The organism is Cytobacillus sp., from assembly GCF_032154635.1.
Lineage (GTDB): Bacteria > Bacillota > Bacilli > Bacillales > Cytobacillaceae > Cytobacillus.
Window position 1 is genome coordinate 115344 of sequence record NZ_JALDXW010000004.1, and the last position, 52128, is coordinate 167471.

The 52128-nt window shown below is 37.4% G+C and carries 58 protein-coding genes (1 of these 58 cut by a window edge); 34 read left to right on the forward strand and 24 right to left on the reverse strand.

Going from position 1 to position 52128, the window contains the following annotated elements; genetic code table 11:
- The 3 genes from RUH74_RS04990 to RUH74_RS05000 all read right to left on the reverse strand — a co-directional run.
- Positions 1-841, reverse strand: partial view of a hemolysin family protein gene (locus tag RUH74_RS04990; RefSeq protein ID WP_313799157.1) — the 5' portion only. Its footprint begins 506 nt before the window's first position; only the first 841 of its 1347 coding nucleotides appear in the window; the start codon lies at positions 839-841; its stop codon lies beyond the left edge, outside the window.
- 61 nt (positions 842-902) lie between these two features.
- Positions 903-1304 carry a MerR family transcriptional regulator gene (locus RUH74_RS04995; protein WP_313799217.1) on the reverse strand — a complete coding sequence of 134 codons (402 nt, stop codon included), beginning with the start codon at positions 1302-1304 and terminating at the stop codon, positions 903-905.
- Positions 1305-1492: 188 nt separating this feature from the next.
- Positions 1493-2791 carry a hemolysin family protein gene (locus tag RUH74_RS05000; RefSeq protein WP_396229869.1) on the reverse strand — a complete coding sequence of 433 codons (1299 nt, stop codon included), beginning with the start codon at positions 2789-2791 and terminating at the stop codon, positions 1493-1495.
- A 204-nt stretch (positions 2792-2995) separates the two neighbouring features.
- Between RUH74_RS05000 and RUH74_RS05005 the strand changes: the two genes are divergently transcribed.
- Positions 2996-5143 carry a heavy metal translocating P-type ATPase gene (locus RUH74_RS05005; protein WP_313799158.1) on the forward strand — a complete coding sequence of 716 codons (2148 nt, stop codon included), beginning with the start codon at positions 2996-2998 and terminating at the stop codon, positions 5141-5143.
- Between the two features lie 49 nt (positions 5144-5192).
- Here the strand turns inward: RUH74_RS05005 and RUH74_RS05010 are convergent, their stop codons facing one another.
- Positions 5193-5735 carry a GNAT family N-acetyltransferase gene (locus RUH74_RS05010; protein ID WP_313799159.1) on the reverse strand — a complete coding sequence of 181 codons (543 nt, stop codon included), beginning with the start codon at positions 5733-5735 and terminating at the stop codon, positions 5193-5195.
- Positions 5736-5868: 133 nt separating this feature from the next.
- Entirely contained in the window at positions 5869-6996 is a 1128-nt protein-coding gene (locus RUH74_RS05015; RefSeq protein WP_313799160.1) for a histidine kinase N-terminal domain-containing protein, read from the reverse strand.
- Between the two features lie 230 nt (positions 6997-7226).
- Here RUH74_RS05015 and RUH74_RS05020 point away from each other — a divergent pair, with 230 nt between their 5' ends.
- The 10 genes from RUH74_RS05020 (at position 7227) to fumC (ending at position 13754) form a co-directional block, all read left to right on the forward strand.
- On the forward strand, positions 7227-7451 hold the full coding sequence (locus RUH74_RS05020; RefSeq protein WP_313799161.1) for a FeoA family protein: 225 nt from the start codon (positions 7227-7229) through the stop codon (positions 7449-7451).
- On the forward strand, positions 7451-9454 hold the full coding sequence (feoB, locus tag RUH74_RS05025; protein ID WP_313799162.1) for a ferrous iron transport protein B: 2004 nt from the start codon (positions 7451-7453) through the stop codon (positions 9452-9454). The genes RUH74_RS05020 and feoB overlap by 1 nt, the downstream gene beginning before the upstream one ends.
- A gap of 34 nt (positions 9455-9488) precedes the next feature.
- Positions 9489-9653 carry a FeoB-associated Cys-rich membrane protein gene (locus RUH74_RS05030; protein WP_313799163.1) on the forward strand — a complete coding sequence of 55 codons (165 nt, stop codon included), beginning with the start codon at positions 9489-9491 and terminating at the stop codon, positions 9651-9653.
- 125 nt (positions 9654-9778) lie between these two features.
- Positions 9779-10246: a helix-turn-helix transcriptional regulator gene (locus RUH74_RS05035; RefSeq protein WP_313799164.1), complete on the forward strand. Its 468-nt coding sequence runs from the start codon at positions 9779-9781 to the stop codon at positions 10244-10246.
- Between the two features lie 102 nt (positions 10247-10348).
- The gene (gene sigY, locus RUH74_RS05040) at positions 10349-10873 is read left to right on the forward strand and encodes an RNA polymerase sigma factor SigY (protein ID WP_313799165.1); all 525 of its coding nucleotides are present in this window, start codon (positions 10349-10351) and stop codon (positions 10871-10873) included.
- Entirely contained in the window at positions 10866-11213 is a 348-nt protein-coding gene (locus RUH74_RS05045; RefSeq protein WP_313799166.1) for a YxlC family protein, read from the forward strand. The genes sigY and RUH74_RS05045 overlap by 8 nt, the downstream gene beginning before the upstream one ends.
- Entirely contained in the window at positions 11210-11425 is a 216-nt protein-coding gene (locus tag RUH74_RS05050) for a sigma-Y antisigma factor component (protein ID WP_313799167.1), read from the forward strand. Before RUH74_RS05045 ends, RUH74_RS05050 begins: the two co-directional genes overlap by 4 nt.
- A complete protein-coding gene (locus RUH74_RS05055) occupies positions 11425-11628 on the forward strand; it encodes a hypothetical protein (RefSeq protein WP_313799168.1) in 204 nt (67 codons plus the stop codon). Before RUH74_RS05050 ends, RUH74_RS05055 begins: the two co-directional genes overlap by 1 nt.
- Positions 11609-11923 (forward strand): YbjQ family protein, encoded by a 315-nt coding sequence (locus tag RUH74_RS05060; protein ID WP_313799169.1) that lies wholly within the window; start codon positions 11609-11611, stop codon positions 11921-11923. The genes RUH74_RS05055 and RUH74_RS05060 overlap by 20 nt, the downstream gene beginning before the upstream one ends.
- A gap of 457 nt (positions 11924-12380) precedes the next feature.
- The gene (gene fumC, locus RUH74_RS05065) at positions 12381-13754 is read left to right on the forward strand and encodes a class II fumarate hydratase (RefSeq protein WP_313799170.1); all 1374 of its coding nucleotides are present in this window, start codon (positions 12381-12383) and stop codon (positions 13752-13754) included.
- A 75-nt stretch (positions 13755-13829) separates the two neighbouring features.
- Here the strand turns inward: fumC and RUH74_RS05070 are convergent, their stop codons facing one another.
- Entirely contained in the window at positions 13830-14045 is a 216-nt protein-coding gene (locus tag RUH74_RS05070) for an alpha/beta-type small acid-soluble spore protein (RefSeq protein ID WP_313799171.1), read from the reverse strand.
- A 289-nt stretch (positions 14046-14334) separates the two neighbouring features.
- Between RUH74_RS05070 and RUH74_RS05075 the strand changes: the two genes are divergently transcribed.
- Complete coding sequence (locus RUH74_RS05075) at positions 14335-14577, forward strand: hypothetical protein (RefSeq protein ID WP_313799172.1); 243 nt, start codon at positions 14335-14337, stop codon at positions 14575-14577.
- Between the two features lie 131 nt (positions 14578-14708).
- Here RUH74_RS05075 and RUH74_RS05080 read toward each other — a convergent pair whose 3' ends face one another.
- Together RUH74_RS05080 and RUH74_RS05085 are read right to left on the reverse strand one after the other, a co-directional pair.
- A complete protein-coding gene (locus RUH74_RS05080; RefSeq protein WP_313799173.1) occupies positions 14709-14897 on the reverse strand; it encodes a hypothetical protein in 189 nt (62 codons plus the stop codon).
- 59 nt (positions 14898-14956) lie between these two features.
- Positions 14957-15169 carry a YheE family protein gene (locus RUH74_RS05085; RefSeq protein WP_313799174.1) on the reverse strand — a complete coding sequence of 71 codons (213 nt, stop codon included), beginning with the start codon at positions 15167-15169 and terminating at the stop codon, positions 14957-14959.
- 131 nt (positions 15170-15300) lie between these two features.
- Between RUH74_RS05085 and RUH74_RS05090 the strand changes: the two genes are divergently transcribed.
- On the forward strand, positions 15301-15432 hold the full coding sequence (locus RUH74_RS05090; protein ID WP_313799175.1) for a hypothetical protein: 132 nt from the start codon (positions 15301-15303) through the stop codon (positions 15430-15432).
- A gap of 21 nt (positions 15433-15453) precedes the next feature.
- Here the strand turns inward: RUH74_RS05090 and RUH74_RS05095 are convergent, their stop codons facing one another.
- From RUH74_RS05095 to RUH74_RS05110, 4 genes are read right to left on the reverse strand one after another with little or no spacing between them, the layout of a single operon-like run.
- Complete coding sequence (locus RUH74_RS05095; protein WP_313799176.1) at positions 15454-16530, reverse strand: YheC/YheD family endospore coat-associated protein; 1077 nt, start codon at positions 16528-16530, stop codon at positions 15454-15456.
- On the reverse strand, positions 16527-17888 hold the full coding sequence (locus RUH74_RS05100) for a YheC/YheD family endospore coat-associated protein (protein ID WP_313799177.1): 1362 nt from the start codon (positions 17886-17888) through the stop codon (positions 16527-16529). Before RUH74_RS05100 ends, RUH74_RS05095 begins: the two co-directional genes overlap by 4 nt.
- Positions 17857-18960: a YheC/YheD family endospore coat-associated protein gene (locus RUH74_RS05105; protein ID WP_313799178.1), complete on the reverse strand. Its 1104-nt coding sequence runs from the start codon at positions 18958-18960 to the stop codon at positions 17857-17859. Before RUH74_RS05105 ends, RUH74_RS05100 begins: the two co-directional genes overlap by 32 nt.
- The gene (locus RUH74_RS05110; protein WP_313799179.1) at positions 18960-20333 is read right to left on the reverse strand and encodes a YheC/YheD family endospore coat-associated protein; all 1374 of its coding nucleotides are present in this window, start codon (positions 20331-20333) and stop codon (positions 18960-18962) included. Before RUH74_RS05110 ends, RUH74_RS05105 begins: the two co-directional genes overlap by 1 nt.
- Positions 20334-20464: 131 nt before the next feature.
- Between RUH74_RS05110 and RUH74_RS05115 the strand changes: the two genes are divergently transcribed.
- Together RUH74_RS05115 and RUH74_RS05120 are read left to right on the forward strand one after the other, a co-directional pair.
- On the forward strand, positions 20465-21598 hold the full coding sequence (locus tag RUH74_RS05115) for a DUF445 domain-containing protein (RefSeq protein ID WP_313799180.1): 1134 nt from the start codon (positions 20465-20467) through the stop codon (positions 21596-21598).
- 76 nt (positions 21599-21674) lie between these two features.
- Positions 21675-22025 carry a YlbF/YmcA family competence regulator gene (locus RUH74_RS05120; protein WP_313799181.1) on the forward strand — a complete coding sequence of 117 codons (351 nt, stop codon included), beginning with the start codon at positions 21675-21677 and terminating at the stop codon, positions 22023-22025.
- A 72-nt stretch (positions 22026-22097) separates the two neighbouring features.
- Here RUH74_RS05120 and RUH74_RS05125 read toward each other — a convergent pair whose 3' ends face one another.
- Entirely contained in the window at positions 22098-22298 is a 201-nt protein-coding gene (locus RUH74_RS05125; RefSeq protein WP_313799182.1) for an alpha/beta-type small acid-soluble spore protein, read from the reverse strand.
- A gap of 152 nt (positions 22299-22450) precedes the next feature.
- The gene (locus RUH74_RS05130; protein ID WP_313799183.1) at positions 22451-24202 is read right to left on the reverse strand and encodes a methyl-accepting chemotaxis protein; all 1752 of its coding nucleotides are present in this window, start codon (positions 24200-24202) and stop codon (positions 22451-22453) included.
- Positions 24203-24465: 263 nt separating this feature from the next.
- Between RUH74_RS05130 and RUH74_RS05135 the strand changes: the two genes are divergently transcribed.
- From RUH74_RS05135 to RUH74_RS05150, 4 genes are all read left to right on the forward strand, one after another.
- Positions 24466-25332: a Cof-type HAD-IIB family hydrolase gene (locus tag RUH74_RS05135; RefSeq protein ID WP_313799184.1), complete on the forward strand. Its 867-nt coding sequence runs from the start codon at positions 24466-24468 to the stop codon at positions 25330-25332.
- A gap of 304 nt (positions 25333-25636) precedes the next feature.
- A complete protein-coding gene (locus RUH74_RS05140) occupies positions 25637-27151 on the forward strand; it encodes a coproporphyrinogen III oxidase (RefSeq protein ID WP_313799185.1) in 1515 nt (504 codons plus the stop codon).
- Between the two features lie 351 nt (positions 27152-27502).
- On the forward strand, positions 27503-29128 hold the full coding sequence (locus RUH74_RS05145) for a long-chain fatty acid--CoA ligase (RefSeq protein WP_313799186.1): 1626 nt from the start codon (positions 27503-27505) through the stop codon (positions 29126-29128).
- Between the two features lie 180 nt (positions 29129-29308).
- Complete coding sequence (locus RUH74_RS05150; RefSeq protein ID WP_313799187.1) at positions 29309-30097, forward strand: enoyl-CoA hydratase; 789 nt, start codon at positions 29309-29311, stop codon at positions 30095-30097.
- Between the two features lie 130 nt (positions 30098-30227).
- Here RUH74_RS05150 and RUH74_RS05155 read toward each other — a convergent pair whose 3' ends face one another.
- Complete coding sequence (locus RUH74_RS05155) at positions 30228-30413, reverse strand: YhzD family protein (RefSeq protein WP_313799188.1); 186 nt, start codon at positions 30411-30413, stop codon at positions 30228-30230.
- A 150-nt stretch (positions 30414-30563) separates the two neighbouring features.
- Here RUH74_RS05155 and RUH74_RS05160 point away from each other — a divergent pair, with 150 nt between their 5' ends.
- From RUH74_RS05160 to RUH74_RS05185, 6 genes are all read left to right on the forward strand, one after another.
- Positions 30564-31463 (forward strand): ABC transporter ATP-binding protein, encoded by a 900-nt coding sequence (locus RUH74_RS05160; protein ID WP_313799189.1) that lies wholly within the window; start codon positions 30564-30566, stop codon positions 31461-31463.
- Positions 31456-32709 (forward strand): ABC transporter permease, encoded by a 1254-nt coding sequence (locus RUH74_RS05165; RefSeq protein ID WP_313799190.1) that lies wholly within the window; start codon positions 31456-31458, stop codon positions 32707-32709. The genes RUH74_RS05160 and RUH74_RS05165 overlap by 8 nt, the downstream gene beginning before the upstream one ends.
- 127 nt (positions 32710-32836) lie before the next feature.
- The gene (locus RUH74_RS05170) at positions 32837-34060 is read left to right on the forward strand and encodes a metallophosphoesterase family protein (RefSeq protein ID WP_313799191.1); all 1224 of its coding nucleotides are present in this window, start codon (positions 32837-32839) and stop codon (positions 34058-34060) included.
- 12 nt (positions 34061-34072) lie between these two features.
- Positions 34073-37072, forward strand: a complete 3000-nt coding sequence (locus tag RUH74_RS05175; protein ID WP_313799192.1) for an ATP-binding protein — start codon at positions 34073-34075, stop codon at positions 37070-37072.
- An 86-nt stretch (positions 37073-37158) separates the two neighbouring features.
- Entirely contained in the window at positions 37159-38103 is a 945-nt protein-coding gene (yhaM, locus tag RUH74_RS05180) for a 3'-5' exoribonuclease YhaM (protein WP_313799193.1), read from the forward strand.
- Positions 38104-38366: 263 nt separating this feature from the next.
- Positions 38367-38543 (forward strand): sporulation YhaL family protein, encoded by a 177-nt coding sequence (locus RUH74_RS05185; RefSeq protein ID WP_313799194.1) that lies wholly within the window; start codon positions 38367-38369, stop codon positions 38541-38543.
- Positions 38544-38610: 67 nt separating this feature from the next.
- Here the strand turns inward: RUH74_RS05185 and RUH74_RS05190 are convergent, their stop codons facing one another.
- Complete coding sequence (locus RUH74_RS05190) at positions 38611-39480, reverse strand: peptidylprolyl isomerase (protein WP_313799195.1); 870 nt, start codon at positions 39478-39480, stop codon at positions 38611-38613.
- Positions 39481-39756: 276 nt separating this feature from the next.
- Between RUH74_RS05190 and RUH74_RS05195 the strand changes: the two genes are divergently transcribed.
- Together RUH74_RS05195 and RUH74_RS05200 are read left to right on the forward strand one after the other, a co-directional pair.
- Positions 39757-39846 (forward strand): YjcZ family sporulation protein, encoded by a 90-nt coding sequence (locus tag RUH74_RS05195; protein ID WP_075209110.1) that lies wholly within the window; start codon positions 39757-39759, stop codon positions 39844-39846.
- A gap of 24 nt (positions 39847-39870) precedes the next feature.
- Positions 39871-39966 carry a YjcZ family sporulation protein gene (locus RUH74_RS05200; RefSeq protein WP_313799196.1) on the forward strand — a complete coding sequence of 32 codons (96 nt, stop codon included), beginning with the start codon at positions 39871-39873 and terminating at the stop codon, positions 39964-39966.
- Positions 39967-40316: 350 nt separating this feature from the next.
- Here the strand turns inward: RUH74_RS05200 and RUH74_RS05205 are convergent, their stop codons facing one another.
- Together RUH74_RS05205 and RUH74_RS05210 are read right to left on the reverse strand one after the other, a co-directional pair.
- A complete protein-coding gene (locus RUH74_RS05205; RefSeq protein WP_102271919.1) occupies positions 40317-40496 on the reverse strand; it encodes a hypothetical protein in 180 nt (59 codons plus the stop codon).
- A gap of 150 nt (positions 40497-40646) precedes the next feature.
- Positions 40647-41195, reverse strand: a complete 549-nt coding sequence (locus RUH74_RS05210; protein WP_313799197.1) for a DUF3267 domain-containing protein — start codon at positions 41193-41195, stop codon at positions 40647-40649.
- A 170-nt stretch (positions 41196-41365) separates the two neighbouring features.
- Between RUH74_RS05210 and RUH74_RS05215 the strand changes: the two genes are divergently transcribed.
- Positions 41366-41701, forward strand: coding sequence for a DUF1878 family protein (locus RUH74_RS05215; protein ID WP_313799198.1), 336 nt, complete (start codon positions 41366-41368; stop codon positions 41699-41701).
- Between the two features lie 2 nt (positions 41702-41703).
- Here RUH74_RS05215 and RUH74_RS05220 read toward each other — a convergent pair whose 3' ends face one another.
- Positions 41704-42279, reverse strand: coding sequence for an HTH-type transcriptional regulator Hpr (locus RUH74_RS05220; protein ID WP_313799199.1), 576 nt, complete (start codon positions 42277-42279; stop codon positions 41704-41706).
- Between the two features lie 294 nt (positions 42280-42573).
- On the reverse strand, positions 42574-42936 hold the full coding sequence (locus RUH74_RS05225; protein WP_313799200.1) for a YtxH domain-containing protein: 363 nt from the start codon (positions 42934-42936) through the stop codon (positions 42574-42576).
- 203 nt (positions 42937-43139) lie between these two features.
- Here RUH74_RS05225 and yhzF point away from each other — a divergent pair, with 203 nt between their 5' ends.
- Positions 43140-43331 carry a membrane protein YhzF gene (yhzF, locus tag RUH74_RS05230; protein WP_313799201.1) on the forward strand — a complete coding sequence of 64 codons (192 nt, stop codon included), beginning with the start codon at positions 43140-43142 and terminating at the stop codon, positions 43329-43331.
- Positions 43332-43363: 32 nt separating this feature from the next.
- Here yhzF and RUH74_RS05235 read toward each other — a convergent pair whose 3' ends face one another.
- Together RUH74_RS05235 and serC are read right to left on the reverse strand one after the other, a co-directional pair.
- Positions 43364-43900: a tryptophan transporter gene (locus RUH74_RS05235; protein WP_313799202.1), complete on the reverse strand. Its 537-nt coding sequence runs from the start codon at positions 43898-43900 to the stop codon at positions 43364-43366.
- 120 nt (positions 43901-44020) lie between these two features.
- Positions 44021-45100, reverse strand: coding sequence for a 3-phosphoserine/phosphohydroxythreonine transaminase (gene serC / locus RUH74_RS05240; RefSeq protein ID WP_313799219.1), 1080 nt, complete (start codon positions 45098-45100; stop codon positions 44021-44023).
- Between the two features lie 282 nt (positions 45101-45382).
- Here serC and RUH74_RS05245 point away from each other — a divergent pair, with 282 nt between their 5' ends.
- On the forward strand, positions 45383-45772 hold the full coding sequence (locus RUH74_RS05245; RefSeq protein ID WP_313799203.1) for a cupredoxin domain-containing protein: 390 nt from the start codon (positions 45383-45385) through the stop codon (positions 45770-45772).
- A gap of 63 nt (positions 45773-45835) precedes the next feature.
- Here RUH74_RS05245 and RUH74_RS05250 read toward each other — a convergent pair whose 3' ends face one another.
- Positions 45836-47269: a PQQ-dependent sugar dehydrogenase gene (locus RUH74_RS05250; RefSeq protein WP_313799204.1), complete on the reverse strand. Its 1434-nt coding sequence runs from the start codon at positions 47267-47269 to the stop codon at positions 45836-45838.
- Between the two features lie 242 nt (positions 47270-47511).
- On the opposite strand from RUH74_RS05250, the gene RUH74_RS05255 reads away from it, so the two are divergent.
- A complete protein-coding gene (locus RUH74_RS05255; RefSeq protein ID WP_313799205.1) occupies positions 47512-48123 on the forward strand; it encodes a YybS family protein in 612 nt (203 codons plus the stop codon).
- 115 nt (positions 48124-48238) lie between these two features.
- Here the strand turns inward: RUH74_RS05255 and RUH74_RS05260 are convergent, their stop codons facing one another.
- Positions 48239-48658 (reverse strand): HIT family protein, encoded by a 420-nt coding sequence (locus RUH74_RS05260; protein ID WP_313799206.1) that lies wholly within the window; start codon positions 48656-48658, stop codon positions 48239-48241.
- A gap of 621 nt (positions 48659-49279) precedes the next feature.
- On the opposite strand from RUH74_RS05260, the gene RUH74_RS05265 reads away from it, so the two are divergent.
- The 3 genes from RUH74_RS05265 to RUH74_RS05275 all read left to right on the forward strand — a co-directional run bounded on the left by RUH74_RS05265 (position 49280) and on the right by RUH74_RS05275 (position 52029).
- Positions 49280-50020, forward strand: a complete 741-nt coding sequence (locus RUH74_RS05265) for an ABC transporter ATP-binding protein (RefSeq protein ID WP_313799207.1) — start codon at positions 49280-49282, stop codon at positions 50018-50020.
- Positions 50013-51224 (forward strand): ABC transporter permease, encoded by a 1212-nt coding sequence (locus RUH74_RS05270; RefSeq protein WP_313799208.1) that lies wholly within the window; start codon positions 50013-50015, stop codon positions 51222-51224. The genes RUH74_RS05265 and RUH74_RS05270 overlap by 8 nt, the downstream gene beginning before the upstream one ends.
- 79 nt (positions 51225-51303) lie before the next feature.
- The gene (locus RUH74_RS05275) at positions 51304-52029 is read left to right on the forward strand and encodes an EcsC family protein (RefSeq protein ID WP_313799209.1); all 726 of its coding nucleotides are present in this window, start codon (positions 51304-51306) and stop codon (positions 52027-52029) included.
- Positions 52030-52128: the final 99 nt, after the last annotated feature.

The window sequence follows — 52128 nt, forward strand, 5'->3', positions numbered from 1 at the left end:
TTGTTATTTCTCTATTCTTAATCAGGTCAGTCATCACTTCTTTAATATTAACCAATCCGATGATATGGTCTTTATCACCATCAATGATTGGATAGCGTGTAAACTTTTCCTCATAAACAGTCTGTAAAAAGCTTTCAAGTGTATCGTCTTTTGAGAATGAAACGATTTCTGTTCTTGGAACCATAATTTCTTTTGCAATTCGATTATCAAACTCAAAAATTTTATTTACATACTTAAACTCTGATTGGTTGATTTCGCCACTTTCATAGCTTTCTGATAAGATGATTCGAAGTTCTTCTTCTGAATGAGCCAATTCGTGTTCGGAAGCAGGTTTTAAGCCAAATAAACCTGTAAGAAATCTAGCAGATCCATTTAATGCCCAGATGAACGGATACATAATTTTGTAAAACAATATCAAAGGGCGAGCGGTTAATAAGGTTACAAACTCTGCTTTTTGAATGGCAAGTGTCTTTGGTGCCAATTCTCCGACAACCACATGCAGAAAGGTAATTAAAGCAAATGCAATACCGATGGAAAGAATATGTGATGCTGAACTTGGAATATCAAGTTGAGTGAAAACTGGACGAAGCATATGTGCTACTGTCGGTTCTCCGAGCCACCCAATTCCTAGAGCAGTGATTGTTATTCCTAATTGGCAAGCAGACAAATACTCATCTAAATGACTAATTACTTTCTTCGCGGGTATCGCACTTTTGTTGCCTTCTTCAATTAACTGGTCAATTCTCGAACTTCTAATCTTTACAATAGCAAATTCTGATGTGACAAAAAATGCTGTTAAAGCAATTAAAATGGCTATAATAACCAAGTTTAATATGTCCAAATAAGTTCCCTTAGCCCGAGTAGCGGGTAAGGTGTCACCTCCTGATAATTTAAAAAATGTATTAACTTGTTAAGCTCACAAGGGACTTGATTAATGTTGAACCTTCCGTATTGAGTTGTCTTGATAAATCACTCATCTGTTCTTTATCAAGATGATTAATAAGCGGCAATAATACAGCTATTTCATTATGGAGCTGCTTTATTTGCTTTGTAACCAGATCAATTTGCTTTTCAACATCCCCTGTATGCATGTCTCTTTTGGACTTTAATTCTAGCTTTCTCTTAATCTCGTCTAATGGAATATGCATAAGCTTGCATTCTTCAATAAATCTTAAATCGGAAAGAACGTCCTCAGAGTAGATTCGGTAGTTTGACTTTGTCCGCTTCGCTTGAATAAGTCCAATATTTGTATAGTAATCAATTGTTCTTTTGGATACATTAGCAATCGTTGCTAATTCGCCAATACGATAAACTGCCCCATCTTATCACCCCAGTTTAATGTATTTACACATATTATATGTTAGTTCAAACCATACAGTCAAACGTAATAGTTTGCTAATATGAATTACTTTTATATTTATTCTTGTTTAATTAAAATTATGAATTTTTGGAAAAAATCAAGGGGATTGCTTTGTAAGAATAATCCCCTTATTTATGAATGGATTTCTTTTTTTACTTCAATATAAGAAATGTGATGCCCTTCAATTTCTTTAATAATAAATTGATACCCATCTTGAATGATGGAATCCCCTTGTTCTAAATCAAATTTTTGGGTGAGAATCCAGCCGCCGAGTGTATCAACATCATCCTCATATAAATTTGTTCCAAGCAAATCATTTGTTTCTGAGATAAGAAGCTTCGCATCTAAAATGAAATGGTCCTGATCAATTTTTTGCACGAAAGGAAGCTCATCTGCATCGAATTCATCACGGATTTCCCCGACAATTTCTTCAAGAATATCCTCAGCAGTAACTAAGCCAGCAGTTCCTCCATACTCATCAAATAAAATCGCCATGTGAGAACGTTCTTTTTGCATTTTCATAAGGAGGTCATGGATTGGGATCGTTTCAATTACGCGAATGATTGGTTTAATATATTGTAAAACCGGCTTCTCTTCTTCACATTTTTTTCTAATACAATCTGTCAGTATTTCTTTCACATTGATTAAGCCGAGAATATTATCCTTGTCTCCCCCGGTTACAGGATATCTTGTATATCGCTCGTTCATAATAATATCTAATACTTCTGTAAGAGTTGCATCCTCTTCTAAGCTGATTATTTCTGTTCGTGGGACCATCACTTCCTTTGCAATCCGATTATCAAACTCAAAAATCCTGTTGACATACTTATATTCAGATTGGTTAATTTCACCGCTTTTTAAGCTCTCAGAAAGAATAATTCGTAATTCTTCTTCAGAAAGCGCCATTTCTTGTTCAGAGACCGGTTTTAGCCCGAAAAATCCCGTTACAAATCTAGCTGACCCGTTTAAAGCCCAAATGAATGGAAACATTATTTTATAAAACCAAATTAATGGTCTAGCGAAGGTTAATGTTATTTCCTCCGCTTTTTGAATCGCAAAAGTTTTTGGAGCAAGCTCACCAACTACAACATGCAAAAAGGTAACAACAGCAAAAGCGATAATGAAAGATAGGATTTGGGTTAAAGATGGCTGCAGGTTAAGCTTGGCAAAGAGAGGATTCAATATTCTTTCAACGGTCGGTTCACCAAGCCAGCCTAGCCCTAAGGCTGTAATAGTTATGCCAAGCTGACAAGCAGATAAATATTCATCTAGATTTGTGACTACCCTTCTCGCTGCGTGTGCTCGGGCATTTCCTTCTGCAATTAATTGATCAATTCGGGATGAACGCACTTTTACCATCGCAAATTCTGATGCAACAAAAAAAGCGGTCAAAGTAATTAATAAAATGAGGAGAAAAATATTTAATGCCATAATTATACTCTTACAAAATATGTAAGAAGCGTTCACCTCCTTTAAAAAGTACTTTTCCCTTAAATTCATCTTTTTAGTAATTTTCCTGCACCGATAAGGAATAATATCCTTTGACGAAATTTGGAACCTGGCATAGACTAAATTCAAATAAATGTGTGTTAGGACATCGGGGGTTCTTTTGGCATTTCAAAGGGGGGAACAAGCATGGGGCATGCTCTTGCAAGGGAAGATCAAAAAAATGTTTACCGTGTTCAAGGTTTTTCTTGAATTAGCTGTGCCAAAAAGTTCGAGGCGAACGTTAAACACCTGGATGGTGTCGTTGATGCAGCTGTAAATTTTGGTGCCTCCAAGCTTACTGTATATGGAGAAACAACGATTAAAGAATTAGAAAAGGCAGGAGCATTTGAAGGACTAAAGCTAATACATGAAAAAGAAAGGTTTGAAATAAGAAAGGAACCTTTCTATAAAAAAAACGGTCATGTGCTATTGTCTGGATTTTTCCTTCTAGCAGGCTGGATGATTGGACATTTTTTCGGTGAAGGTCACATTTGGTCTGTTCTTGCTTATGCAGCATCGATTGTTGTCGGTGGCTATAAGCTATTTATTACTGGTTTGAAGAATTTAATAAAGCTTCAATTTGATATGCGTACCTTGATGACCATTGCTATAATTGGTGCCGCCTTCATTGGTGAGTGGGGGGAAGGAGCGACTGTCGTTATACTCTTTGCCATAAGTGAAGTATTAGAAGCGTATTCAATGAATAAAGCAAGGGCTTCGATTCAATCGCTAATGGATATTGCACCAAAGGAAGCAGAAATTATACGAGCTGGGCAATCATTAACAGTACCTGTACATGAGATGATGATTGGCGACATGATGATTGTAAAGCCTGGGCAAAAAATAGCTATGGATGGAATTGTTCAAAAAGGGATGTCCTCTATTAACCAGGCAGCAATTACTGGAGAATCTATTCCAGTTGCCAAATCAATAGGCGATAAAGTTTTTGCCGGTACAATGAATGAAGAGGGACTATTGGAAATAGCTGTTACGAAAAAAGCAGAGGATACAACCTTAGCAAAAATCGTTCATCTTGTTGAAGAAGCGCAAGCTGAGCGTGCACCCTCACAAACCTTTGTTGATCGCTTTGCCAAATACTATACGCCACTTATTATCTTTATTGCCTTATTTGTCGCTATTTTGCCGCCTTTATTTTTTGATGGCAGCTGGGAGAAATGGATTTATCAAGGCTTAGCTGTTTTGGTTGTGGGCTGTCCATGTGCTTTAGTCATTTCAACTCCCGTTTCTATCGTTACTGCCATCGGAAATGCAGCGAAAAATGGTGTGTTAATAAAGGGGGGAATTTACCTTGAAGAAGCAGGTGCGATCAAGGCTGTTGCTTTTGATAAAACGGGAACTTTAACGAAAGGCAAGCCAACAGTAACTGATTTGAAAATCCTCCAAAGCGGGATGGAAGGACAAGCACTAATGATTGCAGCAGCTATGGAAAAAGGATCGCAGCATCCATTAGCTGCTGCAATTCTTTCGAAAGCAAACCGTGAGCATCTAACCTATACATCTGTCGAGGTAGAAAATTTTACTTCTATTACTGGGAAAGGGATTAAAGGAGTGATAGAAAGTATCACTTATCTTCTAGGCAGTCCAAGGCTATTTGAAGATCATCCAGAAATGCCTATAGCAAAAGATGAAGTAATTCACATGCAGAAGCAAGGCAAAACGGTCGTATTGCTAGGAACTGAAGAGAAGATCTTAGCATTAATTGGCATTTCTGACGAGGTGAGAGATAGCAGTCATTCAGTAATTGAAAAATTGCATGCAATGGGGATAAAAGAAACAATCATGCTTACAGGTGACAATAAGGGAACCGCACAAGCTGTAGGTGCCCAAGTAGGTATAAAGGATATTGCAGCGGAACTGCTGCCAGAGAAAAAGCTAGCCTATATGAAGAAGCTTCGTGGGAATTTTGCCAAGGTTGCAATGGTAGGAGATGGAGTGAATGATGCACCAGCTCTTGCAGCAGCAAACATAGGAATTGCTATGGGAGGAGCAGGCACAGACACAGCACTGGAAACTGCCGATATTGTGTTAATGGGGGATGATCTTAGTAAGCTTCCTTTTACGATAAATTTAAGCCGAAAAGCATTGACAATCATCAAGCAAAATATTTTTTTCTCAATCGGAATTAAACTGCTCGCTTTGCTGCTTGTTATTCCAGGCTGGCTTACATTATGGATAGCTATATTTGCAGATATGGGAGCCACATTGATTGTAACCATAAATGGACTTAGATTATTAGCCGTAAAGGACAAAGAAAATGAAAGAAGGCTCCCGTAGAAGGAGTCTTCTTTACATTTAGTCACAGCTGCTAGTTAATAATGAAAAGTTAATTTCCCCAATCGCGTGCCAGCATCCCATAAACGGCTAAATCATGATAATGATCATATAAAAATTCTCCATCTCTAATAATGCCTTCTTGAACAAATCCTAACCTTTCTGGAACCGCACGGCTTTTAGAATTGCCTACACCACAGCGAATCTCCACTCGATTAAGATTAAGATCTAGGAATGCATAATTGAGAAGAGCTTGTACACTACGAGTCATGATCCCTTTCCCTTCGTACCCTTTAGCTAAATAATAGCCGATGCTTGTTTGCTTGCTATTCCAATCGATTTGATGAAAACCAATAGAGCCGACAAGAATCCCTTTGTAACGTATTCCTGCATTAAACCCATTGTTCTCCATAAACTGTTTTAGCCATGAAGGAATAATAGAATGATATTGGCTCGGTGAAGACATATTATCAACCCAAGGAAGCCATTCCCTTAAATGGTAACGATTATTATCTACTAAATGATAAAGCTCTTCTGAATGATGTAATTGAAATAATTGCAATTCAATTTCCTGATCGACTTTTAAAGTAAACATAAACCAACTCTCCTTATCTGCTTGAATTATTTCTATATAATAAATGGAAAAACAAAATAAGTACACAGAATTTTCGAAAAAGGATAAAAATAAAACAAGAGGCCGACTCAATATATGATGAGCCAGCCTCGTTTTACTTTTTGTCAGCAATCGGAAGAGTGATAGTAAATACAGTTAAATCTGCTTGCGTTTCACAAGTCAATCTTCCTTTATGTTTTTCAATGATTTCTCTGCAAACGAACAGGCCTAAACCTGTTCCTAATTTTTTGGTTGTTACAAATGGTTCAAAGATAGACTGTACAAGGTGTTCCGGAATCATTGGACCATTATTGGCTATTTCTAGCTTTATCCATTTGTTCTCTAGAGAGTAGCTCTTTATATCTATTAATGGATGTTTCGTATTTGGATTCAACACATCAATAGCGTTAAAGATAATATTAATTAGTACTTGGCGAATTTCGTCAGCATAACCAAATAGATTAATATTTTCTTCTAAATTTTTTTGGATCTTTACTTTTCCATCTAAAATACTTGGATATAAGAATATGAGTACTTCCTCAATTAGTTCATTTAAGGAAAAGGCTGTTTTTTCTTTGCCGATCAATTCTTTCTTTGAAAGCAGGAGAAACTGTGAAATACGAAAATTCAATTGCTCTAATTCAATTGAAATGATGTCTAAATATTTCATGTTTGGATTTTCAGATTTAAGCAGCTGGATAAACCCTTGAACTGAGGTGAGCGGATTTCGAAATTCGTGGATAAAACTAGAAGTCATCTGCCCTAGTAATGTTAAACGATCCTTATGACTTGTATCGATAAATTTTGTTTTTTCCTCGATAATTTGATTTTTTGCGTCGCTATAATAGGTGACGGAATAATAAAGAAATTGGTCTAGACAATCATGAATCCGCTCTGAATAGGCTTGAAGTTCTTGCCAGCTCATACCCATTTTTTTTAAATATTTTTGAATGATTGACCGTCCTAAATTTACATTGTGGACAAACTCACCAATATTCATTCCTGCTTTCACTCGCTGATCAGCTATAGAAATAGAAAATTTACGGATAACCCCTTCTAATTTCTCCTTTTTTCTTGTAAGGCATTGAATGACAAGATAAAAAATAACTTCTCCATTTTCCTCCATTCGATCCTTATAAGGATCTTCCGGGGAGACGAGAATATTTTCCCTCCATTCATTCAATAATTGAATTTTTTCCTTCTGCAAAAATTCAACAACAGTTTCACTCATTCTCGTTACCATAGTAACCTCCAGACTAGTTAAATAACTTATCATTCATATAAACTTCGCTATATTTTGCAAATTTCCTTTGTCGAAAAAGTACGAATAAAAAAACAGTACTTCGAGACTACACTGACCCTGTCGGAAAAGGAAATAAAAGGATGTGATTTTTATCGCAGAATTTATAAAAAAAAATTGATATAAATAAAGATAATCATTCTCAATTAAATAGTAGAAATCAGGTGGACTTTGTGCTGGGGAAAGTAAAAAAAGGCGAAAAGTGCAGGATACTAGATATTTCTCGGATTGATCTATTAGTCCGAAGAAGATTGCTTGATTTAGGAATAACTGAAGGTACAGAAGTTTGTGTAAAATGCTATATGCCATTTGGTGGTCCAATTATGGTGGAGTCATGCGGGCAATGTATTGGGATACGAAGAGTAGAAGCCATCCAAATTGAAGTGGAGAGACTATAATGGATATTGCTCTAATAGGTAACCCTAATACTGGAAAAACATCGCTTTTTAATCATCTTACAGGTTCATATGAGTATGTTGGCAACTGGAGCGGAGTAACGGTAGAAAAGAAGGTCGGTCAATTTAAGAATAAAAAAGATAAGTTAATAGATTTGCCGGGAATCTATTCATTAACCCCCTTATCAAAGGATGAAGGGGTTGTGACACAATTTCTCTTATCAGAGCATGTAGACAAAGTGATCAATATTCTAGATGCCTCTCAATTGGAACGAAACCTTCATTTAACGATCCAGCTATTGGAATATGGGAAGCCAGTTGTTATTGGGCTTAATATGATGGACGTTGCACTGAAACGGGGTCTTCAGATTGAACCAACCCAACTTTCTGATCAAATCGGCATTCCTCTTACTCCTGTTATTGCTAGAACAGGGAAGGGATGCGGCTTGTTGGCTGAAGCTGTTACAAGTGAAAGGATGTTTGAATCAAATGCCAGGATTGTCAATTATGGAATAGAAATAGAAAATGCCATTTTAAGATTTGAGCAATTATTAGACAATCATTCTTGTAGGTCGCCAAGATGGCTTGCTTTACAGCTGTTTGAGGGAAATCAATATGTTAGAACATATGTACAAAACTATATAGATTCAGATACGCTTAATCAATTTTTACACGAAGTCAAGGGATTGGTAAAAAAGAGCGCCGGTACCTCTATCGATCAATATATTTTTCGAAAAAGGAAAGAAACCATTGATCAAATCATTGCTGATGCAAATATCAAGCGGGAACTAATAAAAACACCATTATCTGAAAAAATTGATGCAATTGTAACGAATAAAATCTTGGGCTTGCCAATATTCTTTCTGCTCATGTATTTGATGTTTATGCTAACCTTTGATTGGCTTGGATTTCCATTATCCGATTTGCTGGATGGTTTCATAACAGGCCCCTTGTCTAATTTGTTAGAAAACCTATTAAATGCAGCTGGCGCCTCGGCTTTTATCCATTCCTTAATTCTTGATGGAATTGTAGCAGGGGTTGGAGGAGTACTTGTTTTTGTTCCACAAATCTTTATTTTATTCTTTTTCATTTCGCTTCTTGAGGACTCAGGTTATATGGCAAGAGTTGCCCTTGTTATGGACCGATTGATGGAGGCGGTAGGATTAAACGGAAAGGCGTTTATTCCAATGATGATTGGATTTGGCTGTAACGTACCAGGAATAATGGCTGCAAGAACGATTGAGACACCAAAGGAAAGATTGTTAACTATTCTCTTAACTCCGTTAATGTCCTGTTCAGCAAGATTGCCTGTGTATGCATTGTTCGTAGGCGCATTCTTTGTCCAGCAAAAAGCGGTTATCGTCCTATCCTTATATATATTAGGGATTGCAGTAGCCCTTGTTTTGGCGAAGCTGTTCTCTGCTACAATTTTAAAAGGAGAGACATCTTTCTTTGTGATTGAATTGCCTCCATACCGTCTGCCGCAATTTCTAGCGTTATGGAGAAGCACATGGGATAAGGGGAAAGGATTCATAAAAAAAGCTGGGACATTTATATTTGCTGGATCTGTATTTATTTGGCTTTTATCCTATATAGGACCTGGTGGGCTGGGTGTTGCATTAGATGATAGCTACTTAGCAGCAATTGGCGGATTCATTGCACCTCTTTTTGAACCCATTGGATTTAATACATGGCAGGCAGGCGCTTCTCTTATTACTGGATTTTTAGCTAAAGAGGCCATTATTTCTACAATGAGCATTATTTATTTTGTTCCAGATGAAGCGAGTCTGCAAGGACTGCTGTCTGATTATTTCACACCGCTGGCAGGCTATAGCTTTATGGTTTTCATCCTGTTATATATTCCTTGCTTGGCAACAGTTGCAACGATTTATAAAGAAACAGGCTCGAAAAAATGGACAGCATTTTCAATGGGCTATGCACTTATAATCGCTTATTTGTTAGCCTTTATCATCTATCAGGGCGGTAAGCTGCTAGGATATACATAACCTATTTTATCCCCTTTCGTTTGGAGTGAATGTGATGATCGTAAATATAATTATTGGCGGTCTAGTTTTTGGGTATGCAAGCTGGTCCTTGCTAAAATTTATTAAAAAATCAAAGCAAGGAAAATGTGCAGGGTGCTCGGAAAAAAACTCCTGTTCCAGTTCCTGTCATTCAATAACTGATGTCCCATTAAAAAAGTGAATTTAGTAAATGAAACTGTTGTCTTTTTTGACAGCAGTTTTTTTTTAGAATTTGCTTTGTTTGCTCTTGCTCTTTTATAATTGAGTGTAATAATACACAAAAAGAATTAAGGGAATGAGGAAGCCGTGACACGTGATGAAATTATTTCTAAAGTATCGGAAAAAATGCGCCTGATCCGTACGGAGGCAGGATATACGCAAGATAAAATGGCAGAAATCATTGGACTCTCCAAAAAAACACTTGTACAAATTGAAAAGGGGCGTGTGGATGCTGGTTGGTCAACGGTTGTCGTTGTATGTGCCCTTTTTAGGGAAACAGAAACTGTTCGATTTTTGTTTGGGGATGAACCGTTAGAAGTGTTAGAAACCATTGCTCGTGAAGGGATTGACTATCGCAGGGAAAAAACAATGGGCGGGAAAATTTGGTGGAAGGAAATAGACAGAAAAAATGGGCTGCTATTACAGCAAAATATGATCAGTCAGCACTTTCGGATTATTGATGAGGATCATTTTCGTATATATAGCAGCTTTGATGAAGCTTCATCGAAGGAACGTTTTATGGAATTAGTGTTAGAGCAGAAAAAAAATGTTTGAAAAAATGTTATAAAAAATGAACGATTTATGATCATAAACGTCTTATAGTTGAAATAACAAGTAACGGAAAGATGGGAAGATGGAAAGAGAGGAACAGAAGCCATGGAAGAGGGAGAGCTCATAAAAAGCGCAAAAAGTGGAGATAATCGCGCTTTTGCCATGCTTTTTCAACTAAATTATTCTTTCTTGGTCAAATATTTAATGAAAGTAACGATGAATCCTGATACTGCAGAAGAGCTTGCTCAGGAGACAATGGCAAGATGTATGGAGAAAATCCATTTATATCAGGGGAAATCTAAATTTTCTTCCTGGCTCATTTCTATCGCGACAAATTTATATATCGACCAGCAGCGGAAAAAGAAAAGAGAAAAAAATTGGCAGCAGCAAGAAGAAATATACAGGAAGCTGAAATGGCAAATTAAAAGCAGGAATGAAGAATGGACAGATGCATTGTCGGCACTAGGAAAATTGGCTGATGATGTTCGCATACCGATCATTTTAAAGCATTATTATGGATATTCTTATGATGAAATTGGCGAGATGATGAAGCTTTCTTCAGGAACAATTAAGTCAAGGGTCCATAATGGAATCCTTGGTGTTAGAAAGGAGCTGAGGCTAAATGGATAAACAAAAAGAGGGAATGGAAAACGATTATATAGATGAAAGCCTCCTTACAATTATTAAAGAAATTGAAGGAGGTTTGGAATCAGTTGAGCAGCATGCACCCGTATATACGCCAAATTTTGAATGGTTTGAAAACATGGTAGCGGAGAAGAAAAAGCAATTAAGAAAAAAACTAATTTTCGATGTATCCATTTTTTCTATTGTTGCCCTCCTAGTCTTAAGTACCGTCCTTTTTACATTATATAATATTCCAACCATTTTCTTTGCTTTACAAGGATTGGCGGTAATTTTTCTCATCGGTTACTTTTCACTTCGGCTCATTAAACAGGTGAAAGAAACATGAATGAAGAGATATCAATTCCGCTGCTTATCATTGTTGCTGTCATTCTTATAAGTCAAAGCATTTTTCTGTTCATACATGCAAGGAAATATGGCCATAACTATTGGTTTTGGGGAATTATAGGTCTTATTCAGGTACCGATGCCAACCCTTGCTTATCTCATTTTCGTTAGGAAGGTATTTCATAAAAAGAATCCTGGGAGAATGAAGGAATAATGGGAATCGCTAAAAGAATTTTTCTTCTAATTGCAGGTATCGGGCAACTTCTTGCGATCATTTTACTTTTCATTAATTTGAAGGCTGCGGTTATTTTTTATCTGATTTATATTTTATTAATAGGTGGTATTTTCATCTTATTATTACTTGAACGAATAAAAGAGAAAGAGGAGGACGATCGAAATGATTATCGTGACTACTGATTATATACATGGGAAAGAGATTAAAGAATTAAAAGGCTTTGTTAGAGGAAGCACTGTTCAAACAAAGCATATCGGAAAAGACATACTGGCTGGTTTAAAGACGATTGTCGGCGGAGAAATTGGAGAATATACAGAAATGATGGACGAGGCAAGACAGAAAGCAATTGGCCGAATGGCGGAAGATGCGAAAGCAAAAGGGGCGAATGCGATTGTGGGCATGCGTTTGCAAACATCAGCAGTCATGCAGAATGCAGCTGAAATTATTGCATATGGTACTGCTGTCGTTGTAGAGTAAATCGGAGTGTAATCAATCAAATCTTATGAATGTAAAGTTCATAAAATTTTCACCTGCCTGTCACAGAATACAAAGAGTCCTTCCTAACTTGTATGATACTTTTAAAGTATAAATTCATTGCTTAGGAGGCTTCAAAATGGAATTATTATCAGTTACGTTTGCGATAGCCAGTGTGATGGTATTGGCTTACTTTGTTGGATATACAATCATTCATCACTAAAACTGCTTGCTTTATGCAATGCAGTTTTTTTATAGAAAAGAAAGAATAACTTTAGAGTGAGAGAATTGTCTAATGCAAGCATCTGATCGCCGATCAAACTTCAGAACCCCTCCGCAACGATTGCGCTTTTCTAAATATATAAACACAAACGGATAAAGTTTTATAAGGAACAATAATTGTTGGAAATTTAGGGTATAGATGATAGAGAATAAATCACATTGTCGAGGAGGATTAAATATGTCTGGGTACCGGATTGAAAAAGATACACTAGGAGAGGTTAATGTTCCTGCTGAAAAATATTGGGGAGCACAAACGGAAAGAAGTAAGCAAAATTTTAAAATCGGGTCTGAAAAAATGCCGATGGAAGTCATTTATGCGTTAGCAAAAGTAAAAAGGGCTGCCGCTATTGTTAACAATAAACATGGAAAATTACCAGAGAGAAAGAAGGCAGCAATTATTGCAGCCGCTGAAGAAATCATCCAAGGGAATTTTGACGATCATTTTCCTCTTGCAGTATGGCAGACAGGCAGCGGTACACAAACAAATATGAATGTAAATGAAGTGATTGCAAGAAGGGCAAATGAACAAATGAATGAAGGGGATTCCAACATTCATCCGAATGACGATGTGAATATGTCCCAAAGCTCTAATGATACCTTTCCAACAGCGATGCATATGGCAGCTTATATAGAGGTTGCCGAGAAACTATTCCCTTCGCTCCAAGCATTGAAAAAAACGATTCAAACAAAGGAAGAAGCATACAAACATATCATAAAAATCGGCCGAACACATTTGCAGGATGCCACGCCTTTAACTTTAGGGCAAGAGATAAGCGGCTGGCGAGCGATGCTTGATAAGAATGAACGAATGCTAACAGAAGCAATTTCTTATTTGCTTGATTTGGCAATTGGCGGAACAGCGGTTGGGACAGGGATCAATGCTGACCCGATGTTTGGAGAGGAGATAGCAAAAGAAATTACTTCACAAACCGGGTATCCTTTTCGGTCCTCGGCTAATAAATTTCAAGCATTGACGAGTCATAATGAGCTCGTTCATGTCCATGGGACATTAAAAGCTTTAGCTGCAGATCTTATGAAAATTGCGAATGATGTCAGATGGCTTGCAAGTGGACCTAGAAGCGGGATAGGCGAGCTAACGATTCCGGCAAATGAACCTGGAAGCTCCATTATGCCAGGGAAGGTAAACCCAACACAAAGTGAGGCGCTAACAATGGTAGCCTGTCAGGTATTTGGAAATGATGCGGCAATTGGTTTTGCTGCAAGCCAAGGGAATTTTGAATTAAATGTGTTTAAACCAGTAATTATTTATAATTTCATCCAAAGCGTCCACCTATTAACGGATGGAATGAATTCCTTTAATGAAAAATGTATGAAAGGCTTGGAAGCAAATGAAGAGGTAATCAATAAACATGTGGAGAAATCTCTCATGCTCATTACAGCCTTGAACCCGCATATTGGCTATGAAAAGGCGGCGGAAATCGCAAAGCTTGCATTTAAGGAACATTCAACCTTAAGAGAAGCAGCATTGAAAACAGGTTATATTTCAAGTGAACAATATGATGAATGGGTAAATCCAAAAAAGATGATTTAGCGAATCGCCTTTGGAAGGATAAATGGCCCCCTAAATGAAGGGGGCCAAGCCATATGCTATTTAATTGTTGATTAATTATGATTGAAATCTGCCAGCCAGTTGTTGTTGAGCGGATTGAACAAGTCGCTTTGTAATCTCTCCACCAACAGAACCATTTGCGCGAGATGTCGTTTCCGCGCCAAGGTTTACACCAAATTCATTGGCGATTTCGTACTTCATTTGATCGAGTGCTTGCGCTACTCCTGGTACTAATAATTGGTTTGAGGAATTGCTGTTTGATTGGTTTGCCATTTGCATCTTCATCTCCTCATAAAATTTTTTTGTGAATGGCTGGGTTATCCGGGATTGCACCGGTGCAAGTTTTCTTGCTACCACTTGATGGTCTAACCCATTGATGTTAGAAGCTTGATGCGGTTTGTTGCTGTGTGTACTCTCTATTATGGTTGTTTTTCATTTTAATATTCCTGCTTCGATAACGGAAATTGTTTCCTGATGATCATTACATAACAAACGGGATAGATACGAACGTTAATAGTAGTGTCTAATGAGGAATTGATTAAATGAATATGGAGCTGATCGTATGGCTATTTGTCCAATTTGCAATGGATTTGAAGAAATGAAGGCGAATTGCTCATCGTGTGGAAAAGAATTAACCGATAGCGGAAGAATCATGGATTATTACGATGATTACAGTGCTTATATGCCCATTGATCAAATGAAAATGGAAGATGGCTTCCCAAATGATTTTAAGGAAAAGGAATGCCCTCATTTGGTAAAATGCAGTGTTTGTGGGAATGAAGTGGTAAGATTGATTAAAGAGTAAATAAAAAAGAAACCCGCTGCAGTAAAAAAATGGCATCGGGTTTCTTGAGTTCTAGGAAATTATAAAATCGAATGCTGTGAATAATGCTTGTCGGGGGAGATCATGGCGCTTGCGCATTTGTTCTATGTACCTTATTCAAGCTTCATATGATAAGGCGGTTCCTCTTTGTTAAGCTCTCGAGCTTCTTCAATATTTGTTTGTTCTTCCCTCATGTGAACAGATCCTCCTGACAATCCTTCATTGATCATACGGTCAATATCCAAAAAGACCTTGTCTTTGCCCTCATGTTCGGTGTCTTTAATAAACTTTTCTTTTTTCAAAGTGGTTGCCTCCTTTTCATGTTACTATACTCAGGAAAGCAGAAAAACATACAAATATCCTAGTGATCATACACATGAAAAAGCATGAGCTCATGAATTTGTTCAATCAGCCTAATTTCATCCTCTTCACTCGGGGGCTGTGAAGTCCATTCGATCTGCCCGTTTTGATGGTAAATTCCATGAAACTTTTGTCTGTTAAAGTAAAAGGAGATGTTCCATCCAGGTATTTCTGTGTTTGCATATAATTTTTTGTATTGAAAGTGTGTGAGCATATCCCTTCCTCCTTATTCTTATTTTACCTGTTCTTCTTCATTAACCCAACTACATTTATTCTATGTTTTATTCCTTTTAAAAGGGGAAAAGATATATTGTACGGTTATATAATTAAGGAGGGACAGGAATCATGAAACGTAGCAATATTGCAATGACGGCATTGGCACTGGGGGCAGCCTATTTAATGAGAAATGACAAAGCAAGGGAGAAACTAAAAAGTCAATTTCAAGCACTTGGAGGTCCTTCGAAGAGAAAAAGATAAACCCGATCTGCCCGATAGCAATTATCGTTTGTTATCGGGCAAACAATTATTTTTTGCTAGTTGTAGGAACAATTGAACGAGGGTACGAATACGTTTCTTTTCTATATTTATTTCATCGAAACGCATGGGTTTTGAGTTTATTTCATATATTATATATTTCCCATCCTCCGAAAGCCCAGCATCTATTGAAAATTCACCAAAGAAACCTAATTTTTTTGTTAAGATTTTTCCTGCACGTTCAACGATCATGGCAAAGAATTGATCATGTTCTTCCGTTTGAATGCCTTCATAAGGAATCATGCAGCCGCCATTTAAGACATGAGTGGTAATCTCTTGCTCACGAGATTGACGAATACCGGTTCCTGTTACTTGAAACCCTTTTTCTGTATAATGTGCAAGAATACGAAAGTCATATCGCTTTCCTTCGAAAAGTGCAGGTTTTACGGATTCCTGAGCAATATAGTTTTTTTTCAAAAAAGGATGCTCCCACTCTTTCCAAAATGCTTGAAAATCTTTATAAACGTGCTCATCGTATAAACTGTGCATGATAACTGTTTGGTTCTTCTGTAGGCATAGCTTGTAAATCCCTATACCTTTAGCCCCATGGGAGGGCTTCAAATAAATGGTTTTATATCTTTCTAAAAAGCGGAATAAAGAGTCTCTTTCAGTAATCTTAATTGTCATAGGTAAAAAGGATTGAAGAATTGAATCATGTGAAAGCATTTCAAAAAGTGTAAATTTATCGAGGAATCTTGGATTAAAAAAAGGGATGTTCCTGTTTTGAAAAAATTGAAAGGCCTCTTTAAAGGATTCAGTGGATTCTATCTTTCTAGTCGGCACACGATTAAATACAATATGAGGAATGGGGCACGTAATTGCCGTCCATTTATCAAGCTCGGGTGTGTAGATAACGCCAGCAATCGTTGTTTCTTTAATATCTTCAGGAGTAAAAACGACGGAGATCCCGCCGTTTTTAATGATTTCTCTTTGCAGTTCCCTAAAAAATGGTCCATTTCCGATAATGGACTGATGCTTTCCTCTGCCGGCTAATATACCGATTAGGGGGCCAGTATGATTTTTTAAGTCTACATACGTCACTTGAAAATCTCCTCTGGCTGTGAAATCGCTCTTTCAGTCAGATAGATAGCAAATGAAAGCGAAAGCTTTCGTGTAAGAAGATCATACTCCCTCAGCTGAGGATTCGAAAAGATAGACCTTCCTGGTTTAGAATTCGCTTCAAATAGCCAAACTGCCCCATTTCGGTCTATTCCAAGATCAAAGCCAATTTCCCCGATAATTCCTTCCATACTTTCTTCTAATGCTTCACTAAGTTTTATGGCGGCATCCGCTAACTTTCTTTTTACTTCCTTTTGTTCTTCTATTTCAGGGAAGACTTCTTCAATTGTTTTAATCACCCCGCCGCTTTTAACATGAGTCGTTACACTGCCAGCACCAGCAAGCTTTGCAGCAATCGCTGTCACTATCCAGTTTCCCTTTTCATCCTTATTTGTATGAACCCTAAAATCAACTGGCCGTTTATCCTTTCGCAGCAAATAAATTCCTTGTTGAATAAGCATGCGATTAAGATTTTTTCCTTTAAAAATGCGACCCATTAATGATTCCAAAGTACTGAATTTTATTAATTTATTCTGTCCAGTCAGATCCCTGTAACGGCAAAAATAACTGCCTTCCACTTTATCAAATAGGATTTGGTGTATGCCAAGGCCAAGGCTTCCATTCATCGGTTTAATAAAAACATGCCCATATTTAGATAGCATCTGTTCAATGTCTGAGAAAGAAGAGAACGCATAAGTCTCCGGTAAGAATGTGTTAATATTTTCATTTTGCTGAAGTCGATCATTTACATCTAATTTATTGAAGAATCCAGGATTATACCACGGGATCATGTATTCTGATTGAAGCCGTTCTTTTACAAGCCTTAATGATGTCTGTCTTTCAGTTTTTCTATTGGGCAGTCTGTCATAAACGACATTAGGAAAAGGAACTTCATACGTTTTCCATCCATCTAGGTGGTAGAATAAACCATGTATTGTTCCCTGCTCCCAATTGATATGTTGCTCCCCAAATATAAATGGAAGCGCACCGACAGATTTTTTAACAGAAAGGAGCTTAGCGAAGAATAGGCTTCTTTCACCGATCGGACGTAAAAGAAACGGAGTAAATCCAGATGTGAAAACACCAACAAGTGGGCCGATGATGACCGTTTCATTCGCGATAAAAAGATGCATGGGAATTTTTATAGGAGGAAGTAGAAGTTTTTCAGCAATATCTCTACTTAATGAGATGGACTGCCGATTATGCTGTTCAATCTCCGTTTCGATCATATGGGTACCGAATGCAATTTTTGTTAATTTTACATTTGATTTGATCTGACTAGGAATACAAACCTTTTGATGGCTATGATCAAGAATTTCTAATGGAAAATATTTCTTCATTCGAATGGCTCCTTTCTCTGATTTTAAGCGTTTTTCCGTATAGAAGGGGAGCGTTAAACAATATTTCCGTTAATTCGGGCTTCAGTGTGAGGGCTACTGTTCTTCCAGGCTTAGAATTAATATCTAGTATCCAAATAGCCCCGTTGTCACTCACTCCTATATCTACCCCCAATTCGAATAGAGGGGGGAATTTCTGATCCAATATGATTGGGATCCTTGATAATACTTCGTCAAGTTCATTGCAAATAAATTCACTTTGTGACTCTGGAAGTGTATGAATCCAAGATTCAAAGCTTGTAATTGATCCGCCTGCACGTAAATTGGATATAATTCCATTCCTCATTCCCGTTCGAATTCCTCTGCAAATTTCCCGCCAGTTTCCTTTTTCGTCCTTTTGGATAAGTGTGCGTATATCAAAAGGGACGTTTCCTTCATACCTTAAATTTACGTACGGCTGAACAAAGTAATCTTGGTTACTAATCAGTCGATTCAACCATGCTATTGCTGATCGAGAACTCGCAAATGTTCTTGATAAATGAGTCGTTAGTTTATCTGTTTGAACATGTAATTCATTGGATGTTATTTTTAGCAAATAAATCCCTCTTCCTTGGGAGCCATTTACTGGTTTAATCACGACAGCTTGTTGGGGTGATAATGACTGAATTAATTTTTCACCCGATGACAGCGGCATGGAGTGCAATAAATACGGGGATAAGCTTGTATTAGCAATAGCATCATATAAATGAAGTTTGTTAGGGAGGCCGTGCCCTAGAAACAAAATATCCTTTCTAGTTTTCAGCCATTTAACAATCGCCTTACACTGAGAAGAATGGGAATCATCCGAATAAAAGCAACGGTCATAAATAACCTCTGGTATCGGAAATTCACATGGTTCCCACCCATTCGCTGTCAAGTTAAATTGTTCTCCATTGACTTTTTGGGTTAGCGGATGAATGGATGAAGGAACAAAACGAAAACATTGAATGTTGTGGGATTGTGCTCGTTTTGCGAGTTCATAGAAATAGCCTTTTTCATGATTTAAGCTTAATGTCATTAATCCGAATGAAAGCATTATTCATATCTCCCTTTGCTAAAGGATAGGAATGTACAATATTCCAATAAGGCTTTTGCTGAAGGCCGAATTTTATTTGATTCTTCCTCAAAATTTTTAGACGGCTTTGAATTGATCTCGATGATCCAAAGCTTCCCATCTTCATCGACCCCTAGATCAACACCTAATTCACCAATAAGGCCATCTGCCTTTTGGCTGACTAGTGAGGAGGCTTCAATGGCGAGTTCTTTCATTAACTTTAACTGTTGGATGGCGGTTTCCCGGTTTGATAATATAGAAAGGATATGAATTGGTTTCATTAAATCACCGCCTCTAGCAATATTTGAAACAAATTGCTGGTCAGCTGACAGCCTGGCAACTGCAGAGGTTACTTTCCACGTATTATGGAAGTTTTTATGGCAAAGGATTCGAAAATCTAGCTTCCGATTTTTATAAGCCATTAATGGAATGGCTTGTTGAATAAGGTAGGTTCTTTTTTTTAGATACGGCAACAGCCAATTATAAAGTTGTATGTGCTCTGAAAACTGAAACGTACGATCTTTATTTGTTCCAGTCGATATTTTTACTTGCAGGATGTCATTCTCTATGACCGCTTTGATAATATTTCTGCCTTGGCTCCCATGAATCGGTTTTATGAAAACGGAAGAATATTTCTGCAGCATTTCTTGAAGTGAATGATCGGTAAGCACCCAAGTTTCAGGTAAATATGGCTTCATATACTCTTCTGAATATAATAAATGATGGACGATTTCCTTTGATAAAAATTGCTCATTGAAAATCGAAATATGTTTCCGTTCTATTTCAGCTTTAAATGTTTCAAACAATTGACTTGCTTCAAGCCTCCTTGAATGAATACGATTATAGATAACAGAAGGAAGGGGAAGGGAGGCTTTCTGCCAATGCCCATTATGATAATAATAGCCATTTAGCTTTGTATCCATCCAATCACTTATACGAAAAACAAAGAGGAATCCGCCGATGTCGGATACAAGGTCATGCAGTTCTTTACAAAAAGCATGTATGCTGCGAAAGTGGGGTTCTTTTTCTGATTCAGTGTATTCCGTAAGAATGCCAATGACTGGCCCCAATGTGAGTGTTTGATTTTCGTGAGAAAAGCTGGCAATCCATTGGGATTCGTGTACGGGGATTAATAGTTTCTGAAAAAGTCCTTTCTCAAAAAGGATTTCATCTTTTGTAAGCGGTGCACCTTCAATCATTGCTAATACATGATTTCCGCCAACAGAAATGGTTATTGGTTTACTTTTATCGATATCCCAATAATGAATGAGCGAGTGGCTTATTTTTAACCAATCGCCATTTGGTTGAAACGTTTGAGCTGGAATAATCGTAATTGGTAGTAATGAAAAAGACATGATCATTCCTCATTTGCATGGGCTTTATGGTACATTATTATATAGGCAAAAGCTGATTAAAGCATCATATGAAAAAAATGATAAATTGGTGCGAAAGCCCAGATGGAAGGTAGATGTAAAAAGATATGCAAATGGCACTGATAATTATTATGATGATCGCAATAGGAGCGATTATTGGAGGCTTTACCAACTATTTAGCGATTAAAATGCTTTTTAGGCCATATAAAACGTTATATATCGGCAAATGGAGAGTCCCTTTTACACCAGGCTTAATTCCGAAGAGACAAGCTGAGCTTGCAGAACAGATGGGAAAAGTTGTTACTCGGCATTTATTAACACCGGAAGGAATAAAGAAAAAATTTCTAAATGACAACTTTCAAAGAGAGATGACTAGTTTTGTTCAACGGGAAATGGAGAACTTTCTTTGTTCGGAAAAGACTCCTGCAGAGCTGCTGAAAACGTTTGGGATAACTGACGTACATGTGAAAGCAGAAGTACGCATAAACGAATGGATTGATGAAAAGTATGAAAGTATAATGGGGAAATATCGTCATCAATCATTAAGGACGGTTATTCCTGCTACTATTATTGAAAAAGTAGATGCCAAGCTTCCTGTCATTAGTGATTTTATTATTCAAAAAGGGGTCGACTATTTTTCGAGCTATGAGGGGAATAGACGAATTCAAAAAATGGCAGATGACTTTCTAAAGGAACGAAGCGGAGTTCTTGGTAACATGCTGCAAATGTTTATGGGAAATATGAATATAGCTGATAAACTTCAGCCGGAAATTATTAAGTTTCTCAAAAATGAGGGAACGGCTGATATGATAACTGCACTACTTCAAAAGGAATGGAATAATGTACTTGAATGGGAAGCTGAGAAGCTTGAAAAGCAGTTTAAAAAAGATGAACTCCTTACAATGATTAAAACTAGTGTAAGCAAATTGCTGAATTTGGAGCATGTACTCCAAACGCCTCTGTCCACATTAACGGTATCCTTCCGAAATGAAGTCATTGAGATCGTTTCACAAAACGGTGTAAAGTTTTTTGTTGAATGGCTGTCAGCACGTATAGATCATTTAATGGAAAGACTGCGCCTTCAAGAAATTGTTCGTCAGCAGGTTGAAACTTTCTCTTTAGAGCAGCTAGAGGAGATGGTCATGACAATTATCAACAAGGAATTAAAAATGATTACATTTTTAGGCGCCTTGCTTGGCGGGATAATTGGACTTTTTCAAGGAATTCTTGCACTCCTTTTAAACTAACGTGTCATTTCTCGCAATTATGAACATAGTTTGTTATAGTAAAAGTCATTCTCGTTTAAGATAAGGAGTGTCATACATGCCAGTTAATTTATACGATTCAGCTTATGGGCTTGAGAAGGCCGTAAGACAAAGTGAAGAATACAGCCTTCTCAAGCAGGCCTATGATGAAGTGAATGCAGATCAATCAGCGAAGGATATGTTTGAAAATTTTCGTAACATCCAATTGCAGCTGCAGCAGAAACAAATGATGGGACAAAATATTTCCGAAGAAGAGGTCACTCAGGCACAAAAGTCTGTTGCACTTGTACAGCAAAATGCAAAAATTTCTAAGCTGATGGAAGCAGAGCAGCGAATGAGTATGGTCATTGCTGAAATGAACAAAATTATTATGAAGCCTCTAGAAGAGCTGTACGGATCAGTTCAATAAGTTCCCTTTAGGCAGAAAACCACCGCTCCTCATTGAGGAACGGTGGTTTTTGTTAATTACGTATAATTTTTATTAGATTCTTCCGCCAAGCTGCTGCTCAGCCATTTGAACAAGACGCTTCGTAATTTCTCCACCAACAGATCCATTTGCTCTTGAAGATGTTTCTGGACCAAGATTTACGCCAAATTCTGATGCAATTTCTAGCTTCATTTGATCAATTGCTTGAGAAACGCCTGGTACTAATAGCTGATTTGAATTGTTGTTCCTTGCCATGTAAATCATCTCCTTTGGTGTTTTTTGTTGATACATTTCTATTTTTAAAGAGATAATCACTATTTATGCATTGTTTACAATGGTAAATTTTGTTTTTTGTAGTTTGTGAAGACAATGGCAGATATTGTTGCTTAGAGTAAAACGGATTTTTTCTACATTTTCGGCAGTTTAAATTGACTAACTACCCCATTTAAGTTTTCTGCAAGCTCAGCCAGTTTATTAGAACTGTCAGCCACTTCCTCCATTGAAGCACTCGTTTGCTGAGAGGATGCAGATGTTTGCTCAATACCAGCAGCAGATTCCTCTGAAATAGCGGCAATATCTTCAATTGAAGTATTCATTTCTTGACTTCTTATAGAAATGCTTTCCAGCTTTTCGGATACCGTTTTTATGTTATTTACCATTTCCGTCACAGCTTTCTCGATACCTTGGAATTTTTCTTCAGTCGCCTCAATTTGGTTTGTCCCATTTTTAACCTCTGTATATCCACCTTGTAACGATTCCACTACGACACTTGATTCATTCTGAATATTTGTCACTATAGACGTAATATCTGTTACAGATTCTGATACTTGTTCGGCAAGTTTTCTCACCTCATCCGCAACAACGGCAAAACCTTTTCCATGTTCTCCTGCTCTTGCAGCTTCAATAGCAGCATTTAAAGCTAATAAATTTGTTTGATCTGCAATATCCCTAATAACTCCAACCAATTTCGAAATTTGCTGTGAGTGAATATCCAAACCTTGAACTTTTTGTACAGCATCTTGGACAATTTGATCAATTTTGATCATCTGATCCTTAGACAAATTCATTAATTGGCTTCCTTCTTTAGTTATAGTTATAACTTCGCCTGAGGACTCTTGTATATATTTTCCGTTTTTATTGGCTTCTTCAATTTCTTTTGAAAAAGCTTGCATAGATGAAGATAGATCATTTACACTATTTGCCTGAGTTTCAGTACCGGAAGCTAGTTCTTGCATGGTTGATGCAATTTGTATCGAGCCTTCTTTCACTTCTCTTGCAGATTGCATCAATTCTTCACTTTGATTTGACATGCTTTCTGTAGCTTTAGATACATTGGTAATAATACCAGCCAAATTTTCCTGCATATAGTTTATTGCCGAAGCCAATTGACCAGTTTCATCTTTTGTCTTAATTTGAACCATATCTTTCGATAAATCCCCATCAGCAAGATGCTTCATTTGCTTTGTTACTACTTGAATTGGCTTGGAAAGAGTATTGGCAAAAATCCATATGATTAAAACGCCAATTACTAATGTGCAGCCAATGATCATTAGAATCATGTCAAATATTTTTTGTGCAGGTTTATTAAAATCCATCATGTAAGTACCTGCGTTAATGTTCCAACCCCAATTAGGGTCTTTTTCTGAATAAGTTACTTTAGGTTCAATTTGGTTTTCGTTATTAGGCAATGGCCACTCAAAATAGGTTAGGCCCCCACCTTCATTCGCCTTTTTAATTAATTCTTGCGTTGACTTTACTCCGTTTGGGTCGGTAGAATCCCAACTGTCTTTCCCTTCTAATTGTGGATGTGCAATCTGATTTCCTTTATCGTCTAATACAAACATATAGCCATACTCACCAATTTTATTATGGACAGTTCTGCTTCCATCCTTATTCCGTTCTCCGAGAATAGTGATCTTAACCTGTTCTTGGGCTTTTTCTAACGGAAGGTTTCCTTTTTTCACTTCTTTATCAAGTACATCAATCATTTCTATCGCCATTTTTACACTATTTTCTAAATTTGCAGCCCCGAGCTCATCTAAACTTGCTTTACTTTGGTTATAACTAATAATTCCCAAAGCAATTAGAGGAACCGTTAAAATTAATAATGAGATAACTATTAATTTGCCTTTTATGGAATGAAGTTTACTAGTTTTCATTAAAGTTACCCTCCAACATGTCAATTTTATTTATCCTATTTATTTTGATCTAACAACTATTTAACTATAGAATAACTAGAAAATATTTACTATAAATATTTTGACCTTTATATTTTTTTAATGTTTTTCCTTAAAAATTTATGTTTTTGTAATCATTTATAAAATGGTTAGAAGTATTTTTATACCCATGTCCGTTCTATTCCTTTCCGTTTTTTCATAAAAGTGTAGTAGAGATATTTACATCAGGAATAGGGGGCATTGAGATGATCTATCGGCTGTTAGCGGTAAATATTGACGGAACTCTCCTTCAATCGAATGGAAGACTTCATAAATCAACAAGAGAAGCCATTGAATATGTACAGCAAAAAGGAATTTATGTGACATTAGTGACTGCAAGAAGCTACCCATCTGCGAAAAAGGTAGCAAAAGCACTAAAGCTAAATACACTTCTTGTTGCCCATAGCGGTGCCTATATTGCAGGGCAGGAGGAGAAGCCGATATTTGTTAAGCGGATTGCAGAGGATGTTACGTATGAAATAGTTAGACTGCTTGAGGGGTTTCCAAGCCAAATTCGGTTAGTACATGAGAAATTTGCGTTAGCAAATAAATCAAAACTAAATCATAATATGCTGGCAAAGACGGTCTTTTCTTCAGGTGATCCAATTTTTTATTCGCAGCAATTTGTGGATTCCGTTAGTGAGACAATCCTTGAAGAACCGGTTACACCGCCTAAAATAGAAGTGTATTTTGAGGATGAGACAGATCTAAAAGATGCTAAGGCAGCCATTAAAGGCATGTTTGGGGAGGTTGATATCATTCAATTAAACGAACTCCGAATGGATATAATGCCAGCTGGTGTTTCTAAGCTTAATGGATTATTATATGTAGGCGAACGAATAGGAATTGGCCGCAATGAAATGGTGGTTATCGGTGATGGAATTGATGACCTGGAAATGATTGAGGCTGCCGGTCTTGGTGTAGCAATGGGGAATGCGCCTGCTGAAGTGAAAAAAGCAGCTGACTGGATCACTCGTCCCAATAACGAACAGGGAGTTACTTACATGGTGAAGGAACACTTCAGAAAACAGCATCCGATTGATTTTTTGAAGAAAATGAATATATTAAAGTAACTGAGCAGGAACAGGGTCGATCTAAGAGATCGGCTATTTTTTTGAGTGTGCCTATTTTTGTCGAAAAATCGATATTTTAGGCATATCGTCGATAAATGAGCTATTTTCGCAGATATATTTAAAATTTCGTAGATAAAACGTTAAAATCACATGTATTTTTCAGAAAAGATCTCCCAGCTATAAACAATTGACCTTGTATAGCCATTTCTGTACACTAAAAGAGGTTTATTATACGTCATTTATGCTGCCATCCTCTCAATAAAGATGATGGTAGTTTCATTATATTGAATAAAAGGTGATTATTTTGCATATTTCAATTAAAGGACTTGCGGATGAACGTTTTCATCGTCCGCTTCAGCTGATCGCAAATTTATTTTTCGAGGAATGTAAGCTTTCCTTTCAGCCATTTGATCAGAAAGATTTAAATATAGAATTTAAAGTGGAAATGGGTAAGACTATTAACGTGAACGGGACTCTTATTGACAGTGCGGACAAAAGGGTGACAGCCTCTTATGAAAAAGAGTTGATACCTGCTTCATCAGAAAAAGAGCATTTCAAACAAGTCAAACATGCAGTTGCCCATGTATATTTGACTGTGCTTCAGGATTGGACAGGCATGACGCAGAAATGGGGAATTCTTACAGGGATTCGCCCGACAAAGCTTCTTCATCGCCAAATGCAAATGAAGACACCAAAGTCAGTTGCCCATCAGCAGCTAAAGGATGAGTACTTAATAACAGATGAAAAAATTCAGCTGATGCAGCAAATCGTTGATCGGCAGTTATCAGTAGTTCCAGACCTTTATGAGCTGCAAAATGAAGTTAGTATTTATATCGGCATTCCCTTTTGTCCGACAAAGTGTGCCTATTGTACTTTCCCTGCGTATGCGATTAATGGGCGACAAGGATCTGTTGATTCATTCTTAGGCGGATTACATTATGAAATGAGAAAAATTGGGGAATGGCTCAAGGAAAACAATATTAGAATTACAACCGTCTACTATGGAGGGGGCACTCCGACAAGCATTACAGCTGAGGAGATGGATATGCTCTATGAGGAAATGTATGCTTCCTTCCCTGATGTAGATAAGATCCGTGAAGTGACAGTAGAAGCTGGAAGACCGGATACCATTACGCCTGAAAAGCTTGAGGTCCTGAAAAAGTGGAAAATTGATCGGATCAGTATTAATCCACAGTCGTATACGCAGGAAACTTTAAAGGCGATTGGACGACATCACACTGTTGAGGAAACGATAGAGAAGTTCCATCTAGCAAGGGAAATGGGCATGAATAACATAAATATGGATTTAATCATTGGCTTGCCTGGTGAAGGTGTGTCAGAGCTTGCTCATAGCTTGGATGAAACGGAGAAATTAATGCCTGAATCCCTCACCGTCCATACACTTTCCTTCAAGCGTGCATCAGAAATGACGCGGAATAAGGAAAAGTATAAAGTAGCAGATCGCGTAGAAATTGAGAAAATGATGAATATGGCTGAGGATTGGACAAAGGAACATGGGTATACGCCATACTACCTCTACAGACAGAAAAATATCCTTGGCAATCTGGAGAATGTTGGCTATGCACTGCCAAATCAAGATAGCATCTATAATATTATGATTATGGAGGAGCAGCAGACAATCATTGGTCTTGGCTGCGGGGCAGCGAGTAAATTTATTCATCCGCAAACAGGCAAGATCACTCATTTTGCCAACCCAAAGGACCCGAAAACATATAATGATAGCTTTGAAAAATATACAGAAGATAAACTGAACATATTAAGTGAATTATTTAATACCGAAAAATCCTTGCCTAAATAAGGCGGGGATTTTTTTATGCAACATTGCTGCGTAAAAAGAAATACGAGCCACTAATTAAAGAGGTCACGTAAAAAGAAATATGAGCCCGTAATTTCCTAAAATAGGAAAAGGTGGTCACGCAAAAAAGTATTAGCCGTAATCCCCTTAAAAAAGGTACTTACAAAAAATCTGATCGAAAATGGGAATAGATCGGGAAAAGCATCCCTAAAACAAACGTCCGAAATCGTTGATTAAATTTCAGAATTTTCAACAAAAATAAAGGGTTTCACGGACAAAAAGAGAATACTTTAGGTACAAATATTCATAAACTTCTTTGGGATGTAAGCGCTTTTAAAAAGGGAGGAATCAAATATGATGATGCAAACACCTTTGACAATGACGCAAATGATTAACAGGGCAGAGAAGTTTTTTCCAAAAAAAGAGGTTGTTTCACGAACGGCTAGCGGCATTCAGCGATTTACATACAAGCAAATAGCTGAACGGACAAGAAAACTTGCAGAAGCACTTCAAAAGCTTGGTGTGGAAAGAGGGGATAAAGTAGGAACTTTAGCCTGGAACCACCATCGCCACCTGGAAGCGTATTTTGCCATCCCATGCAGCGGAGCAGTTCTCCATACGATTAATATTCGTCTTTCTCCACAGCATATCGTATTCATTATTAATCATGCAGAAGATAAAGTCCTCTTAATTGATTCGGATATATTGCCATTAATTGAGGCAATCAAGGATAAGATCCCAGCCGTTAAGGCATTTGTCATTATGACTGACGAGCCTGAACTTCCTGAAACGACATTATCCAATGCATATCATTATGAAAAATTACTAGATGAAGCGACTGGGGAATATGAATATCCGGATGATTTGGATGAAAATGCACCAGCAGGTATGTGCTACACGTCAGCAACAACTGGTAATCCAAAAGGTGTTGTTTACTCTCACCGCGGGATTGTTCTCCATAGTATGGCATTGGGGATGGCTGATAGTGCGGCTGTAAGTGAAAAAGATATTGCCATGCCTGTTGTCCCAATGTTCCATGTGAATGCATGGGGGTTGCCATTTGCAGCTGTTTGGTTTGGAACAAATCTCGTAATGCCTGGTCCATATTTTACACCGAAGCTGCTTGCTGAGCTCATTCAGGAAGAAAAGGTAACAATTACAGCAGGAGTGCCGACCATTTGGCTAGGTCTTCTGAAAGAGCTGGAAGAAAATACGTATGATATGAGCTCGCTTCGGTCTGTCCTATGTGGAGGGGCGGCTGCGCCAAAAGGAATGATTAAAGCTTTTGAGCAAAAGTACAACATTCCTTTCATGCATGCATATGGCATGACAGAAACAAGTCCATTAGTTGTTATTTCTACTCTCAAAAGCTATCAGGAAGACCTATCTTATGAAGAAAAGGTTGACATTAAAGCAAAGCAGGGAATTCTTGTACCCGGTCTCGAAATGAAGGTTGTCGGCAAGGACGGGGAAGTCGCTTGGGACGGCAAGGAAATGGGGGAATTTGCGGTTCGCGGCCCGTGGATTGCATCAGAATATTACAAGGATGAGAGAACGTCAGAAGCTTTTCGTGATGGCTGGCTATATACAGGGGATGTTGTAACGATTGATGAAGAAGGATTTATGAAAATTGTTGATCGTACGAAGGATCTCATTAAAAGCGGCGGTGAATGGATATCATCGGTTGATCTTGAAAACGCACTTATGGCCCATGAAGCAGTCTTCGAGGCTGCTGTAATTGCCGTACCAAGTGAGCAATGGCAGGAGCGGCCGGTTGCCTGTGTTGTTTTGAAAGAGTCATATAAAGGAAAAATAGATAAAGAAGAGCTATATGAATTCTTAAAACCGCAATTCGCCAAGTGGTGGATTCCAGATGACATTCTTTTCCTTGAGGAGATTCCAAAAACATCTGTAGGGAAGTTCCTCAAAATGGCATTAAGAGAACAAGTCCATAAAAATTACGCTGGAACGAACAACTAAACAGTAAAAATGAATCGTAAGCAGCCGTTTACGATTTATTTTTTGCAGAAATTCCACTTTAATTGTTTTGCAAAACATATTTCCTTATCATTGATAATATTTAGAATTTTTAAAATAAAACTTTTTAAATATAATAATATTCTATATAATGGGAGAAGAAAGATTAAAGGAGGGAATAGTATGACAATTAAATTTGAAACGGATACCGTGCAATTGCATGTAAACGGCCGTGTCGCAACAATTGAGTTAAATAGACCAGAATCATTAAATGCTTTAAATGTAGAAATGTTAAAAGGCTTAGCAGAAATCTTAAAAGAAGTTAGCCAAACCAGTGCAGTAGATATTGTCGTTTTAAAAGGAAAAGGGCGAGCGTTCTCCTCTGGCGGAGATATTAAGACGATGCTTCTTGAAGCGAAGGAAGAGGACTTCCCGATTGTTATGGATTGTATTAGTGAGGTGGTTAACACTCTTTATATGATGCCTAAGATTACAATTAGTGCTGTAACAGGTGCTGCAGCAGGCCTTGGCTTAAGCATCGCATTAGCAACAGATTACATAGTTGCAGATAAAGCTAGTAAGCTAGCGATGAACTTTATTGGAATAGGGTTAATTCCAGATGGCGGGGGCCATTACTTCCTAGAAAAGCGTCTTGGTGAAGATAGGGCAAAGCATCTCATTTGGGAGGGAAAGCCCTTATCAGCTGAAGAAGCATATCAACTTGGACTCATCCATGACGTTGCTGAAGGATTAGATGAGGCACTGGAAGCCAAACTGCAGCAATTACTGAACAGTCCTATTCGGGCAATGATCGAAACAAAAACCATCCTAGCTGAAAAAAATAGCCCGCAATTACTAAGTGTGCTTGAGCTAGAAAAAGAAGGTCAGCATAAAATGCGGCAAACAAAGGATCATCAGGAAGGGATTCAAGCATTTTTAGAGAAGCGAAGACCTGTTTTCATTGGAAAATAGACAATATAAACAATAAAAAAGTAAATGGTCGGCCGGTATACTGAACATGTCTTTAGACGTGTGGAATAGCCCGCACAAAGGGTGTTATGCCGTCCGACATTTACAGACTAAAATGATAAGTATCTAGCGATTATCTGTGAAATAAAATAAGTTTCCCAGCAGGCGATGTGCAGCGATGAGTTTTTTCAGATAAGCCCTTTTCCCTTATAAGCTTCTCGCCTATTCCTTTTGCTTCCTCATCATTTCCTGCTTGAAAGGCTTCATCTAAAATCTTTTCCCCGTTTGCTTCGAATGCAGTTAATTTATAAGTTTTCATTTCTGTTCCTCCTGTTTTTAAAATTCAGATTGTTACTATTATTCTTGCATAATTTTTATCATTGTGCAAAGAATTATTTATGCTTGAAAATGAACCTTTTTCCGGTTTTATCCGTATAAGTAATTGTGAAAGAAAGGAGAGTTTTATTAAATGGGATTACAGCTTGAACATGTAACAAAGCGCTTTGGGAATTTTACAGCTGTTGATGACCTGTCTATCTCTATTCCGGAGAAGGAGATGTTTGGCTTTCTTGGAGCGAATGGTGCAGGGAAAACGACTACATTTCGAATGATTCTCGGATTGATTGACCCGAGTGAAGGAAAAATTACGTGGGACGGAGAAAAGATTGATTATTCAACAAGCCCGCTTATCGGTTATTTGCCTGAGGAAAGGGGACTTTATCCAAAGCTAAAGGTTAAGGACCAAATTGTGTATCTGGCAAGATTGCGCGGTATGCATAAGCAAGATGTTCTAAAGGAGCTTGAATATTGGCTGAGTCGTTTTAAAGTGCCGGAATACGCAGAAAAAAAAGTAGAAGAGCTTTCCAAAGGGAACCAGCAAAAAATTCAATTTATTACAGCAGTGATACATAAGCCAAAATTATTAATTTTGGACGAACCGTTCAGTGGTCTTGATCCAGTGAATGTTGAGCAGCTTAAGGATGCCGTCCTAGAGTTAAAAAATAATGGCACAACCATTGTATTTTCTTCTCACCGCATGGAGCACGTAGAAGAAATGTGTGAGCATTTATGTATTATGCATAAAGGAAAGCCAGTTGTTCAAGGGGCTTTAAAGGAAATAAAACGTGCATTCGGAAGAAAAAATTTAGTCATACATGCAGATTTCAATCTGGAATTTTTAAAGAGCTATTCGGGGGTAACAAGATCTCGGCAGACTGCAGAAGGGATTCATCTGCAAATTGAGGGAGAAGAAATTGCTGAAGGCATTTTAAAGGAGATCGTTGGAAAAGGGTTTATCCGAAAATTTGTTCTTGAAGAACCTTCATTAAATGATATTTTTATTGAAAAGGTAGGTGCTTCCTATGAATAATTTTTGGATCATACTTTGGCATACGTATTCTAGCAAAATTAAAACGAAATCATTTATAATTACTACACTTATAACACTTGTGCTAATTATTGGTTTAACAAATATGACTAAAATTATTGATGTTTTCAGTGGCGATGAGCAAGGGGAAAAAGTAGCAGTCATTGACCAATCAGGTGAGCTGTTTGCCCCGTTCAAGGAACAAATGAAGACGATTGATAAAGATGTTCAGTTACAGCTTTTTGAAGGCACAGAGGAAGAGGGAGAAAAAGCTGTAAAGAATGATGAATATAAAGGATTGCTCATTTTATCCCAAGATAATGAGAAGCTGCCAGAAGCCTCTTATAAGGCAAGGAGCATCGCTGATTCTACCCTTCCAGGTACATTACAGCAAGGGCTGCAGCAAATAAAAACACAAGCTGCCGCAACGCAGATTAATTTAACACAGGAGCAATTAGGAAAGCTATATGAACCTGTGGCATTTAGTAAAACAGCTCTTGAGGAAAATGCAAAAACAGAGGAAGAATTAAATCAAGCACGTGGACTTGTATACGTTCTGCTTTTTGTTATTTATTTCGCTGTTATCATGTACGCAAATATGATCGCGATGGAGGTAGCAACGGAGAAATCCTCGCGTGTCATGGAAATTCTGATTTCAAGCGTTTCTCCAATTAAGCAAATGTTTGCAAAAATATTGGGAATTGCCTTGCTTAGTTTAACACAAATGGCTGCATTCCTTTTAATTGGCTATTTTTTTGTGAAGCAAAACCTAGAAACAATGGAAGGCGGATTTTTTGAGTTCTTCGGTTTTGGGGATATTCCCGTACAAACGATCATTTATGCGGTTGTCTTCTTTATCCTTGGCTATTTCTTATATGCGACATTAGCAGCTTTCCTAGGCTCTCTCGTAAGCCGGATAGAGGATGTACAACAGATGATTACGCCAATGACCATTTTAATAATTGCTGGATTTATGATTGCAATGGTTGGACTTGGTCAGCCTGAAACAACCTTTATTACGATTACGTCTTACATCCCGTTTTTCACTCCGATGCTAATGTTTATGCGTGTAGGAATGCTGACATTACCTGCGTGGGAGCCGTTGCTCGGTATAGTGATCCTTCTTATAACGATTGTTGTGCTTGCTATCTTTGGTGCAAGGGTGTATAAGGGCGGCGTGTTAATGTACGGAAAAACGAATTCCTTTAAGGATATTAAAAAAGCATTGCAATTAACTAAAAATAAATAGCAATAGGGAAAAGCTTGCCAAAGGGCAGGCTTTTTTCATTACAAATAAGTAATGGTTATTAGTGAGAACGTGCATTCGCTTCTGAAATCAGTTAAAATGGTAAAAAAGAGGACGCGAGGATTATTTTATGAAAAGATTGAGATTTATCCATGCAGCTGATTTGCATTTGGACAGTCCAATGATCGGACTAAAAGCTTTGCCAGAGCAGATTTTCAGGCGGCTTCGGGAGAGCACCTTTGAAGCATTTGGAAACATTATTGATGCGGCAATTCTCCACGAGGTAGATTTTGTTATTATTGCGGGTGATTTATTTGATGGCGAGGATCGCAGTATTCGTGCACAAACAAGATTCATTAAAGAAATGAAGCGCTTGGAAGAAAAGCACATTCCCGTCTTTGCTGTCCATGGCAACCATGACCATCTGGAGGGAAAATGGACACATTTGCCGTTGCCAGAAAATGTATATATATTCCCCCATGATGTCACAGCAAAAACATATACGAATGATAGTGGGACCACCGTTAATCTTTATGGATTCAGTTATCCGAAAAGACATGTCTACGAACGTATGATTCAAAGGTATGCAAAAAAGGATAAGGCTGATTTTCATATCGGTATTTTGCATGGACATTTAGAAGGAAATAGCGATCATGGCAAGTATGCACCATTTGTCTTAAAAGAATTGCTAGATAAAGCCTTCGATTATTGGGCACTTGGGCATATTCATAAACGAAATCAACTAAATTTCCAGCCTCCTGTCATTTATCCGGGCAATATTCAAGGACGAAACCGGAAAGAACTGGGGGAAAAGGGCTGTTATTTAGTCCAGTTAACGGAAGGGGAGGCGGAACTAACATTTATCGAATCCTCCACAGTCATTTGGCGGGAATTAACAATCGATGCTGCAGCATTCTTCTCCTTTCATGAAATATATACAGTATGTAAAAAAACGGTAGATCATTTTCGATTAGATCACAAAGGGATTATTCTTACCCTGTCTCTTGAAAATGTTAATATCCCACTACAAGATTATAAAAGTATTGAAAATGGGGAACTTCTTGAAATCCTGCAGGAAGATGAAAAAGATGAGGAAGCCTTTGTATGGGTAGCAGATTTAGTGATAAAGGAAAAACTAGAATGGTCACATGAACAACTGGCGGCTGAATCTGACTTTTATCAGGAGCTTTTTCAAACAACATCCAATGCTGCTAATTTGGATAAAAGTATTTCCACTTTATATGACCACCCATCTGCTAGAAAGTTTTTAGAAGGGTTGTCGGATGAGGAAAAGAGAAGCTTAACGGCAGAGGCGGAAAAGCTTCTAGTGAATGTACTTTATAAACCATATTGAGGAGGTGAAGGAATGAAAATAACGGACATACATATTTATGGTTATGGCAAGTTATCAAGCATGAAGATTTCCAATTTAAATGATTTTCAAGTATTTTATGGGGAAAACGAAGCAGGCAAATCAACGATCATGTCTTTTATCCATAGCATTTTATTTGGATTTCCAACTAAGCAGCAATCAGAGCTTAGATATGAACCGAAGGATGGAGCAAAATATGGAGGCAAACTTACAGTGATTTTTCCAACCTATGGCAAGGCTGTTATCGAGCGGGTAAAAGGTAAAGCGGCAGGAGATGTCAGTGTGACTCTTGAGGATGGGACGCAGGGTGGGGAAGAACTCCTAAAAGAAGTATTATCAAATGTAGATAAAGTGCTCTATCAATCGATTTTCTCCTTTAATATTCATGGATTACAAAATATTCATCAGTTAAAAGGGGAGGATATAGGAAAATTTTTATTTTCTGCAGGGACATTAGGGACGGATCAGCTCGTTCAAGCGGAAAATATGCTTCTAAAGGAGCTGGAATCACGCTTTAAACCGAACGGGAAAAAACCAAGTATAAACGTTAAATTAAAGGAGCTTAAACAGCTTCACCAAGAATTAAAAAAAGCGGAGCAGCAAAATGAACAATACTGGGCGTTTCTAAAGGAGAAAGAGGAGCTAGAAAAACAAATTACTGAAAGCCATGAAGAAATTTTACATGTTCAGGATAAAAAGGCCCGATTAGAGGAATGGAAACATATTCAGCCTTTGAAAATAGAAGAACAATTGATAGAAGAAGAGCTTAAGACATTTGAAGATATTCATTTTCCAATTGACGGAATGACTAGGATGGACCGTCTGGAGCAAATGATGAAACCGCTAGAGGGGCAAATGGCTAGCCTTGCGCAGAGAATAAACCACTTAGCTAATGAGTTGGAGAGCAGTAGACCAAATGAGGATTTAATTAATAAAGAGTCAGAAATTATCGCTGCAATTGAAGGCCTCCCATTATTAGAAAAGCTTAACCAAGAAAAGGAAGAGCTCTCTGCAAAGCTCTTAGAAATGACGCAAACGGAACTCACTGTAAAAGAAAAGCTTCATTTGCCCATAGATGAAGATCAGCTTTTAAGCATTAACACAAGTGTCTTTATGAAGGAAAAAATAATCCAAATGGAAGAGCAGTATCGGCGATTAAAGGCAAAAAAACAAGATTTAGATGAACGTTTTAACGAAGGCAGACAGTTGCTTGAAGAAACGGAAGAAAGAATTAAAAGTTTAAAACATCGTCGTCTTCCTGCAAATGTTCGACTGGAGCTTGAGAAAAAAATAAAGGATGCCGATCAAAGGGAAACACTTGAACACGAACTAACACAAACAGAAGAAAGACTAAAATTTCTTCAATTAGCAGAAAAAAAAGAATGGGAAAAGACAAGAAGAAAGAAGACGCAAGATCGTATTCAATTAACGCTCTTTAGTATTCTTTTTATGATCCTTATTGTGTGGGGAATGGCAAACACAGAGTGGCCGCTAGTTATTGCTGGTGTGCTTGGCATGATTGTTACTCTCTATTTACATTATATAAAAATAACGAAATCAACGATTGATTTTATTACAGCTGAAGGAAAAACTTTAAAAGAAAAAAAGCTGCTGCTCATTCAAAAGCTGAATGAGCATGATGATTATGATGTTTCTGCAAATAGGAGTAAGCTTGAAAAGGATAGGGAATTAGTTGAGCAGCTTCGACATTATCAGCTTCTATGGGAGCAAAGAAACGAACAATACGAAAATATTTTATTAGCCTTTGAATCATGGGAAAAGGCGAAGCTAGAAACTGAGAGAAAGCTGATTGAACTCGGGGAAGAGCTATTTCTTCCACGGGATATCGCTTTATTTTATTTAGAAGATGCTTTTCAGCTAATCGAACAGCTGAAGACGCTTTACAGAGAGAAAAAGATACTCATTGAACGGAGCGAATCGGTTGCTAAGCGAATAACAGATATAAAGGAAGGAATCTCTTCATTAAGTGATGCCTATTTAAAAACGGCTCCTTCAACTATCCAAGAAACAGCATATTTATTGAGAAAGAAACTAAAAGAAGAAATTGAAAAACATATTAAACAGAATGAAAAACGTACGAAGCTATCAGAGCTTCAAGAAGAATATGCAAGAAACAAAATAGAGCTGGATTATTTTCTAATGGAGCAGAAAAAGCTCTTAGAGCTCGCACACGCAGATAATATTGAAAACTTCCGTGAGAGAGGGAAACTGGCAGAAAAAAAGGAGAAGCTGGATGAAAAACGTAAAAATATTGCTAGTCAACTGAAACGCTCCCCTTTAAAAGATGAAGAAATAGAAACATATATGAGCCTTTCAAATGTTGATTCCAGCATTCACATGTGTACGGTAAGACTGAACGAATTGAAAGCAGCAGTGCCTTTCTTGCAACAATGTCTTGCTGAAAAGAAATATGAAATTCAAGTTATTGAAGAAGGCGGCACATATGCTGAGCTGCTTCACAAATATAAACAAATGAAGGCAGAACTTGAGGTAGAAGCAAAGGAATGGGCCAAGTATGCGATTGCAAAAGACATTCTTGACAAGACAGTTGAACGCTTCAAAAATGAGCGGATGCCAAGGCTGCTAAAAAAGGCGGAAGAATTTCTCTCCACTTTAACAGATGGAAAATATAACCGTTTGTATACGAAAAAGGATAGCAGTGGTTTTCTCCTTGAAAGCAGCAATCAGCAAATATTTGAAGCAAATGAGGTTAGTCAGGCGACCATGGAGCAGATCTATGTTGCATTTAGGCTATCACTTGCTGTAACAATTTATGAGAAGCTTCCTTTTCCAATTATCATTGATGATAGCTTCGTAAACTTCGATCATGTAAGGACAGAAAAGATCATGTGCCTTTTAAAAAGCTTTAATAACAGGCAGATCCTATTCTTTACATGCCATAAGCATATGCTGCCATATTTTTCAGAAGATCAAATTTTTACAGTAAATAATACCACTAGTTTGCTAGTATAGAGGGGACATTTACACCCTCCTTTTTCAAACGAAAAAACAATTCAGTATGGTATACTATTTTCATAGAAGGGAGAGTCGGGGAACGTATGTCAAAAGGAATTATTTATTATGATGTTGGAGAACAAATTGAACTGTTTTTACTAATAAAAAATGCAACGAAAGGGATTGCGAGTAATGGAAAGCCTTTCTTAACATTGATATTCCAAGATAAAAGTGGGGAAATTGAGGCGAAGCTCTGGGATGTATCTGACGGGGATGAAAAAAGCTTTGGGCCAGAAACGATTGTTAAAGTATCAGGAGAAATTTTAAATTATCGCGGGCGCAATCAGCTAAGAATCCGTCAAATACGGCCGGCATCTCCTACTGACCCAGTAAAATTAGCAGATTTCCTTGAAACAGCTCCTATAGGTACGGATGAAATGATGGGGAAAATAACGCAGTACATTTTTGAAATGAAAAATCCGAATATCCAAAGAGTCACACGTCACTTAATGAAAAAGCATCAGAAAGCTTTTCTTGAATACCCAGCAGCAACTAAAAATCATCATGAATTTGTTTCAGGTCTTGCCTATCATGTCGTTTCCATGCTTGATTTAGCTAAAGCAATCGCAGGACTGTATCCAAGCCTCGATAAGGACCTTTTATATGCAGGTGTCATTCTCCATGATTTAGGGAAAGTTATTGAGTTATCTGGACCAATTTCGACTGTTTATACGATTGAGGGTAATTTGTTAGGCCACATAACCATCATGGTTAACGAAATTGGAAAAGCTGCTGATGAGCTTTCAATAAATGGGGAAGAGGTACTCGTTCTGCAGCACTTAGTTTTAAGCCATCATGGAAAAGCAGAATGGGGCAGTCCGAAGCCTCCAATGATTAAGGAAGCAGAGATTCTCCATTATATTGATAATCTCGATGCAAAGATGAATATGCTTGACCGTGCATTAGAAAGAGTAAAGCCAGGGGAGTTCACGGAGAGAGTATTCGCATTAGATAATCGTTCTTTCTATAAGCCAGTTTTTCATAAATAACTTTTTACAGTCGTTTCTTCAGAAGGAGCGGCTGTTTTTCTATGAAAAAAATAAATAGTTGGTCTGATAAATTGAGTAAGCCTTTATGTACGAAGGAATACCTAGAGCAGGGAAATAAAGCAAACCGACATTTACATACTTGGTTATGAGCAGATGCTGATGAATGTTTTTTTTACAAAGGAAGAAAAGCAGAATCATAAATTCCGATTCGTGGCATAAATTTTAATAAAGCTAGGACAATCCTTGAACAAGGGGGTAAAAAGATGGTTACGATGCCAATTTGGGCTTATTTTGTTGTAGTTGGGATTCTTATAAGTGCTTATATGGCTTTTATGACGGGAAAAGAGGAACGGAAGCTGGAGGATGAAAGCATTGAACTCGAAGGAAGGGTGTATATGGAAAGAATTCAAAAGGAGAAGGAAGCTAGAAGAGGGTTATGAACTTAGATATGCTGTTATATTGAAAAATAGGTCCCGTTTAGGGGACCTATTTTTATTGAAAAGGAAATTACTTTTGATCTTCTGTACTGTTCTTTAAGATGTTTTTTAGTTCTTTATCATTGATTTTTACTTTAGCATCTTTCAATTCGCGTTCCATTGCTTTCTCAATTGTTGCTCCGTCAAGCTTTGAAACCTTTACTTCATACTCCATTTTTTCTTTCATTTCTTCAAAAGGCTTTTTCTCTTTTTTCTCAGTTGTTTGGATAATATGGTAGCCGTGTTGTGATTTAACTGGTTCACTGATTTCATTTACATCAAGTGCATATGCAGCCTCTTCAAATTCAGGAAGCATTTGTCCAGCCCCAAACCAGCCAAGGTCACCGCCATTTGCTGCAGAACCTGGGTCTTTAGAGTATTCTTTTGCCAAATCTTCAAATTTTTGACCTTCGTCAAGTTTTTTCTTAACTTCCTTCGCTGTAGCCTCATCCTCAACTAAAATATGACGAGCCTTAATTTGTGGCTTGTAATTATCGTAGTATTCTTTAACTTCCTTATCTGTAACTTTCACATCTTTAATGGCTGCCTTTTCCTGCATAAGGCCAGTTTTGAAAGTTTCTCTCAAATCTGCCTCATCTTTGTATCCGTATTGTTGAAGAGCGAGCTCAAAGTTAGCTCCAAGTTGTTCCTTTAGCTCATCAACCTTTTCATCCAATTCTTCATCCGTTACTTTATATTTTTCTGAAAGAACCTTATCATAAACAAGCTCTCTAAGTGCTTGCTCACCATATTTTTCTTTCATTGCGTTGTAAAGCTCGTCCTTTGAAATATCACCGGCTTTTGACTCAACAACGACATCTCCAGATCCATTTGTACTGTTACATGCAGTTAATCCTAAAACCCCAGCCGTAAGTGATAGGGTAATAATCCATTTTTTCATGTTGAACACTCCCAATTGTATTTGTTGATATTCGATTTCACAAAACCTACTATACCATAAATGTCAGGTAGAACAAAAACAATAACCTATAAAGTAGGCAAGAAAATATGTGTTCATCACTCCCAATTCATTTGTTTAGTCATATGATGAAAGAGAAAACTTTCATACGGAGAAATAAACTGGGTCAAGAATTTAGGATAAGTCGAGATAGGTGCCTATTCGCCCGTGGAAGTAATTGAATAGGATATGGTAGCAACATGAAAGGAGGGTGTTCTCATGGGTGCAGGGTATGGATACGGCGGAGGTTTCGCGTTAATCGTAGTGTTGTTCATCTTGTTAATAATTGTTGGCGCTGCTTGGCTATAACAAATATGGAAGGGAGGAAACAATATGTCTGGTAGAGCTGGAAATGGATACGGCGGAGGCTTTGCTTTAGTAGTCGTATTATTTATCCTTTTAATTATTATTGGTGCATCCTGGTTGTAATGGCAGGACATAGCGTTAATCCGCCCTAAATGAAGCTGGACAAAGAAAAGCGGAATCGGCTTGAACAGGTCCGACAAGCATAAGATGAACCACAGGGGAAGGCGTACTTTGCCTTCAACTGGGGAGCAGCTTATGACCTCGAGGACCTAGCCGATGAAGCTAGACACGAGAAAAGCGGAATCGGCTTGAACAGGTCCGACAAGCATAAGATGAACCACAGGGGAAGGCGTACTTTGCCTTCAACTGGGGAGCAGCTTATGACCTCGAGGACCTAGCCGATGAAGCTAGACACAAAAAAGCGGTGGGACACTTTTCCCGCCGCTTTTTTGTATGCATTTTCTCTTTGTCAATTAAGCATATAATATTTCAACAAATGAGGAGATCAAAAGAATGGTCACTAAAATATTAATCGTTCGAAATACTTTAGGCTGCCTTTCTTCGGGGATATCCTTTTGTAGGCAAAGGGAATTTGTCATTTTGTTAATATTATATAAAATAAAAACAGCAAAAATTATAAAAATGGAGATCATAGAAAATTCCCTCCTTAAAACAGTCAGTGATTTAAAAAATGACATGCAAGGTGATATGTTATTTACAATAACAAAAATTCCTAAAAAAAGATAGTATTTAAGATTCCTTACGTATTATTATGGATACATGCCGCATTCATTTAAACTAAATTAAGAATAGTTACTTCTCAGCAAAATTTCAAAGCCTTCATCGTTTTCTTCAATATATGAACGATTTGGCGCAGACAGCACATTTTTGGCACAAACAAAATCAGAGAAACTAATGCCAACATGAAAAGCTAGTAAAATGGTAGAATAGTGAACATAATGCGGAAAATAAATACATGCCAAAATCAATAAACTATTAATTGTGACAAACGGTGTAAATAATGTGATAATAAATTTCCACTTTGCGATCGGTTCATTGACTTTAATATGGATGATTGGCAGTAGCCCATATTTAATGGTTACTATTTTTTTTACTTTATTGCCAAGATGGGCAACCGGTAAATAATGAAGCAGCTTATGAAATGGGTACATGATCCACAAGCATAGGATAAATAATAAAAAATAGTTGTCATAAAAGGAAGCAGCCCCAAACAAATATTGAGCAGGAACATAAATAATAATAAACGTTAGCAGCATTGTTAAGGAAGACATAAAGAAAAGTCTTTGAGATCCATAATGCTTATTAATATTAATTGTCTTCCAGCAATTCATTGATCATCCCTCCAAGAGGAGAAAATAAATTTCCATAAAACTCACTAAGATACTGTACGATGAAAAAGAGAAAAAATCAATAGGGAAAAAACATACATTTTGTCGAAGAATAATTATGAACATATAGCATAATAAATATGCCTGTATGGATATATATATGGAGGAACAAGGTGGACATATACATATTGATGGAGAAAATTAATAAACTAGAATTTCAGCAAAAACTGCTTTTGAAGGTTATTGAAAATCCAAACAATTCCTTCTATAAATTAGTGGTTGAAAAATCACTTGGAGAAAAGGACGTAAAGGCATTCAAACAACTTTGTGAAGAAATGAACATGAAGTGGGAAGAACAAAAAGCGGAAGGATTTGTTTATTTTCATCCGCTTTATAAAGAATTTGAGAAGCGTTTACATCCTAATCTTACAGCTTATGATGTTATTCATGCGTGTATAAAACAGCAATTATTTCTACCTCTAATGAAAGAACTAAGAAGATATCTATGATTCTAAACACTTTCCTGCAAGGTTGACTCCTTTTTACTTAGCTTGCCTTCTATCTCTACAAAATCATTTTCGAGGTTCGAGAATGATTTTTCAAAGATTTCCATAAAGTCATCGCCGTATATATTTCTGACAATCGCCATTATTTCAATAATGTCAGGGAATTTACCATACAGGTCTCTTAACGGCCTTGCCCCTGAATAGACTGCATTTTTGTCAGGATCATAAGTCTCCATTAGACTTAATAAAATGCTTTCACCTGCATCAGTCAGTTCAATATACGTATTCCTCTTGTCACTCTCCTTTTTCGAAAATTTAAGCAATCCTCGTTCTTCAAGCTTTTTGGAGAAGTTAAATGCGGTAGATACGTGCATAACACCAAATTTAGCTACATCAGAGATGGAAGCCCCTTTTAAATGGTAGGATATCCAGAGAATATGATGTTCGTTAATATTTAAATCATACGGTTTGATCCATTGCTGCCAATCTTTTTCAATTGTCTTCCACAATGCTTTACTCAATTGAGCAATCCTCTGGCTAAAGATCATTGCTTCCTTTATAGAATACAATTTATCGTTCATATTCAATAATCACCTTCTTTTTAAGTGTCTAATAACATTATGCCAATAAAACAAAAATTAATAAAGATATAAATTTACAAAATTTTTAGAAATTGATTCATATTTTGATTTCTATAATGAGTAAAAACGTGAAATAAGTATATAAATAAATGGAGATTGGCAAAAGTTTATTTTATAAAATAAACCTCTAACGATAACTTTTCACTTTATTAATATATTTGTTTTCGGTCTGAAAAGGAAAAATCCTTCTTTTTTTTATGAAAGAAAGGATTTTTTTATCAAAAGCGTTATATTTTAGGCTTTCAAATGATTTATATTTTCTTCAAGCTCGTTCATTGCGCTTTCAATAGCTTGTAATTCTTTCTGCAGTTCTTGCTGATGGGGGAGGATGTCAGCTTTCCATTTATTAATAGAGTTTTTAACATCGGATGAAAAAGCTAATATTTCTTTTTTTCCTTCTTTTGATGCATGGATCGTTGCATCTTTTACATGAATTACCTTCTTTTTTAATTCAATCATTTGATTTTGTATACATTTTTTCTTTTCTTGGATTTTATTTCGGGTGTCTCTGCCAGGTGCTGGAGCGGATAGTAAAGTGCTTATTCCTGCTACAGTGCCTCCAATAATAAATCCAATGAGCAATGATTTTGTTTTCAATTATTTTCACCTCTCATGTATCTCTATATATAGATTTTACTACAAAGAAAAGAAAAATCCTTCATTTAAATGTGAAGGATTTTCGCTATAATTGCGGTCTATCTAAAGGATGAAAAGAGTATAGTTCATATTTGCAAGAAAGCAAGCATACATTTAATTAATTGTACAAACCTGGACCAATAGAAAAGGGGTGGGGACGAAAGATGTCAGGGTTAATTGCAGGCATATTTACACTAGGGGCTTTATTCATTGCTGGAGGTGTTCATTTCTTTTTAGCAATAAGGAGACCCGTCGTATACCCTCCTAAATATATATTAAGAAGGAGAGCAGCTGCTTTAGCAGCAGGTGGAATCGGATTTTTGCTAATAGGGGTAATTATGCATAGTTTTAAATAAAACAAAAAACCCGCTGCAGCGGGTTTTTATGATTATTGCTTTGCAGTAATCGTTGATTGATTTGTTAGCTTCGTCCGTTTCATAATGGATTGTGCAATTGGATACAGAATGGCCATTGTGATCGTGTTAACAATGGTTGCCGGCAGGACAACTGCACCAAATAATGCAGCAAATGGACCAGGCAAGCCAACAATAAAATAAGCTGATGTTAAAAAGACAATCCCAGAAATCAGTGTTCCAATGGCAGTTAGAACAGAAGCGCTAATAATTGAATGATGAAACTTTTTTAATAAAAGGAAAAGCGCGAAGAAGATTGCAGCAGTAATCGGTTTATCAATAATGTTTGGGAATAGCCCACCAGGGAAGGTGGTTGTAAGCCCTGATATAAGTCCTGTTGCTAATGATAGAAGTAATACACTTTTTCGTTCAGGAAAAAGGATAATACCTAAAAACATCATTGTTAACATCATATCTGGCTTCATACCTGCACCAAAGCCAGGCATAACTGCATGCAATACCGCACCCATTCCCACTAAAAGTGAAAGGGCAACAAGATTTTTCGTATTCATTTCTCATCTCTCCTATTCTCGTCTCAACAATTTTTGTTCCTCCTGCAGTGCGCTCTATGCCTGCAGCGAAAAACTTGTCATTATTATATCATATAACAACTGAAAAAGAAGAAAAAATTTTCAGTTAGATTTCTTGAACTTTTTCATAAATTCTGCTAGCTGAAGAACATGCTCCATTGGCATCGCATTGTAAATGGAAGCGCGGCAACCCCCAACAGAGCGGTGACCGTTAAGGCCAATAAAGCCTTCTTCTTTCGCTTGATGCAGAAAGTTCGTGGCTGTCTCTTCATTATGAAGATTAAAGGTAACATTCATTTTTGATCTGCTTTCCTTTTCAGCATGTCCCAGATAAAATCCTTCACTGCAATCAATGGCATCATAGAGAATCATTGCTTTTTCCTCATTTCTTTGTTCAATAACCGTTAAACCGCCTAATCCCTTTGCCCATTCGAGCACGAGCTTCAGTAAATAGATCGCAAGTGTCGGTGGTGTGTTATAAAGTGAGTTGTGGTTTGCGTATGTGTTGTAATTAAGCATGGTAGGCAAATGACTGCCTGACTCTGATAAAAGCTTCTTTTGAATAATAACGACAGTTACCCCAGACGGACCAAGATTTTTTTGTGCTCCAGCATAAATAAGATCAAAATCCTCGATATGAATCTTCCTGCTTAATAGATCGCTAGACATATCCGCAACTAATGGAATTCTTGCATTGGTAGGAAACTGCTGCCACTGGGTGCCATAAATCGTATTATTGCTTGTTATATGAAGATAGGCAGCATCTGCTGATATCTCTATATTTCCAGTAGGGATAGCTTTATATTGCTGATTTTTGCTTGAAGCAGAAATAAATGTTTTTCCCACCTTTTCCGCTTCCGTCAGTGCCTTTTCAGCCCATGCACCAGTTAAAACGTAGTTGCCTGTTCTTCCTTCTGTGAGGAAATTCAGAGGGACCATCGAAAACTGCAGGCTTGCTCCGCCTTGAAGGAAGAGAACCTCGAAACTGTCTGGTATAGATAGGAGATTACGCAATAAGGAAATTGCCTGGTGGTGAATAGTTTCATATTCCTTGCTTCTATGGCTTAGCTCCATGACAGCCATTCCGGTATCATTAAAGTTAAGCCAGTTCTTTTCCGCCTCTTTTAGTACGGTTTCTGGTAAAACAGCGGGACCTGCATTGAAATTAAGTGCACGATTCATCATTTTCCCTCCCAAAGTATCTGTCATACGGTAATGAATTAAAGATATTCCTATGGTAACAAATAAAATTCATTTGTACAGACTTAATTATGAATATTACGAAAAATATAAATGAAAAGGCTTCATTACTTCTGTTCGAACCCACGGATGTACATGCCGGTCTGCTTCATTTATTATTTCAGATAAAAGAATTCCTATTTGAAACAAAGTTGGAACTCATTTTACAGTGATAATTTATTTTGAATTGGAAAAAATAATGGATAGGAAAGGAGGGCATAGCGAATGTTTGTGAAAAAGTGTTTAACAGGATTGGTCGTTTTGCTTGCGATGGTTGTGGCTGAAAACACTGCAGGTTCACTTTGTGTTTTTGCCGAATCCAATGTCGCAGTACAACCTATGGAGACGGTGAAAGAACTTGAGATCGAGCTGAACGATGATTATTTTAATCCGAAAGACATTACTATTCCAAATGGGACAACCACAACGTTGATATTGAAAAATAATGGGAAAAAGGAACATACCTTTACAGTGGAAAAGCTCGGAATTGACGCTGAAATCCAGCCTGGGAAAGAAAAATCCATTACCGTGAAGCCGAAACAGCCCGGTACATATGAACTGATCTGTCGGTACCATTTCCAGGAAGGAATGGTTGGAAAAGTAATAGTTAAATAGCAAGAACAGCTAAGAGGGAGTTGCTGCAGCAACCCCCTTTCTATTGCATTACCTGTGTTTGAATTAGGGGATAATTTCAAAAATAGTACCTTGGTTAAAGTCTGTTACTTTCATCGAACCATACACCCCTAAATATAGTGTGGTTTGATTAAGATTCGTTCCCAAGCTAACATAATAAGCTGACTCGGACCCAAAGTTGTATTCGGTTTGAATCATACTAAAATCATTTAGTTTACAATCTGTTCTTATTCTAGTATAAGCTAAAACCCCTTTTGCCGGAGAGCCTGATCCTTCTTTCCGAGCAAGATCCGTAAACACAACACTACCAGATAAAGAGGGGATTCTATTCCCCATATAGGCTTGTACGCCTGTAAGTGCAGTTCCTCCAAATTTATCAGGTCTTTGATCTTTATGGAAATAACTAGTTAAAGGCTGAATCCGTCTCACCGCAGTTTTAATTGCCTCATTGTAATAAACAATTGTTTTCTCATCCAAAGTTGTATTTTCAGAGCAGCCACTTATAATCGAGGTAGGAAAACTACCTTCCCAGCCACGCCAGCCAAAATTAATAACCCCTTCTTGATCGGCTTCAGATTTCATTAAAAAAGTTTGAACAAGCTCGGTAACAGGTATCGGCTTATAATGAACGAATGAAAAAATTGATTCGACCGAATCCTGTCCGACATTTCCGACATACTTGATATATTGATTATAATACCTTTGAAATGAAATGCCCGGTATATTCCGAACCCCTTTGGCAATCACTGTAAGGGTTTCTTGAATAGGTACAGGAAGTTCATGAAACCGTGTGACTACTGGAGGATTTTGAATAAATGTATTCTTGCTTACGTCCATCTCAATTATTTTACCGGCGATTTCCATATCATTCTGGCTTAAATTGAATGGATCGTAGCCTGCTCCTCCATCTCCTGTTGTTAATACAAGTTTTCCCGTTTCAGGTGAAAAGTTTAAGCTATTGACACCATTATGATTAAAAAATGGTCTTCTTACGTTTAGCAATGTCCGTCGTTTTTGAGGTTGACCATTCGATGGTAAAATCCATTCTTCCACCGTATCAATATGATTATATTGAGTTTTTCTATTATTCCACCTTCTGTTTAACGTTTTTTGATCACACGGGTTAGGTGAAAAAGATTCAGGAAGAGCACCCGGGCCTTGTGTCCCAGCTACTGAATAATGAAGATAAAACTGCCCGTTATAATAAAATTCGGGATGAAACGCCAGCCCTAGTAAACCACGTTCATCATATCCACCAACTGAAACACCTGCTTCTGAAGTACCTAGTTGTATGATTTTCGTGCGAATATCTAAAAAAATCCTAATGTTTCCATCTCTTATGTAAAAAATCTCTCCCACCTGGGTTGCAATAAATAATGTTTCATTTGAGTCACCTGGGAGTATAGCAGTTTTTATAACGGTCGGTAAATTTATCCTACTTACAATGGGCCGTAACCGAACCTTAACTTTTCCTAACAAACTTTCACACTCCTTCTCAGTTTTTTATTAAAGCATATGATCAGAAAGGTTTTATTAATACTTAATAATGGCGGAAGAATGAATCTATCAGAGGATTGAGCTGGAGTAATCGTGGCTTTCATAAACGTACGATGATTATATAAAGCCGCTATTAATCGTTTAGCAGGAAGAAAATACAGTGATTTTTATATAAAACGGAGAATAGCATAAAGGGAGTTTAATATTTGCTGGGGGTGGGATACATGAAGAGGATAAAAAAAAAGGCTATACACTATTGGCAGCAGCCTTTCTTAGGAATCAAACATGATCTTACAGAAATGTCAACTACCACTAAACTATTAATTACCTCGGTATTAAGCTCGTTTGCAGCCATTTTTCAGTCAGCAGGGGGATATGCACCTGGTATCGGTTTTTTGGTAAGTGCCTTGACGTCGTTTCCCATATTTTTAGCAACGATTGTATCCATCAGACACGGATTGCTTTCTTATTTTGTTACGATGTTCCTTTTATTATTTATCCAGCCTAGCGAACTACTTATTTTTTCTTTTACAACGGGTGTTTTAGGATTGGTGCTTGGTGTTTCCTTCTATAAGTTAAATATAAGATTATGGGTTGTTTTATCGGCCGGTGCAAGCTTATTTATGGGAATAATAACGATCCTTTTTATTTTTCGTTTTCCAGTGTTAGGATCAGGTGTTGGTACATCAATTCAATTTCGATCTATAGTAATGATTGGGATGTTCAGTATGCTATATGCATGGATAGCTGCAGAAGCTTGTTTTTTTGTTTTGAAGCGATTGGCTCAAACTCTTCCCAATAAAGTGATCAAGCAAGTGTCTAACAAGCAGGATTAAGTGTTTCAGGTATTTATGGCCTGGCAAGAGAAGAATGATGTAATCCACGATAATAGAAACCGTCATTTTGTTTAATTTTACTCAAAATAACGGTTTCTATATTTGCTGCTCCCTCTTAGATATGTTTTTTTATCCCATCAGCAATTTCCTGCAAATCAGCAGGCGTATAATCAGATTGATGAGATTTCCAAACTGCGCCAAAGCCATCCCCGCTACCATATCTAGGAATCAGGTGCATATGGTAATGGAAAACAGTTTGTCCAGCTTGTTTGCCAGTGTTCGTAATGACATTCATCCCAACTGGATTAAACTGCTCTTTGATTGCATTAGCTAATTGAGGGACAACCTCAAAAATGTTACGTGCAGCTTCTGCACTTAAATCATAAATATTTTCATTATGTATTTTCGGTATAACTAATGTATGGCCTTTCGTTATTTGGCTAATATCAAGAAAAGCCATAACATGTTCATTTTCAAAAACCTTGGCTGAAGGGATTTCACCATTTACAATTTTACAAAAAATACAATCGCTCATTTGAAACAACTCCTGTATGATCTATTTTCAATTATCTTATCATATATAAAAAAAGGTTAAAAGGCAGGATCCGCATGGAATCCTGCCTTCGTGAAGGGGAATGCTTCTTCAAATAACGTTTTCTACATCAGGTTCTTCCCTTTGATAAACACCTCATTTATGAAATGATTGTGTTTACTTCTAGAGACTTTCGATCTTTGTTCAAGCTAACCATCCCCTAATCTCTATATGTTTTACAACGTATAAAGCAGGACATTGTCTTTTACAAACACCTCATTTCAAAGTGAATGTTAGACCACCAACGAGGTTAGGCGATCAGAACGCTAGATCTCTTGGTTCATTTAGCAGCATTGCCCAATGCAACCATCCCCTTAGAGTTTAAACGTACGAAGCTTTTCATGAAAGTGCATTTAGCTGTCTGCGACAGACACCTCATTTCAAGTTTTGATAATTCTTTAGGTTATCAAAAAACTTGTTCCCCTTCATGAATAGAATCCCCGGACTCAAATTTTATATACACGTAAAAAACGTTTTTATCTAATGATATTTCCATCTCCAGATTGGACAAGGGGATGCCGCGTTTCTTACAATAGAGGTAGAAAAAAAGGAAGGACGTTGGATATGGCTCTTTTGCAAATAGAGAATGTAACGGGTGGATATACAAAAAACCCTGTATTGAAGGAAGTTTCTTTTGAAGTAAAGGAAAAAGAAATCGTCGGCTTAATCGGCTTAAATGGAGCTGGGAAGAGTACGACTATTAAGCATGTCATTGGACTGATGGAACCGCATAGCGGGGAAATTACTATTAATGGGAATGCATTTCATAAAGATAAAGAGGGGTATCGAAGACAATTCACCTTTGTACCAGAAACACCGATTCTTTATGACGAGCTGACCCTTAAAGAACATTTAGAGTTAACAGCGATGGCTTATGGGCTCAAGCCTTCTGAATATAAGGAACGGATGGAAAGACTGTTAAAAGAATTTCGTATGGAAAAAAGGCTGAAATGGTTTCCTGCACATTTTTCAAAGGGAATGAAACAGAAGGTAATGATTATGTGTGCATTTTTAGTACAGCCATCCCTATATATTGTCGACGAGCCTTTTGTTGGACTTGATCCACTTGGGATCCAATCCTTACTTGATCTAATGAAAAAAATGAAAGAGAATGGGGCGGGAATATTAATGTCGACCCATATATTAGCCACTGCCGAAAGATATTGTGACAATTTTGTTATTTTACATGAAGGGAAGGTACGAGCTAAAGGGACATTGGCTGAATTAAGAAAGCAATTTTCGATGCCGGAAGCGACATTGGATGATATATATATTCAACTGACAAAGGAAGAAGATTATGTTTGATGAAAAGAAATTATGGAAAGAACGGTTTAATCGGAGAATCAAAGAGTTAAGCAGGTATTTGCGGTATATTTTTAACGGACATAATGTCATTGTTATGGTTTTTTTGCTGGGAACAGCCGTTTTTTATTATCAGCAATGGTTGACAACTGTTTCTGAGGATTTTCCAGCAGCCATTATCATGGCAATCGTACTGGCGTTTATCCTAACTTTTACTCCGATCTACACATTTCTTATTGAAGCGGACCGAATTTTTCTCCTTCCGCTGGAAAGTAGGCTTCAAGGCTTTTTTAAACGCTCATTGGCTGTCAGTTTCCTTCTCCATACGTATTTGCTTGTCATGGGTTTAGCTATATTCATGCCGATGTATGCAAGTGTAAATAATGGAGATTTTCATGTCTTTTTGCCGTTTTTACTGACAATATTAGTTTTGAAGATGTTTAATCTCCTTATTCGCTGGAAAGTGCAGTACTATGTTGAGAAATCCGTTCATCTTTTTGATACTTTAATTCGTTATGCAGTAAATGCCGTATTTTTATTCTTTCTTTTTTCAAATCAAGGTTTACTGTTCCTTTTACCAGAGATCTTGCTTTTGCTCCTCTTATATTTTTATTACAGTAAAAACACGAAGGAAAAAAGTTTGAAATGGGAGTTTTTAATTGAACTGGAAGAGCGAAGAATGACCTCCTTTTACCGATTAGCTAATCTGTTTACAGATGTACCGCATTTACGCGATCGTGTGAAAAGACGTTCATGGCTTGATTGGCTGTTTAGCAGGCTAGCTTTTGCACAGAAAAATACGTTTAGCCATCTTTTTGTAAGAACCTTTTTACGTGCAGGCGATTATTTTGGTCTATTTGTTCGTTTGACTCTAATAGGTGCTGCAGGGCTGTATTTAATCTCATTTGGATATGGTCAAATTCTGCTTGTTATACTTTTTATGTATTTAACAGGCTTTCAATTGCTGCCGCTATGGAACCATCACCAAAATAAACTATGGACAAGGCTATATCCAGTTAAGGACGGAATCAAGGAAAAATCGTTTAAAGGTCTTTTGTCTAGAATATTATATTTACAGGCGTTGATCCTTTCGCTTGCTATTTTAGCAAAAGGCGAGGGGATCATAGCAATAATCTCACTTATTGCTGGCATTGGATTTGCTTACCTTTTTACTCATTTCTATATTCAAAAGAAGCTTACTTTCTAATATTTGTACATTAGAAAAGTGAAACCTTTCCTGCGGACTAACGTATCAAATAATACAGAGTGTAAAGGAAGGGAAGCTTATGAACGAGTACGAAATACTTGTAAATCGCGAGATAGAGGATTGGAAACGCCAAATGGTGAAGCGATCGAGTCTTCTTAACAGACTTTCGAAAAAAGCGCAGACAAAGGTAAATAATTTGATACCGGACAAGGTCCATCAAATGTTGACAGAGAGTATAAAAAATATGGTAAAAGCCACATTAGTCGGCTCAAATTTGACGACCAAAAAGAGTCAATACTCCTTAAGCACACTGGCTGAAATGGATGAACTAGTAATGAAAAAACTTTCCATTTATCGAAAGACAGCCGTGGTGGAAGGAGCAGGGACAGGGGCAGGAGGCATTCTGCTAGGTTTAGCAGATTTCCCGCTGCTTCTTTCAATAAAAATGAAATTCCTTTTTGAAGCGGCCTCTATTTATGGTTTTGATACGAATGAATATGAAGAAAGACTGTTTATTCTGCATGTGTTCAAGCTGGCCTTCTCCAGCGATGAAAAGAGAAGGGAAACGATGGAAATTGTAGAGAATTGGGATAAAAGAAAAGCTGGATTCATTGACATGGATTGGCAGGAATTTCAGCAGGAATATCGGGATTATATTGATTTTGTAAAGATGCTTCAGCTTGTACCAGGCATTGGTGCGGCCGTAGGTGCCTACGCCAATAATAATTTATTGGAGCATCTTGGAGAAGTAGCGAAGAATTCCTATCGGATACGGACATTAAAAACAGCCCCAAAATCTGAATGAGATTAGGGGCTATTTTTTGTCCAGCGCAAGCGTCCTATCACCTATTCATGCGCCTGTACTTTTATAAGAATGATATTGAATGGCGGCAGCACCAAGGGT

Coding starts and splice junctions, on each gene's coding strand:
- RUH74_RS05265 (WP_313799207.1), top strand. CDS start 49,280: ATGGCTCTTTTGCAAATAGAGAATGTAACGGGTGGATATACAAAAAAC.
- RUH74_RS05255 (WP_313799205.1), top strand. CDS start 47,512: ATGAAGAGGATAAAAAAAAAGGCTATACACTATTGGCAGCAGCCTTTC.
- RUH74_RS05015 (WP_313799160.1), bottom strand. CDS start 6,996: ATGGTAACGAGAATGAGTGAAACTGTTGTTGAATTTTTGCAGAAGGAA.
- RUH74_RS05135 (WP_313799184.1), top strand. CDS start 24,466: ATGATCTATCGGCTGTTAGCGGTAAATATTGACGGAACTCTCCTTCAA.
- RUH74_RS05045 (WP_313799166.1), top strand. CDS start 10,866: ATGGATAAACAAAAAGAGGGAATGGAAAACGATTATATAGATGAAAGC.
- RUH74_RS05055 (WP_313799168.1), top strand. CDS start 11,425: ATGGGAATCGCTAAAAGAATTTTTCTTCTAATTGCAGGTATCGGGCAA.
- RUH74_RS05185 (WP_313799194.1), top strand. CDS start 38,367: ATGGTTACGATGCCAATTTGGGCTTATTTTGTTGTAGTTGGGATTCTT.
- RUH74_RS05175 (WP_313799192.1), top strand. CDS start 34,073: ATGAAAATAACGGACATACATATTTATGGTTATGGCAAGTTATCAAGC.
- RUH74_RS05155 (WP_313799188.1), bottom strand. CDS start 30,413: ATGAAAACTTATAAATTAACTGCATTCGAAGCAAACGGGGAAAAGATT.
- sigY (WP_313799165.1), top strand. CDS start 10,349: ATGGAAGAGGGAGAGCTCATAAAAAGCGCAAAAAGTGGAGATAATCGC.
- RUH74_RS05050 (WP_313799167.1), top strand. CDS start 11,210: ATGAATGAAGAGATATCAATTCCGCTGCTTATCATTGTTGCTGTCATT.
- RUH74_RS05085 (WP_313799174.1), bottom strand. CDS start 15,169: ATGCTCACACACTTTCAATACAAAAAATTATATGCAAACACAGAAATA.
- feoB (WP_313799162.1), top strand. CDS start 7,451: ATGGATATTGCTCTAATAGGTAACCCTAATACTGGAAAAACATCGCTT.
- RUH74_RS05170 (WP_313799191.1), top strand. CDS start 32,837: ATGAAAAGATTGAGATTTATCCATGCAGCTGATTTGCATTTGGACAGT.
- RUH74_RS05160 (WP_313799189.1), top strand. CDS start 30,564: ATGGGATTACAGCTTGAACATGTAACAAAGCGCTTTGGGAATTTTACA.
- RUH74_RS05235 (WP_313799202.1), bottom strand. CDS start 43,900: ATGAATACGAAAAATCTTGTTGCCCTTTCACTTTTAGTGGGAATGGGT.
- RUH74_RS05275 (WP_313799209.1), top strand. CDS start 51,304: ATGAACGAGTACGAAATACTTGTAAATCGCGAGATAGAGGATTGGAAA.
- RUH74_RS05210 (WP_313799197.1), bottom strand. CDS start 41,195: ATGAATTGCTGGAAGACAATTAATATTAATAAGCATTATGGATCTCAA.
- RUH74_RS05120 (WP_313799181.1), top strand. CDS start 21,675: ATGCCAGTTAATTTATACGATTCAGCTTATGGGCTTGAGAAGGCCGTA.
- RUH74_RS05260 (WP_313799206.1), bottom strand. CDS start 48,658: ATGAGCGATTGTATTTTTTGTAAAATTGTAAATGGTGAAATCCCTTCA.
- RUH74_RS05000 (WP_396229869.1), bottom strand. CDS start 2,791: ATGGCATTAAATATTTTTCTCCTCATTTTATTAATTACTTTGACCGCT.
- RUH74_RS05205 (WP_102271919.1), bottom strand. CDS start 40,496: ATGATCTCCATTTTTATAATTTTTGCTGTTTTTATTTTATATAATATT.
- RUH74_RS05075 (WP_313799172.1), top strand. CDS start 14,335: ATGGCTATTTGTCCAATTTGCAATGGATTTGAAGAAATGAAGGCGAAT.
- RUH74_RS05070 (WP_313799171.1), bottom strand. CDS start 14,045: ATGGCAAACCAATCAAACAGCAATTCCTCAAACCAATTATTAGTACCA.
- RUH74_RS05060 (WP_313799169.1), top strand. CDS start 11,609: ATGATTATCGTGACTACTGATTATATACATGGGAAAGAGATTAAAGAA.
- RUH74_RS05220 (WP_313799199.1), bottom strand. CDS start 42,279: ATGAACGATAAATTGTATTCTATAAAGGAAGCAATGATCTTTAGCCAG.
- RUH74_RS05130 (WP_313799183.1), bottom strand. CDS start 24,202: ATGAAAACTAGTAAACTTCATTCCATAAAAGGCAAATTAATAGTTATC.
- RUH74_RS05010 (WP_313799159.1), bottom strand. CDS start 5,735: ATGTTTACTTTAAAAGTCGATCAGGAAATTGAATTGCAATTATTTCAA.
- RUH74_RS05115 (WP_313799180.1), top strand. CDS start 20,465: ATGGCACTGATAATTATTATGATGATCGCAATAGGAGCGATTATTGGA.
- RUH74_RS05125 (WP_313799182.1), bottom strand. CDS start 22,298: ATGGCAAGGAACAACAATTCAAATCAGCTATTAGTACCAGGCGTTTCT.
- RUH74_RS05110 (WP_313799179.1), bottom strand. CDS start 20,333: ATGTCTTTTTCATTACTACCAATTACGATTATTCCAGCTCAAACGTTT.
- RUH74_RS05190 (WP_313799195.1), bottom strand. CDS start 39,480: ATGAAAAAATGGATTATTACCCTATCACTTACGGCTGGGGTTTTAGGA.
- RUH74_RS05195 (WP_075209110.1), top strand. CDS start 39,757: ATGGGTGCAGGGTATGGATACGGCGGAGGTTTCGCGTTAATCGTAGTG.
- RUH74_RS05145 (WP_313799186.1), top strand. CDS start 27,503: ATGATGATGCAAACACCTTTGACAATGACGCAAATGATTAACAGGGCA.
- RUH74_RS05165 (WP_313799190.1), top strand. CDS start 31,456: ATGAATAATTTTTGGATCATACTTTGGCATACGTATTCTAGCAAAATT.
- RUH74_RS05100 (WP_313799177.1), bottom strand. CDS start 17,888: ATGAAGAAATATTTTCCATTAGAAATTCTTGATCATAGCCATCAAAAG.
- RUH74_RS05200 (WP_313799196.1), top strand. CDS start 39,871: ATGTCTGGTAGAGCTGGAAATGGATACGGCGGAGGCTTTGCTTTAGTA.
- RUH74_RS05150 (WP_313799187.1), top strand. CDS start 29,309: ATGACAATTAAATTTGAAACGGATACCGTGCAATTGCATGTAAACGGC.
- yhaM (WP_313799193.1), top strand. CDS start 37,159: ATGTCAAAAGGAATTATTTATTATGATGTTGGAGAACAAATTGAACTG.
- RUH74_RS05105 (WP_313799178.1), bottom strand. CDS start 18,960: ATGCTTTCATTCGGATTAATGACATTAAGCTTAAATCATGAAAAAGGC.
- RUH74_RS05030 (WP_313799163.1), top strand. CDS start 9,489: ATGATCGTAAATATAATTATTGGCGGTCTAGTTTTTGGGTATGCAAGC.
- RUH74_RS05090 (WP_313799175.1), top strand. CDS start 15,301: ATGAAACGTAGCAATATTGCAATGACGGCATTGGCACTGGGGGCAGCC.
- RUH74_RS05270 (WP_313799208.1), top strand. CDS start 50,013: ATGTTTGATGAAAAGAAATTATGGAAAGAACGGTTTAATCGGAGAATC.
- serC (WP_313799219.1), bottom strand. CDS start 45,100: ATGAATCGTGCACTTAATTTCAATGCAGGTCCCGCTGTTTTACCAGAA.
- RUH74_RS05245 (WP_313799203.1), top strand. CDS start 45,383: ATGTTTGTGAAAAAGTGTTTAACAGGATTGGTCGTTTTGCTTGCGATG.
- yhzF (WP_313799201.1), top strand. CDS start 43,140: ATGTCAGGGTTAATTGCAGGCATATTTACACTAGGGGCTTTATTCATT.
- fumC (WP_313799170.1), top strand. CDS start 12,381: ATGTCTGGGTACCGGATTGAAAAAGATACACTAGGAGAGGTTAATGTT.